This window comes from Actinocorallia populi, assembly GCF_002995495.1.
In the GTDB taxonomy this organism is placed as follows: Bacteria; Actinomycetota; Actinomycetes; order Streptosporangiales; family Streptosporangiaceae; genus Actinocorallia; species Actinocorallia populi.
This window is the reverse complement of record NZ_PVZV01000007.1, coordinates 392,651-448,098: the sequence shown is the minus strand read 5'-3', so window position 1 is coordinate 448,098 and position 55,448 is coordinate 392,651. Positions and strand designations below refer to the sequence as shown.

The 55,448-nt window shown below is 71.1% G+C and carries 53 protein-coding genes (1 of these 53 cut by a window edge); 21 read left to right on the top strand and 32 right to left on the bottom strand.

Annotated features, from left to right (window positions below):
• On the top strand, nucleotides 1–849 hold the 3' portion of the coding sequence (locus C2865_RS28850) for a hypothetical protein (RefSeq protein WP_106401735.1). Its footprint begins 81 nt before the window's first position; only the last 849 of its 930 coding nucleotides appear in the window; its start codon lies off the left edge, out of view; it ends in the stop codon at nucleotides 847–849.
• 43 nt (nucleotides 850–892) lie between these two features.
• Here C2865_RS28850 and C2865_RS28845 read toward each other — a convergent pair whose 3' ends face one another.
• From C2865_RS28845 to C2865_RS28805, 9 genes are read right to left on the bottom strand one after another with little or no spacing between them, the layout of a single operon-like run.
• Nucleotides 893–1,609: a hypothetical protein gene (locus tag C2865_RS28845; RefSeq protein ID WP_106401734.1), complete on the bottom strand. Its 717-nt coding sequence runs from the start codon at nucleotides 1,607–1,609 to the stop codon at nucleotides 893–895.
• A gap of 17 nt (nucleotides 1,610–1,626) precedes the next feature.
• Nucleotides 1,627–2,904 carry an MCE family protein gene (locus C2865_RS28840; RefSeq protein ID WP_106401733.1) on the bottom strand — a complete coding sequence of 426 codons (1,278 nt, stop codon included), beginning with the start codon at nucleotides 2,902–2,904 and terminating at the stop codon, nucleotides 1,627–1,629.
• Nucleotides 2,901–3,896 (bottom strand): MCE family protein, encoded by a 996-nt coding sequence (locus tag C2865_RS28835; protein WP_157963938.1) that lies wholly within the window; start codon nucleotides 3,894–3,896, stop codon nucleotides 2,901–2,903. Before C2865_RS28835 ends, C2865_RS28840 begins: the two co-directional genes overlap by 4 nt.
• Entirely contained in the window at nucleotides 3,893–4,939 is a 1,047-nt protein-coding gene (locus C2865_RS28830) for an MCE family protein (protein WP_106401731.1), read from the bottom strand. The genes C2865_RS28835 and C2865_RS28830 overlap by 4 nt, the downstream gene beginning before the upstream one ends.
• Entirely contained in the window at nucleotides 4,936–5,961 is a 1,026-nt protein-coding gene (locus C2865_RS28825; RefSeq protein WP_106401730.1) for an MlaD family protein, read from the bottom strand. Before C2865_RS28825 ends, C2865_RS28830 begins: the two co-directional genes overlap by 4 nt.
• Nucleotides 5,961–7,016 carry an MCE family protein gene (locus C2865_RS28820; protein ID WP_106401729.1) on the bottom strand — a complete coding sequence of 352 codons (1,056 nt, stop codon included), beginning with the start codon at nucleotides 7,014–7,016 and terminating at the stop codon, nucleotides 5,961–5,963. Before C2865_RS28820 ends, C2865_RS28825 begins: the two co-directional genes overlap by 1 nt.
• A 1-nt stretch (nucleotide 7,017) precedes the next feature.
• Complete coding sequence (locus C2865_RS28815; protein WP_106401728.1) at nucleotides 7,018–8,064, bottom strand: MlaD family protein; 1,047 nt, start codon at nucleotides 8,062–8,064, stop codon at nucleotides 7,018–7,020.
• Nucleotides 8,061–8,924, bottom strand: a complete 864-nt coding sequence (locus C2865_RS28810) for an ABC transporter permease (protein WP_106401727.1) — start codon at nucleotides 8,922–8,924, stop codon at nucleotides 8,061–8,063. The genes C2865_RS28815 and C2865_RS28810 overlap by 4 nt, the downstream gene beginning before the upstream one ends.
• Nucleotides 8,924–9,709: an MlaE family ABC transporter permease gene (locus C2865_RS28805; protein WP_106401726.1), complete on the bottom strand. Its 786-nt coding sequence runs from the start codon at nucleotides 9,707–9,709 to the stop codon at nucleotides 8,924–8,926. The genes C2865_RS28810 and C2865_RS28805 overlap by 1 nt, the downstream gene beginning before the upstream one ends.
• 849 nt (nucleotides 9,710–10,558) lie before the next feature.
• Between C2865_RS28805 and C2865_RS41020 the strand changes: the two genes are divergently transcribed.
• On the top strand, nucleotides 10,559–10,753 hold the full coding sequence (locus C2865_RS41020; protein ID WP_232835848.1) for a hypothetical protein: 195 nt from the start codon (nucleotides 10,559–10,561) through the stop codon (nucleotides 10,751–10,753).
• 123 nt (nucleotides 10,754–10,876) lie between these two features.
• The gene (locus tag C2865_RS41015; RefSeq protein ID WP_232835847.1) at nucleotides 10,877–11,251 is read left to right on the top strand and encodes a transposase; all 375 of its coding nucleotides are present in this window, start codon (nucleotides 10,877–10,879) and stop codon (nucleotides 11,249–11,251) included.
• Between the two features lie 32 nt (nucleotides 11,252–11,283).
• Here the strand turns inward: C2865_RS41015 and C2865_RS28790 are convergent, their stop codons facing one another.
• Together C2865_RS28790 and C2865_RS28785 are read right to left on the bottom strand one after the other, a co-directional pair.
• Nucleotides 11,284–12,090 (bottom strand): SDR family oxidoreductase, encoded by an 807-nt coding sequence (locus C2865_RS28790; RefSeq protein WP_106401725.1) that lies wholly within the window; start codon nucleotides 12,088–12,090, stop codon nucleotides 11,284–11,286.
• A 38-nt stretch (nucleotides 12,091–12,128) separates the two neighbouring features.
• Nucleotides 12,129–12,887: an SDR family NAD(P)-dependent oxidoreductase gene (locus C2865_RS28785; protein WP_106401724.1), complete on the bottom strand. Its 759-nt coding sequence runs from the start codon at nucleotides 12,885–12,887 to the stop codon at nucleotides 12,129–12,131.
• 104 nt (nucleotides 12,888–12,991) lie between these two features.
• Here C2865_RS28785 and C2865_RS28780 point away from each other — a divergent pair, with 104 nt between their 5' ends.
• Both C2865_RS28780 and C2865_RS28775 read left to right on the top strand, forming a co-directional pair.
• Nucleotides 12,992–13,837 carry an SDR family NAD(P)-dependent oxidoreductase gene (locus C2865_RS28780; protein WP_106401723.1) on the top strand — a complete coding sequence of 282 codons (846 nt, stop codon included), beginning with the start codon at nucleotides 12,992–12,994 and terminating at the stop codon, nucleotides 13,835–13,837.
• Nucleotides 13,834–14,334: a nitroreductase family deazaflavin-dependent oxidoreductase gene (locus C2865_RS28775; protein WP_106401722.1), complete on the top strand. Its 501-nt coding sequence runs from the start codon at nucleotides 13,834–13,836 to the stop codon at nucleotides 14,332–14,334. The genes C2865_RS28780 and C2865_RS28775 overlap by 4 nt, the downstream gene beginning before the upstream one ends.
• A 77-nt stretch (nucleotides 14,335–14,411) precedes the next feature.
• Here the strand turns inward: C2865_RS28775 and C2865_RS28770 are convergent, their stop codons facing one another.
• The 7 genes from C2865_RS28770 to C2865_RS28740 are packed head-to-tail and all read right to left on the bottom strand — an operon-like array spanning nucleotide 14,412 to nucleotide 22,098.
• On the bottom strand, nucleotides 14,412–15,233 hold the full coding sequence (locus C2865_RS28770) for an enoyl-CoA hydratase/isomerase family protein (RefSeq protein ID WP_106401721.1): 822 nt from the start codon (nucleotides 15,231–15,233) through the stop codon (nucleotides 14,412–14,414).
• Nucleotides 15,234–15,243: 10 nt separating this feature from the next.
• Nucleotides 15,244–16,278 carry a phosphotransferase family protein gene (locus C2865_RS28765; protein ID WP_106401720.1) on the bottom strand — a complete coding sequence of 345 codons (1,035 nt, stop codon included), beginning with the start codon at nucleotides 16,276–16,278 and terminating at the stop codon, nucleotides 15,244–15,246.
• Entirely contained in the window at nucleotides 16,275–17,360 is a 1,086-nt protein-coding gene (locus tag C2865_RS28760; RefSeq protein WP_106401719.1) for a TIGR03857 family LLM class F420-dependent oxidoreductase, read from the bottom strand. Before C2865_RS28760 ends, C2865_RS28765 begins: the two co-directional genes overlap by 4 nt.
• 20 nt (nucleotides 17,361–17,380) lie before the next feature.
• Nucleotides 17,381–18,586, bottom strand: coding sequence for a cytochrome P450 (locus C2865_RS28755; RefSeq protein WP_106401718.1), 1,206 nt, complete (start codon nucleotides 18,584–18,586; stop codon nucleotides 17,381–17,383).
• A gap of 36 nt (nucleotides 18,587–18,622) precedes the next feature.
• Nucleotides 18,623–19,807: a cytochrome P450 gene (locus C2865_RS28750; RefSeq protein WP_106401717.1), complete on the bottom strand. Its 1,185-nt coding sequence runs from the start codon at nucleotides 19,805–19,807 to the stop codon at nucleotides 18,623–18,625.
• Nucleotides 19,808–20,611 carry an SDR family oxidoreductase gene (locus C2865_RS28745; RefSeq protein WP_106401716.1) on the bottom strand — a complete coding sequence of 268 codons (804 nt, stop codon included), beginning with the start codon at nucleotides 20,609–20,611 and terminating at the stop codon, nucleotides 19,808–19,810.
• Nucleotides 20,612–20,628: 17 nt separating this feature from the next.
• Nucleotides 20,629–22,098, bottom strand: a complete 1,470-nt coding sequence (locus C2865_RS28740) for an aldehyde dehydrogenase (protein ID WP_106401715.1) — start codon at nucleotides 22,096–22,098, stop codon at nucleotides 20,629–20,631.
• A gap of 164 nt (nucleotides 22,099–22,262) precedes the next feature.
• On the opposite strand from C2865_RS28740, the gene C2865_RS28735 reads away from it, so the two are divergent.
• A complete protein-coding gene (locus tag C2865_RS28735; RefSeq protein WP_106401714.1) occupies nucleotides 22,263–23,009 on the top strand; it encodes an SDR family oxidoreductase in 747 nt (248 codons plus the stop codon).
• Between the two features lie 463 nt (nucleotides 23,010–23,472).
• Here C2865_RS28735 and C2865_RS28725 read toward each other — a convergent pair whose 3' ends face one another.
• The 3 genes from C2865_RS28725 to C2865_RS28715 are packed head-to-tail and all read right to left on the bottom strand — an operon-like array spanning nucleotide 23,473 to nucleotide 26,736.
• On the bottom strand, nucleotides 23,473–24,627 hold the full coding sequence (locus C2865_RS28725; RefSeq protein WP_106401867.1) for an acyl-CoA dehydrogenase family protein: 1,155 nt from the start codon (nucleotides 24,625–24,627) through the stop codon (nucleotides 23,473–23,475).
• A gap of 50 nt (nucleotides 24,628–24,677) precedes the next feature.
• On the bottom strand, nucleotides 24,678–25,982 hold the full coding sequence (locus tag C2865_RS28720) for an acyl-CoA dehydrogenase family protein (protein WP_106401713.1): 1,305 nt from the start codon (nucleotides 25,980–25,982) through the stop codon (nucleotides 24,678–24,680).
• A 46-nt stretch (nucleotides 25,983–26,028) separates the two neighbouring features.
• Nucleotides 26,029–26,736, bottom strand: coding sequence for an enoyl-CoA hydratase/isomerase family protein (locus C2865_RS28715; RefSeq protein ID WP_106401712.1), 708 nt, complete (start codon nucleotides 26,734–26,736; stop codon nucleotides 26,029–26,031).
• A gap of 118 nt (nucleotides 26,737–26,854) precedes the next feature.
• Between C2865_RS28715 and C2865_RS28710 the strand changes: the two genes are divergently transcribed.
• The 4 genes from C2865_RS28710 to C2865_RS28695 are packed head-to-tail and all read left to right on the top strand — an operon-like array spanning nucleotide 26,855 to nucleotide 31,592.
• On the top strand, nucleotides 26,855–28,105 hold the full coding sequence (locus C2865_RS28710; protein WP_106401711.1) for an FAS1-like dehydratase domain-containing protein: 1,251 nt from the start codon (nucleotides 26,855–26,857) through the stop codon (nucleotides 28,103–28,105).
• Nucleotides 28,105–29,262, top strand: a complete 1,158-nt coding sequence (locus C2865_RS28705; protein ID WP_106401710.1) for an acyl-CoA dehydrogenase family protein — start codon at nucleotides 28,105–28,107, stop codon at nucleotides 29,260–29,262. The genes C2865_RS28710 and C2865_RS28705 overlap by 1 nt, the downstream gene beginning before the upstream one ends.
• A gap of 12 nt (nucleotides 29,263–29,274) precedes the next feature.
• Entirely contained in the window at nucleotides 29,275–30,804 is a 1,530-nt protein-coding gene (locus C2865_RS28700) for a class I adenylate-forming enzyme family protein (protein WP_106401709.1), read from the top strand.
• Nucleotides 30,801–31,592, top strand: coding sequence for an enoyl-CoA hydratase/isomerase family protein (locus tag C2865_RS28695; RefSeq protein WP_106401708.1), 792 nt, complete (start codon nucleotides 30,801–30,803; stop codon nucleotides 31,590–31,592). The genes C2865_RS28700 and C2865_RS28695 overlap by 4 nt, the downstream gene beginning before the upstream one ends.
• 144 nt (nucleotides 31,593–31,736) lie before the next feature.
• Here the strand turns inward: C2865_RS28695 and C2865_RS28690 are convergent, their stop codons facing one another.
• A complete protein-coding gene (locus C2865_RS28690) occupies nucleotides 31,737–32,555 on the bottom strand; it encodes an enoyl-CoA hydratase-related protein (RefSeq protein ID WP_106401707.1) in 819 nt (272 codons plus the stop codon).
• Between the two features lie 65 nt (nucleotides 32,556–32,620).
• Here C2865_RS28690 and C2865_RS28685 point away from each other — a divergent pair, with 65 nt between their 5' ends.
• The gene (locus C2865_RS28685; RefSeq protein ID WP_198653676.1) at nucleotides 32,621–33,859 is read left to right on the top strand and encodes a CaiB/BaiF CoA transferase family protein; all 1,239 of its coding nucleotides are present in this window, start codon (nucleotides 32,621–32,623) and stop codon (nucleotides 33,857–33,859) included.
• A gap of 69 nt (nucleotides 33,860–33,928) precedes the next feature.
• Here the strand turns inward: C2865_RS28685 and C2865_RS28680 are convergent, their stop codons facing one another.
• From C2865_RS28680 to C2865_RS28670, 3 genes are all read right to left on the bottom strand, one after another.
• Entirely contained in the window at nucleotides 33,929–34,840 is a 912-nt protein-coding gene (locus C2865_RS28680) for a phosphotransferase family protein (RefSeq protein WP_106401706.1), read from the bottom strand.
• A 5-nt stretch (nucleotides 34,841–34,845) separates the two neighbouring features.
• Nucleotides 34,846–35,367 carry a hypothetical protein gene (locus tag C2865_RS28675; protein ID WP_106401705.1) on the bottom strand — a complete coding sequence of 174 codons (522 nt, stop codon included), beginning with the start codon at nucleotides 35,365–35,367 and terminating at the stop codon, nucleotides 34,846–34,848.
• 77 nt (nucleotides 35,368–35,444) lie between these two features.
• The gene (locus C2865_RS28670; protein ID WP_106401704.1) at nucleotides 35,445–36,275 is read right to left on the bottom strand and encodes an RICIN domain-containing protein; all 831 of its coding nucleotides are present in this window, start codon (nucleotides 36,273–36,275) and stop codon (nucleotides 35,445–35,447) included.
• A gap of 636 nt (nucleotides 36,276–36,911) precedes the next feature.
• On the opposite strand from C2865_RS28670, the gene C2865_RS28665 reads away from it, so the two are divergent.
• Genes C2865_RS28665 through C2865_RS28640 form a run of 6 tightly spaced genes read left to right on the top strand, consistent with a single transcriptional unit; the run spans nucleotide 36,912 to nucleotide 42,576 of the window.
• Nucleotides 36,912–37,763, top strand: a complete 852-nt coding sequence (locus C2865_RS28665; protein ID WP_106401703.1) for an STAS domain-containing protein — start codon at nucleotides 36,912–36,914, stop codon at nucleotides 37,761–37,763.
• A complete protein-coding gene (locus C2865_RS28660) occupies nucleotides 37,760–38,134 on the top strand; it encodes an STAS domain-containing protein (protein ID WP_106401702.1) in 375 nt (124 codons plus the stop codon). Before C2865_RS28665 ends, C2865_RS28660 begins: the two co-directional genes overlap by 4 nt.
• Nucleotides 38,131–38,553: an ATP-binding protein gene (locus tag C2865_RS28655; protein ID WP_106401701.1), complete on the top strand. Its 423-nt coding sequence runs from the start codon at nucleotides 38,131–38,133 to the stop codon at nucleotides 38,551–38,553. Before C2865_RS28660 ends, C2865_RS28655 begins: the two co-directional genes overlap by 4 nt.
• Nucleotides 38,541–39,581: an ATP-binding SpoIIE family protein phosphatase gene (locus C2865_RS28650; protein WP_106401700.1), complete on the top strand. Its 1,041-nt coding sequence runs from the start codon at nucleotides 38,541–38,543 to the stop codon at nucleotides 39,579–39,581. Before C2865_RS28655 ends, C2865_RS28650 begins: the two co-directional genes overlap by 13 nt.
• A gap of 11 nt (nucleotides 39,582–39,592) precedes the next feature.
• Entirely contained in the window at nucleotides 39,593–40,978 is a 1,386-nt protein-coding gene (locus C2865_RS28645) for a sensor histidine kinase (protein WP_106401865.1), read from the top strand.
• Between the two features lie 5 nt (nucleotides 40,979–40,983).
• Complete coding sequence (locus C2865_RS28640) at nucleotides 40,984–42,576, top strand: fused response regulator/phosphatase (RefSeq protein WP_106401864.1); 1,593 nt, start codon at nucleotides 40,984–40,986, stop codon at nucleotides 42,574–42,576.
• Nucleotides 42,577–42,594: 18 nt separating this feature from the next.
• Here C2865_RS28640 and ehuA read toward each other — a convergent pair whose 3' ends face one another.
• From ehuA to C2865_RS28610, 6 genes are all read right to left on the bottom strand, one after another.
• Complete coding sequence (ehuA, locus tag C2865_RS28635; RefSeq protein WP_106401699.1) at nucleotides 42,595–43,359, bottom strand: ectoine/hydroxyectoine ABC transporter ATP-binding protein EhuA; 765 nt, start codon at nucleotides 43,357–43,359, stop codon at nucleotides 42,595–42,597.
• A 16-nt stretch (nucleotides 43,360–43,375) separates the two neighbouring features.
• The gene (gene ehuD, locus C2865_RS28630) at nucleotides 43,376–44,035 is read right to left on the bottom strand and encodes an ectoine/hydroxyectoine ABC transporter permease subunit EhuD (RefSeq protein WP_106401698.1); all 660 of its coding nucleotides are present in this window, start codon (nucleotides 44,033–44,035) and stop codon (nucleotides 43,376–43,378) included.
• Nucleotides 44,036–44,740 carry an amino acid ABC transporter permease gene (locus C2865_RS28625; protein WP_106401697.1) on the bottom strand — a complete coding sequence of 235 codons (705 nt, stop codon included), beginning with the start codon at nucleotides 44,738–44,740 and terminating at the stop codon, nucleotides 44,036–44,038.
• Nucleotides 44,741–44,756: 16 nt separating this feature from the next.
• The gene (gene ehuB, locus C2865_RS28620; RefSeq protein WP_269802753.1) at nucleotides 44,757–45,653 is read right to left on the bottom strand and encodes an ectoine/hydroxyectoine ABC transporter substrate-binding protein EhuB; all 897 of its coding nucleotides are present in this window, start codon (nucleotides 45,651–45,653) and stop codon (nucleotides 44,757–44,759) included.
• Nucleotides 45,654–46,436: 783 nt separating this feature from the next.
• On the bottom strand, nucleotides 46,437–47,279 hold the full coding sequence (locus tag C2865_RS28615; RefSeq protein ID WP_106401695.1) for an HTD2 family dehydratase: 843 nt from the start codon (nucleotides 47,277–47,279) through the stop codon (nucleotides 46,437–46,439).
• Nucleotides 47,280–47,293: 14 nt separating this feature from the next.
• Nucleotides 47,294–48,946: a FadD3 family acyl-CoA ligase gene (locus tag C2865_RS28610; protein WP_198653674.1), complete on the bottom strand. Its 1,653-nt coding sequence runs from the start codon at nucleotides 48,944–48,946 to the stop codon at nucleotides 47,294–47,296.
• A 135-nt stretch (nucleotides 48,947–49,081) separates the two neighbouring features.
• Here C2865_RS28610 and C2865_RS28605 point away from each other — a divergent pair, with 135 nt between their 5' ends.
• The 4 genes from C2865_RS28605 to C2865_RS28590 are packed head-to-tail and all read left to right on the top strand — an operon-like array spanning nucleotide 49,082 to nucleotide 53,908.
• Nucleotides 49,082–49,993, top strand: coding sequence for an SDR family NAD(P)-dependent oxidoreductase (locus tag C2865_RS28605; RefSeq protein ID WP_106401693.1), 912 nt, complete (start codon nucleotides 49,082–49,084; stop codon nucleotides 49,991–49,993).
• Between the two features lie 32 nt (nucleotides 49,994–50,025).
• A complete protein-coding gene (locus C2865_RS28600; RefSeq protein WP_198653673.1) occupies nucleotides 50,026–51,285 on the top strand; it encodes an acyl-CoA dehydrogenase family protein in 1,260 nt (419 codons plus the stop codon).
• A 3-nt stretch (nucleotides 51,286–51,288) separates the two neighbouring features.
• On the top strand, nucleotides 51,289–52,149 hold the full coding sequence (locus tag C2865_RS28595; RefSeq protein ID WP_106401691.1) for an amidohydrolase family protein: 861 nt from the start codon (nucleotides 51,289–51,291) through the stop codon (nucleotides 52,147–52,149).
• Between the two features lie 19 nt (nucleotides 52,150–52,168).
• Nucleotides 52,169–53,908: a class I adenylate-forming enzyme family protein gene (locus C2865_RS28590; RefSeq protein ID WP_198653672.1), complete on the top strand. Its 1,740-nt coding sequence runs from the start codon at nucleotides 52,169–52,171 to the stop codon at nucleotides 53,906–53,908.
• A 4-nt stretch (nucleotides 53,909–53,912) separates the two neighbouring features.
• On the opposite strand, the gene C2865_RS28585 is transcribed toward C2865_RS28590, so the two are convergent.
• A complete protein-coding gene (locus C2865_RS28585; protein ID WP_106401690.1) occupies nucleotides 53,913–55,418 on the bottom strand; it encodes an ArnT family glycosyltransferase in 1,506 nt (501 codons plus the stop codon).
• Nucleotides 55,419–55,448 lie beyond the last annotated feature (30 nt).

Here is a 55,448-nt window from a genome sequence, read left to right as displayed (position 1 = left end):
GTGGCGGCGGGGATGGCCGTGGCGGGGAGCCTGGTCCCGCAGTTCGGGGAGGGGCCGGGGCTGCTGGGGGAGGGGGCGGGGGCCTTCCGGTACGTGCCCGAGCTGGTGCTGGTGGTCGCGGCGGCGGGGATGATGCCGTTCCGGCGGACGTTCGGGGTGGCGGCCGGGCTGGTCGTGGCCTACGCGCCGTTCGCGTGGTCGAACGCGGTGGGGGACATCGAGTTCGCGCTCAGCGGGCAGGGGGGCATGGGGCCGGGGTTCGTGGTGTTGCGGACCGCGCACGTGCTGCTGGTGATGGCGGCGGTGGCGGCGTTCGCGGCGCTGGCGCGGGGCGGGTGGCCGCGGTCGGCCGGGGGAGGGCCGTCGTGGGCGGTGGCCGGGGCCTGCCTGGCCTTGCTGGGGCTGCTCGGGGAGTGGCTGCCGTGGGTCCGGACGACGACGACCTGGTCCCAGGACGGGGAGAGGGTCTCCGACCACCTGGACTGCTGCACGCTCTTCAAGGAGGAGGTCGGGCTGCCCGCCAGCGTTTCCGCGGTCGCCGCGGCGCTGGTGGCCGCGGGAATGCTGGCGCTGGCCGCCTTCACGGCCAGGCGGGACGTCTCGGCGGGGCTCGCGCTCGGCGTGGCGTGCTGGCTGCTGCCGGACATCCTGTCCTCGACGGCCCAGCAGCTGACCTGGGAGCCGGGGGACCCGGAGACGCTCCGGCAGGCCTGGGAGTACGACGTGGAGAGCTTCAGGCTGCTGGAGGCCACCGAGAGCCAGTCCCTGCTGCCGGGCATGTGGATCACCACGGTGAGCGTCGTCGGCATGCTGCTCTTCGCGGCGGGCCGCGCACGCCGGACCGGTTAGGAAAGGCTCCCGGCAAGGGGAGCCTTTCGCGTGCGGCGGGAGTTCAGGGGGTCTTGGGATCCTCGCCGGCGGGCTTCTCGGTGGTGCCGTCGGGGTTGGTCAGGCTCTCGTCGTCGGCGGCGAGGGTGGTCAGGGAGTCGACCTTCCAGGCGCCCTTCTCCTGGACGAGTTCCAGGAGGAGTTTCGTGCCGAGGACGCGGCGGACGCCGGCGGTGCTGTGGACCTCGGTGTCCAGGACGATGAGGGTCTTGGCGCGCTGGCCGTCGACCTCGTTGACGTAGATGTCGCGGACGGTGGCCTTCGCGTCGGCCTCGTACTTCTTGATGACGTCGGCGAGGCCGTCGAAGGCGGTCTCGTAACTGCGGCCGAAGTCCTCCGAGGACAGCGAGCGGATGCGTTCGCGGGCCTGGTCCAGGTCGGTGTGCCGGTAGGCGAGGAGGGCCTGGCTGAACTCGGCGGACCTGGTGCGGACGAGCTGCTCGGTGCGGGCGGCCTCGCCGAGGCGGTCGGCCTCCCGCCACTGCACCACCGCCGTCGTCACCGAGGCGACCAGGACGAGGACGGCGGCGGCGACCAGCAGGACCCTGCCGCGCGGGAAACGCGGTCCGCCGCCCGCCTGCTCCGGCGGCGGCTCCTTCGAAGGAGGCTCCTCGGCGGTCTCCTCCGCGGTCTCCTTCTGCGGCGGCTCCTCGGCGGGAGCCTCTTCGGTGACGTCCTCGGAGACGACGTCCTCGTCGACGTCTTCGGCCTTCGTCGTCATCTTGGTCTCCTGGTGGGTCAGCGGGACGTGTTTCGGAAACGGCGGACGGTGTGGGCGGCGACGCCGAGCAGGACGAGGGAGCCGGCGACGATCGGCAGCAGCGTCAGCCAGTTCCCCGGCCCTTCGTCCGCGGAGTCGGCGGCCCGGGGGACGACCGTGGTGAACGGCTGGGGTGCCGCGCGGTCCTGCGCGGCGGTGGAGGGGGCGTTCTCGCGGGCGGGGCCCTCGGGCGCCGCGCTCCGCTGCTCGGTCCCGGTCTTGCAGTAGTAGACCGGCGGAACGGCCGGGGCGGCCAGCTCCGTGGCGTACTCCTCGGCGTTGGAGACGGGACCGGCCAGCGTGAGCACCAGCTTGACCTTGGCGTACATGCCTTCGGGCCGGGTGATGAGGATGTGGTCGGCGATCACCGGGAAGTCCTTGTGCATGCTGGTGAGCGCCCGCTCGAGCTCCTTGGCGTTCCGGTCGGTGAACAGCGGTGCGCCTTCGGTCTCCAGCGCGGTGAGCAGGCAGCGCGCGCCGGGCTTGGACTCCTCCAGCAGTCCGTTCACCTGCTCGAGGAAGCCGGGCGAGCGGTCGAGCAGGCTGTCGAGCTCGGCGCGGGAGCCGCTGAGCGTCCCGGTGAACGCGGCCAGGTCGTCGAGCCCGGAGGCCAGCCGCGTCCGCGAACCCGCCAGGGTGCCCGCCAGCTGGGTGAGATGGACGGCCAGCGCGTCGAGCACGCCGGAGTTCTCCGCCAGCGTCCCGGTGAGCTGGTCGAGGTCGGCGACGGTGTCCCGCAGCGGGTCGCCCTGCCCTTCCAGGCCGGTCGCCAGCTCGCCGGTCAGCGTCTTGATGTCGGCGGGCTTCACCGCTTTCAGCAGCTCCCCGGCACTGTCGAAGAGCCGCTGGTACTCGACGGCGACCTTGGTGTTGGCCAGCGGGACGACGTCGCCGTCCGCCAGCAGCCCGCCGCCGCGGGAGGCGGGCGGCGAGAACTCCACGTAGGGCTCGCCGACCGCGGACTTGCGCAGCACCTGCGCGGTGGCGTCACGCGGCACCTCGACGCCCTCGTCGATCTCCACGGTCACGTCGACCCGGCCGGTGCGCAACGCGATGCGGTCGACCCGCCCGATCTTGACGCCGAGGTAGTCGACCTCCAGGTCCTCGCGCAGGCCGGGGAAGGACTCGAACTCCACGCGCACCTGGAAGGTGCGCTCCCCGATCCGGATCGGCAGCAGCGTGGCGCCGGCCCAGACGAGCATGACGACGCCCAGGACGGCGAAGACGCCGAGGTTGAGCAGGATGCGCGGCCTCATCTCGGTCCCATCAACTCCTCGAGCGTGTCGGCGAAGTCCGGCCGCCCGCGGGCCGGGGCGGCGGGCAGGAAGCCGTTCAGCCACACATGGATGAGGGCCTGGCCCTCGTTGGTCATCGAGGGCGCCTTGGCGAAGCCGTCGAGGATGCCGGCGGTGAACGCCTTGAGCTGGTCCTTGCCCTTGATCATCTTGCCGAGGACGGCGTCGAGCCGCAGCAGCAGCCGGCGCAGCCGCTCGCCGTGCTCGGCGCCCACCTGCGCGTTGACCGCCGAGGCCATCTCGGTGAGGTCCTTCACCGCCTGCTTGAGCTCCCCGCGGTCCTTCTCGACCCGGGCCGTGGTCTCGACCAGCAGGCCGGGCAGCCGGTCGAGCGCGGGACCGCTCTCGGCCAGCGACCGGCCGAGCCGCCCCATGCCGTCGATCACCTCGGCCAGGTCCCGGTTGGCCGCGGCGTAGTCGTCGGAGATCTCGGCGGCCTGATCGATGATCTCGTTGAGCCGGGGGCCCTGGCCCTCCAGGCCGGTGGACAGACCGGTGACGATCTCGTTCAGGTCCTGCCCGCCCAGCGCGGCGATGACCGGGGCGACCCGCTCGCTCACCTGCTCCAGGCCCGGCTGGACGGCGGTCTCGGCGATCGTCGCCCCGCTGGCCAGGAACCGCGCGCCCGGGTCCGGCGGCGGGTCGAGCCGGACGAGGTTCTCGCCCAGCAGCGACGCCTTGGCCAGGGTCGCGGTCGTCCCCGCGGGGACGCGGACCCCGTCGACGATCGACATGGTCACCCTGGCCCGGTAGCCGTCCAGGCGGACCTCGGCCACCGAGCCGACCGGCACGTCGGAGATCTGCACCGAGTGCCCGGCGACGAGGTTCTGCACGTCGTCGAACACCGCGTACAGCACGAAGTCGCCCTTGGGCGCCCCCAGCGTCTGCACCGAGCAGGCGCCGGAGGACAGCACGGCGGCCGAGACCGCCACGACCGCGACCAGCCTTCTCACGAGCCGCCCCTCTCCACCGTCTCGCCGGCGCAGTTGCCGATCGGCCTCTCCAGGCACGGCACCTCGCCCCAGTTCATGGCGTCGAAGATCGGCTGGAGCCAGATCCGCATGGTGGCGTTCAGCTGGATCCGGATGGCCGACACGTCGTTCTCGCGGTCCCAGGTGCTGACGGCGAGGTCGGTGAAGCGCGCCAGACCGGTGATCGTCTTGGCCAGCGAGGCGCTGTTGGCCTTGAGCGTCATCACCAGGGTCGAGGTCTTCACCAGGGTGGTCGGCAGCTTCTCCCGGTAGGCCCTGATGACCACATCGCCCGTGCGGATGAGCGTCTCCAGGCCGACGAGGAAGTTCTTCAGCCGGGTGCGCTCGTCGGCGAGCTGCCCGCTCACCGTCGCGAAGGAGTCGATGAGCCTGCGCAGCTTCTCGTCCCTGTCGTTGAGCGAGGAGGACAGGTCCCGCAGCCCCTCGGCCACCGAGACGAGCCGCTCGTCCTGCGCCGCCAGGTCGTCGGCGAGCTCCGAGGTGGTGGAGAGCGCCCGGTTGATCGAGTCGCCCCGGCCCTCCACCAGGTCCGCACCGGTCCCGACAAGCCGGGAGACCTTCGCGGGATCCACCGACTCGGCGAGGTCGGTGAAGGCCGTCAGCGCCTCGTCGATCTCCACGGCCGGCTCGGTCCGCTCGATCGGGATGACGGCTCCGGGCTTCTCGCGCCCGTCGCCGGGCCTCCAGGCGGGGAAGAGGATGACGCTGCGCTCGCCGATGGCGCTCTCCGCGGCGATCGTCGCCCGCACCCCGGAGGGCAGCGGGACACCGGAGTCGACCCTCAACCGGACGCGGACCTTGTCGTCCTCGATCCGCAGGTCCTCCACGACGCCCACGTTCGAGCCCATCACCTTGACGCGGGACGCCTCGTACAGCGCCGGGGTCTTCTCGAAGTAGACGACCACCGGATAGCCGCCGTCCTCTCCCACGACCCCGCAGCCGCCCAGCCCGAGCATCAGCGCGCCGCTCAGAGCGGCTGCGAGGAATGTGCGCGGTGCCGTCATCGCCCGCCTCCCATGCCCTGGGTGAGCTTCTTGATGTCCTCGGCCGACAGCAGGCCCAGCTGCGTGCCGATGGCGTCGACCCAGGGGCCGTGGCTGTTGCTGGCGTTGAAGGCGCTCAGCGTGGGACCCATCCAGGCGAGCAGGGTGTTCAGCTCGCCGATCTGGGGGTCGAGCCGCCCGACGACGCCGTCCAGGCTGTCGACGAGCTCGATCAGGTCGGTCTGCTGCCGGCTGATCAGCTTGCTGATCCGGGTGACCGCGGCGTCGCCGCTGCCCAGCAGCACCGACAGCTCGAGCTGGCGGTCCCGCAGCTCGTCCAGGAGCTTCTGGATGTTGCGGGCCAGCGCCGCGAGCTGGGCGTCCTTGGCCCTGGCCAGTTTCAGGACGCGGTCGCTGTCGGAGACCAGCCGCTCGAGCCGGGGCCCGGAGCCCTCCAGGGTGTCGGCCAGGTCCGTGAGGTTGCGCAGGGAGCGCACGAGCCGCTCCTTGGTCCGCGGGGAGATCCCGCCGACCTGGTCGATGACGTCGGAGATGAGCTCGGTGTCCAGGTCGGCGAGGCTCCTGGTGCCTGTGGCGAGCAGGTCGTTGACCGTGGTCGGCGTCTGGGTCCGCTCCAGCGGGATGCGGCGGCGCTCATCGGGCAGGCCCGCCAGGTGGGGTTCGGCGACGGGGCCGGACAGCCGCAGGTACCGGCCGCCCAGGATGTTGGAGGTCCGGACCTCGGCCCTGGTCCGCGGGCCCAGGTCCACCCCCGAGTCGACCTCCCAGGTGATGAGCACGGTGCCGCGGGAGAAGTCGGGCTCGACCGCGGTGACCTCGCCGACCTTGATCCCGGCGACCTTGACGTCGTTGCCCGAGTGCAGGCCGCCGGTGTCGGTGAACACCCCGGTCAGGGTGTAGCGGCTCTGCAGCAGGCCGAGGCTGCCGACGAGGAAGACCGCGACGAGCAGGAGGGCGATGGCCGCGGTGGAGACGAGCCCCAGGACGACGGGATTGCGGTCGCGGAAGGACTTGAGCCGCATCACTCTCCTCCCAGGATGAGCTTCTGCAGGGCCCGAGGAGACTCGGCGGGGCGCTCCATCGAGCCGACGAGCTTGGGGTCGAACGGGCACGGACCGGGCGTGAGCGTGACGCAGGGCGCGGTGCCGGTCACGTACTGGCCGTCGTTGAAGGTGTCGTACAGCCGCTGGAGCTTGGGCCCCATGACGGTGACGGTCTCCAGGAGCGGGTCGAGGTTGCGCTGGGTGCCGTCGGTGACCTTGGCGAGCTTGACGAGCATCTCCTCCAGTTCGTCGCCGTTGCGGCCCAGCACGACGTCGGTGGTGCGCAGCATCGCCGACAGCTGCGTGATGGCGTCCTCGACGAGCTGCCGGTTGTCGACGAACGCCTGGGAGACCGTGACCAGGTCGTCGGTGGCCTTGGCGATCTGGTCGTCGCGTTTGGCGATGATCCCGGTGACCTTGGAGTAGTCCTCCAGCATCGTCTTGAGCGTCTGCCTGCGCGCCGCGATGGTGGAGGAGAGCTTGTCGACGTTGGCCAGCAGCTGGGAGACGTCGTCCTCGTTGCCCTCCAGAGCCAGGTAGACGGAGGTGAGGATCTGGTTGACGCGCCCGGAGTCGAGGTTGCGGGTGAGCGGCTCCAGCCGGTGGATCAGGTCGCCGATGTCCACGACCGAGCGGGTGCGCTCGATCTCGTCGCCGTCGCGCAGCCGCTCGCCGCTGGTACCCGGCAGCAGGTAGACCACCCGCTGGCTGATCGCGTCGCGCCAGCGGATCGCCGCCTCGCTGTCGGCGGGCAGCCGGTGCTCGGTGCGGATCTCCAGTTCGACCTCGGCCCTGCCGTCGCGGACCCGGATCGCGCCGACGCGCCCCACCGGGGCGCCGGCGATCTTCACCTTGTCGCCCTCGTACAGGCCGTTCACGTCGTCGAAGACCGCGGTCACCCGGTAGGTGTCGCTGAAGTCGAACCGGGCGATCTGCGCGGTGATGACATAGGTGAGCGCTCCGGTGACCGCCAGGAACGCGACGAGCTGGAGGAGCGCGGAGCGGCGGGCGCGGACGCGGGGGTCGGCGGCCATCTCAGTCCCCCCTTCTCTTCGGCTTCTTCTTCACGGCGCCGGTGTCCTTCACGGGGCAGACGCCCAGGAACATCTGGCAGGGGTCGCTCGGCAGCACGATGTTCACCGCGAGCATGCGCTTGTCCTCGCCGATGGGCGCGAAACCCAGGGCCCGGTAGATGGGGAGCATCTCGTTGAGCGTCCGTACGGCGGGACCGCCGATCCCCAGCTGCCGGGCCAGCAGCGCGACGGCCCGCTCCGCGGAGCGCACGCCCTGGGTCATGCCGCCGTCGTAGCGGGTGAAGCCGCCGGTGACGGTGTCGGCGGCCGCCGAGGTCCCGGCGGCCAGGTCCTTCACCCGGTCCTGCCCGGAGGTGAGGGTCTCCAGGGTGTCGGCCCCCGAGGTGACGACGGCCCCCACGTCCTGGCCGATCCCGCGGATGCGGGCCAGCCGGGCGAGGTCCCCGACGAACGCCCTGGCGTTCCGGCGGTGGTCGTGCGCGACGTCCACGAGGGCGGCGGTGTTGCCGACCAGCCCGCGGATCTCGTCGCCCTGCCCGGCGAGCGCCGTGCTCAGCGTGTCGAAGATGACCGCGACGTCCGTGGGGTCGATGGCCGCCACGGCTTTGTCGGCGTCGACGAGCAGGTGGGTGAGGTCGCCGCTCTCGGAGGTGCGGGCGATGTCCTGGCCGTCGGCCAGGAACGGGCCGGTGCCCTCGTGCTCGCCGGGGACGAGGTTGACGAACTTGGGCCCGAACACCGACTCGGGCTCCACCGCGGCCGTCACGGAGTCGGGGACCCGGACCCCGGGGTCCATCCGCAGGGTCAGCCTCGCGCCGCTCGTCCCGGCGAGCTCGATCTCCTCGACCCGGCCGACGGTGACCCCGCGCAGCTTGATGGGCGAGCTGGTGGTGAGCCCCTGGCTCGCGGTGCCGACCTCGGCCGTCAGCGCGATGCCCTCGGCAGCGAACGGCTTGGCGATCATCAGGTGGGCCGACGCCGCCAGGACGGCCAGGGTGGCCGCGCTGATCAGCACCCGGGTGCCCTTCGACAGGTGGTCCAGGTTCATCCGGCGAGCCTCACTGTTCCGCCCTGCCCCCAGAACACGTACGACAGCAGCAGGTTCAGCGTCACGATCGTCACGATGGACGTGCGGATCGCCCGGCCCGCCGCGCGGCCGACGCCGACCGGGCCGCCGCTGGCGTAGTAGCCGTAGTAGCAGTGGATCGCGATGACCGCGAAGGAGAAGATCCCGACCTTCACGGTGCTGAAGATGAGGTCCTGCATGGGGAGGTACAGGTAGAAGTAGTAGTCGTAGACGCCCGGCGCCAGGTTGAAGAACGACGTGGAGATGAACCGGGTGGCGAAGAAGCTGGCGAACAGCGCGATCAGGTAGAGCGGCACCAGCGCGATGAGCGCGGCCGCCACCCGGGTGCACACCAGGTAGACGAACGAGTTGATGCCCATCACCTCGAGGGCGTCGATCTCCTCGGAGATGCGCATCGCGCCGAGCTCGGCGGTGAACGCGCTGCCGCACTGGGCGGCCAGCGCCACCGCCGCGATCACCGGGGTGATCTCGCGGACGTTGACGAACGCGCCGACCAACCCCATGAACGACTCCGCGCCGATCACCTGCAGTCCGGTGTAGACCTGCAGGCCGACCTCGGTGCCCAGGAACAGCGACATGACGAAGATGACGAAGACCATGCCGCCGCCGATGACGGTGGCGCCGACGCCGATGACGATGTCGCTGACCTGGAGGGCGACGGTCTTGGCGTACCTGAACCGGAAGACGATGTCGCGGACGCAGTAGAAGAGCACCTTCGCCAGGAACAGCGGCCAGGTGGCCATGCCGGCGAACCGGTCCACGGCGCCGCCGGAGAGGCGGGTGAGGCCGAGCACGGCCTTGCGCGGCAGGTGGATGTACATCAGGTCACCGGGGGGTAGGCGAGGAAGTAGATGGTCGTGATGATGTAGTTGAAGGCGAAGACGAGCATGAACGCCAGGACGGTCGACTGGTTGACCGCGCGTCCCACCCCGACCGGGCTCAGCTCGCAGTTCATGCCCTTGTGGCAGGCGACCAAGGCGGAGATCATCCCGAACAGCCACGCCTTGAAGAGGGTGACGAACAGGTCGGACGTCCGCAGGAGCCCCATGGCCCCGTCGACGTAGGCGCCCGGTGTCACGCCCTGGAGCAGGACGTTGAAGACGAACCCGCCCACCGCTCCGGACATGATGACCAGTGAGGCCAGCATCGTGGACACGATGCTCGCCGCCCACATGCGCGGGGTGACCAGGCGGTGGACGGGGTTGACCCCCATCACCTCCATGGCCGACAGCTCGTCGCGGATGTTGCGCGCCCCCATGTCGGAGGTGATGGCCGAGCCGCCGGCCCCGGCGATGATGAGGGCGGCGGCGATGGGCGCGACCTCGCGGACGAGCCCGACGATGACCGCGCCCCCGGTGGCCGACTGGGCGCCCAGCTGCCCCGCCAGGTCGCCGACCTGCAGGGCCACCGTGGCGCCCAGCGGCAGGGCCACGAGGATGACGGGAAGGGTGGTGACCCGGGCGAGGAAGACGCACTGCTCCACGAACTCCCAGAACCAGGCTCGGATGTCCCAGGTGCGGCGCATCCCCTCGAACCCGACGGCGAACATCTCACCGAGGGACATGAGCCCCTGGTGAACCCGCGCGGCCGGTTGGAAGGTGGTCATGATCGACTCTTTCTCCCGGGGGTGGGGGGAGACAGGAAGAGGCAAAAGATAATGTATATAATCAACAATATTGCCAACTTCGGTCACCGTAGCCTGCGTCACACCCCGCCAGCAAGCCCTTTCATCAGATCGTTCCGGAGGGAGTCCGGTCTTCGAGGGGGGAGAGGTCCGGTTCCTGCCTGATGTGGAGGGGGTGCCGTCTGTGGTGGGGTGGCCGAGTGGGTCTCTGCGGGATCTCGAAGTCGAAAGACCGGTGGACGGCGAGTGCGCGGGTGGCCTGCTGGTTGCGGTGGTCTTCGGAAAGCCTGAGTGCCAAACGCAAAGTAGCGATATGGTCGCGTTATGTTGTCGGCGAGGGGTGGGAGTGACCGGGTGCGCTCGGTACACTTTTCGGCTCCGCGTGTCCTCCACCGCCCTTGCGGGTCTGCTGGCGGAGTGGGGCCGGTGCCGGTGGGTGTGGGACCAGTGCGTCACCGCCTCCCGAGTAGCCCGTCGAATCAGGGAGAAATGCGGTCCAGCCGGGCTCGACAGGATGCTGACCGGCTGGCGTGGCGAGCACGAGTGGTTGCGGGCGGGTGCGTCGGTGCCGCAGCAGCAGACCATTCGGGACTTCGCCAAATCGCGTGCGAAGGCGCTCAAGGACATCAAAGCCCGGCTGCCCATGCGACAGAGGGCGGGCATGCCCCGGTTCAAGAAGAAGGACTTGGCGGCCCCGACGTTGAACTACACCCGGCGCGGGTTCCGTCTCAAGGACGGCCGCCTGTATTTGGCGGGGGCATCGTTCTGTCGGTGGTGTGGTCTCGGGAGCTTCCCGGTGAGCCGTCCAGCGTCCGCGTCTACCGTGACGGTTTGGGTCACTGGTATGCGTCCTTCGTCGTCCCCGCGCAGGTGCTGCCGCTGCCGGAGACGGGTCGGTGCATCGGCGTCGACTGGGGCGTGAAGGAGGTCGCGACCACCACCAGTGATGAGCATGATCTGCCGCATCCGGAGTACGGGCGGAAGGCCGCCGGCCAGCTGGCCCGTTACCAGCGGATGATGGCTTGACGTCAGCCCAGGCCCGGGCAGGCGGCCTCCCGCGGTTACCGTCATGCACGGCGGCAGGCCGCCAAGACGTACAAGAAGGTCGCTCGGCAGCGGCAGGATACCGCCCGCAAGTGGGCCAAACGGGTGGTGGTCGACTTCGACCAGCTGGCGGTGGAGGACCTCCGGCCGAGGTTCCTCACCAGGTCCACGATGGCCCGCAAGGCCGCGGACGCGGCGATCTCGGCCGCCAAGCACGAGTTGATCAACATGGCGCGCAAGCACGGCCGCACCGTCCACCTGGTGCATCCCGCGCACACCACCATGGACTGCGGGCGTTGCGGAGCGAGAACCAAGCACGCACTCCCGCTGTCGGAACGCACCTACACCTGCATCGCGTGCGGAGCCGTCTGTCCCCGGGACAAGAACTCCGCACGCGTGATGCTCGTCCGGGCAGGTCTGGACCCGGCCGGTGCTGATCACGGAAGACCCGACCGGCCGACGGCCGGCCGGGCGGCGTGAGCTGGGAATCCCCGTCTTCAGACGGGGAGCGGTCAATTTTTGAAGAGGTCTCGATCGGTGAACATGTCGGCGAACATCGAGGAGTAGTCCGGGCCGCGGCGGAGGTGGTGGCCGCCGTCCACGTTGATGATCTGGCCGGTGATCCAGGAGGACTCCGGGCCGGCCAGGAAGCGGACGGCCTCGGCGATGTCCTCCGGTTCGCCCACGCGGGCCAGGGGCATGCAGGACAGGTAGTCCTCCAGGATCGGGCCGGTGTCGGCGATGCCGGCGACCAGTTCGGTGCGGGTGATGCCGGGCCGTACGCCGTTGACCCGGACCTGGAAGGGGCCCAGTTCGTCGGCGGCGAGCTGGACCAGGTGGTCCACGGCGGCCTTGGAGACGCCGTACGCGCCGAACCAGCGGTGGGTGTTGGAGGAGGCGATCGAGGAGACCACCACGATCGCGCCGCCCCCGGCGTCGGCCAGCGCCCGCGAGCCGTGCTTGATGGTCAGCATCGTCCCGGTGGCGTTCAGCTCCAGGGTCGCCCGCCAGGCCTCGGTGTCCAGCGAGCCGAGCGGGCCGATCGAGGTGGATCCGCCCGCGTTGGCCACGATCGAGCGCAGTGTCCCGCGCTTGGCCGCGTGGGCGACGGCGGCGGAGATCTGCTCCTCGTCCGTGATGTCGGCGACGACGTAGTCTGCCTCGCCGCCGAGTTCCTCGACCGCGCCCCGCAGCCTGTCCTCGTTGCGCCCGCAGATCGTGACGGCCGCGCCGTCGGCCAGGAGCCGAGCCGCGCAGCCCAGGCCGATACCGCTGCCGCCGCCGGTGACCAGGGCGGAGGTTCCTTCGAGCGAGCTCATCTTCTTCCTTCTTCCTCTTCTTCGGGGGGGTGGGGGGTTCAGCGGTCGACGGCGGTGGCGCCGCCGTCGACGGTCAGGTGGGTGCCGGTGATGAACGAGGCCTCGTCGCTCAGCAGGAAGCGCACCGCTCCGGCGACCTCTTCGGGGCCGCCCATCCGGTTGAACGGTGACTTGGCGGCGAACTCCGCGCGCATCTCCTCGGGCGCGATGCCCAGGAACGGGGTGTCGATGTATCCCGGGCACACCGCGTTCACCCGGATTCCGTCGAAGGCCAGCTGGTGGGCGAGCGCCTTGGTGAGCCCGAGGAGGCCGGCCTTGGACGCGCAGTAGGCGGGGATGAACATCTGCCCGACGAACGCGTCGATGGAGGAGATGCCGACGACGGCCGAGCCGGGGTTGGCGCGCAGGTCGGGCAGCAGCGCCTGCACCAGCAGGGCGTGGGCGCGGAGGTTGACGTCCTGCACCGCGTCCCACAGGGACTCGTCGAGGTCGCCCAGGGCCACGGGGACGGAGACCCCGGCGGCGTGGACGAGCCCGCCGACGGTGCCGAGCGCCTCGCGGCTGCGCCCGATCGCCTCGGGGAAGTCGGCGGCGCGGGTCACGTCGACCTGCAGGGCCGCGGCGGCCGTGGAGGTCTCGGCGGTGATCTCCGCGGCGAGGTCCGCGGCGTCGGAGGTGTCCCACAGGGCGACCGGGCGGCCCGCCGCGGCCAGGACGCGGGCGCAGGCGGCGCCGATCCCGGACGCCGCTCCGGTGATGACCACGCCGGTCGGGGGGTTGCCGGCCCGGGAATGCATAGGTCTCCTTATAATTGATACTTGATGTATTTGGCTGCTCACACTACCGTGCCGGTTGTTTCTCTAAAAGTGTTCGAAAACCGGATCGGAAGCGGGAGAACGTCATGGACGAGCTGGGCGGCCGGACGGCCGCGATCACCGGTGCCGGCAGCGGCATCGGCCGGGCCCTGGCCCTGCGGCTGGCCGGTGAGGGCATGGACCTGGCCCTGGCCGACGTGCAGCCCGAAGCGCTCGCCGAGACCCGCGGGCTGGCCGCCGCGCACGGAGTCCGGGTCGTCTCCCGGGTCACGGACGTGGGGGAGGAGCGGGAGGTCGAGGCGTTCGCCGACCTGGCGTTCACCGAGCTCGGCGCGGTGCACCTGCTCTGCAACAACGCGGGGGTCTTCGCGGGCGGGCAGGTGTGGACGAGGCCCGCCGCGGACTTCGAGTGGTCGCTGCGGGTGAACCTGTGGGGGATCCTGCACGGGCTGCGGTCCTTCGTCCCCCGCATGATCGAGCAGGACACCGAGGGCCACATCGTCAACACCTGCTCGGTCGCGGGCCTCTTCGTGGGCCCCGGCTCCGCCCCCTACACCATCTCCAAGTGGGCGGCCTTCGCCGCGACCCTCACCCTGGCCCAGGAACTGGCGGTGCAGGGCTCCAAGCTCCGCGCCTCCGCGTTGTGCCCCGGCGGCGTGACCACCCGCATCCACGAGTCCGAGCGCGTCCGGCCGGCCGGGCTGGCCAGCGAGCCCGGCGACGACTCGGCCTTCATGCTGGAGATGATCAGGACGACGGTGGAGAACGGCATCTCCCCGCAGGAGGTGGCCGACCAGGTCGTGGACGCCGTGCGGTCCGAACGCTTCCTCGTCCTCACTCATCCCGCGTACACCCCGGGCCTGCCCGAACAGGCCGAGGCCCTCATCAACGGCGTGCTGCCCCGCATGCCCGACTTCGAATGGCAGGGATGATGACCACTGCGAAACCCGCCCCGCGCGGTATCGACTCCCCCCTCGTCCCCAAGATCCTCCGGGTGATGTCCCAGGCCAACGTCTTCGTCTACCGCAGGACCGGCGGCAGGATCGGCGGCAGGTGGCGGGTCGGCAGCGCCTTCCCGCGCGGCGTCCCCGTCTGCCTCGTCACCACCAGGGGCCGCAAGACGGGCAGGCCCCGCACGCTCCCGCTGCTCTTCCTGCCCGACGGAGACCGCGTCATCATCGTCGCCTCCCAGGGCGGCCTCCCCAAGAACCCCCTGTGGTACCTCAACATCAAGGCCGACCCCGAGGTCCTGGTCCAGGTCGGCCGCGTCGAACGCAGGATGCGCGCCCGCACCGCCTCCCCCGAGGAGCGCGCCGAGTTGTGGCCGCGCCTGGTCGCCATGTACGCCGACTTCGACTCCTACCAGGCCCGTGCTCCCCGGGAGATCCCCGTCGTCGTCTGCGAGCCCCACCCGGCCGCCCCGAGCTGAGACGGCACGGCCGGGGGGAGGGTCCCACCGGGACCCTCCCCGCCGTGTCCGGCCGTTCGCGAACGGGGTCGGTCCGGTCAGCGCAGGTTCCATTCGACCCGCTTGCCGGACTTGAAGACCTGCTGGCCCTCCGAGAGGGACTCCTCGTTGAGGGATGTCTGCACCAGGGTGTCGCCCACCGCCAGGGCTTGGCGGTAGGCGAGTTCGCGGGTGTACCAGACGGCCCGGACGGTCCCCTGGAGGGCGAGGGCCGGCTGCGAGGCCATGGTCTGGGCGACGCGCAGTGCCGTCTCCTGGAGTTCCTCCGCGGGCACGACCTCCTGGACCAGCCCGATCTCGTACGCGCGCCGCGCGCTCATGCGTTCGTGGGAGCCCATGAGGGACATGCGCATGACCTCGCCCAGCGGCATGCGCTGGGCCATCATCATGGACTCGTAGACGGTGGCCATGCCGTAGGTGGTGTGGGGGTCGAAGAAGGTGGCGTGCTCGGCGGCGATCATGAACTCGACCTCGCCGAGCAGGTAGAAGGCGCCGCCGCAGGCCATGCCGTTGACCGCGCCGATGATGGGCTTCCACAGGTCGCCCGCGGTCTTGGGCATCAGCCAGTCGCCGGGTTCGTTCTGGTGCATCGGGGTGGCGCCGCGCTGCCCGAGTTCGGGGGTGCGGTGGTCCTCGCCGACGGCCGCGGCGGTGCGGTCCAGGCCGGTGCAGAAGGCCTTGTCGCCCGAGCCGGTCAGCACGATGACGCGGATGTCGTCGTTGTCGCGCAGTTCCCGCCAGCAGGCGTGCACCTCTTTGATCATCTGCATGTCGAAGGCGTTGTGCACCTCCGGCCGGTGCAGGGTGACCCGGGCGACGGGGCCGAACTCCTCGTACTTCAACGTCTGGTAGCGGGACAAGTCCGTCTCCTCAGATCAGGTCAAGGGTGCCGAGTTCGCGGATCATGGCGCAGGACCTGGCGGCCATGGCCAGGAACATCCGGTCGCCCCGTTCGGTCGGGGTGCCGTAGGCGCAGCCCAGGACGGTGATCAGCGGGCCCTGGACGGCGGCGAAGCGGTAGTCGTCGAAGCACTCCCGCAGGCTGTAGTCCGCCACCCCGTACGCCTGCAGCGCCTCGTGGTAGGCGGCGACGAGGTCGTGCTCCCGGGCCGCCCTGTCCTCGGGGAGCAGGCCGGTGCCGAGGAAGAAGGACAGGTCGCGGACGGGATGGCCGAGGCTGAGCGTCTGCCAGTCCACCGCGATCACGCGCTCGCCGTCCCCGGGCGAAAAGAGCAGGTTGTCGGGACGGTAGTCGCCGTGGACGGGTCCGAACCGCTCGGAGCGGCCCAGCACCCAGGCGGCGACGTGCTCGGCGGTCTCGCGCAGGGTGCGCTTGTCCTCGCCGGAGAGCTCCGCGGCGAACCGGTCGACGAAGATCTCGACGGCGGGGGCGAAGACCTCGCCGAGCGTTGCGGCGTCCTCCTCGCCCACGGTCCCCAGCCAGGGCAGGTCCAGCAGCGTCGGGTCGCACCAGCGGGGCCCGTGCAGCCCGGCCAGGTTGACCACGGCCCCGAACGCCTGGTCCGGGGAGCAGCCCGCGAGCTGGTCGCCCTGCACGGCGGGGAAGGCGTCCTCCAGCAGCAGGGTGAAGACGGTGCCGTCCTCGGAGATCGCACTGTGGTGGCAGACGGGGACGCGCGCGGCGACGGTGTGCGCGAGGTCCCGGTAGAACGACACCTCGGTGCGGTAGGCGGGGCCGAGGAAGGCCCGGCTGCCCTCGTCCTCGGCGGGCAGCTTGGCGATGAGGCTGCCCGGGACGCCGGGGCCGCCGGTGAGCTCCAGCCGGTAGCACGCGCCGATCTGGCCGGAGCCGACCCTCTTCCAGCTCACCGAGGCCACCTCGGCTTCCAGCGCCTGGCTCAGCCATGACGCCGTCAGCAGCTCGGGGGAGTCCACCACGCTCATCGCGGGCTCCGTCCCGGGTTGAGGTCGGCACGGACGCCGAGTCCCGCCGGACGCACCGCGCGGTAGGCGGCCAGCACCGGCTCCAGCTCGGCGGGAGCGGCCCCGTGCAGGATCACCCCGTCCGCCCCGGCCTCGAACTGGTCCAGCACCCGCCCGGCGCACCGTTCGGGCGAGCCCGTCGCGGACGCGGCCAGCCACTCGTCGGGGAGCAGTTCCGACACCCGCTCGAGCTGCTCGGTCGTGCCGATCGCGTCGAACGCGCCGGGGAACCCGGCGACGAGCTCGTCGGCGCGGAACCGGGCCAGCACCGCCGGATCCCATCGGTTCAGCCGGACCAGCAGGTCCCCGTACCCCTGCAGGTAGGTGGCCAGCCGCCCGGTCAGCTTGCGCAGCCGCAGCTCGGGTCCGATGTGGTCGCCGACGACGGCCAGCACCGACCAGACGCGCACCGAGGAGGGGTCGCGCCCGGCCTTCTCCGCGCCGCGCCGCACCGCCTCGACCGCGCGGTTCAGGGTCTCGTCGGTGAAGAACGTGTGCAGGACGACGCCGTCGGCGACGCGCCCGGCGAACTCCAGGGTGCGTTCCCCCATGGCCGTCAGCATGATCGGGATGTCCTCGTCGAACGAGGGGTCCTGCATCAGGTAGGGGAACCTGCCGGCCGGGCCGTCGTGCCCGGCGACGGGCTCGCCCCGCCACAACGTGCGCAGGATCCCGATGACGTCCTCGAGCTGGGCCTGGGTGACGCGGGGCAGCCCCATCACGTCGAAGAGCATGTCGAACCCGCGGCCGAGTCCCAGCGCGAACCGGCCGCCGGTCATCCGGTGCATCGTGGTGGCGAACGTCGCCGTCAGCAGCGGGTGCCGGGTGTTGTGGTTGGTGGCGGCGGTGGCGACGCCCATCCGCTCGGTGGCCGCTCCGGCGGCACCGGACAGCGCCGCGGCCTCCTTCACGTTGAAGCGCTCGGAGAGGAACACCGCGCCGAGCCCCGTCCGCTCGGCCGCGCGCACCTCCCCCAGCAGGTCCCTCGGATCGTCCGAGTGCCCGGCGAGGCCGTAGAAGCCCAGCTCCCACAGGTCGTCCATCGTCGTTCCTCCGGCCTCGGTCAGCGCGCCGTCTTGGGGGCGGGAGTGAAACGCACCTTGAAGGTCTCGTAGCCCGACACGAAGTTCGCCGGGCGGTGGGCGGGCTCCCCGTCGTCGACCGGTTCGATGTCGGGCAGGCGCTGGAGCAGCTGCTCGAACATCACGCGCAGCTCCAGCCGGGCGAGGCTGTTGCCGAGGCAGAAGTGCGGCCCGTTGCCGAAGGCGATGTGGTCGTTGGGGAACCGCGTGACGTCGAACCGGTCGGGGTCGGTGAAGACCTCCTCGTCCCGGTTGGCCGACGGGTACAGCAGCAGGACCTTGTCGCCCTCCTTGATCGTCCGCCCGCGCAGCTCGAAGTCGCGGGTGGCGGTGCGGTTCATGTTCTTGATGGGGGAGACCCAGCGCAGCATCTCCTCGACGGCGGTCGGGATGCGGCCGGGGTCGTCGATGAGCAGCCGCCGCTGGTCGGGGTTGACGCACAGCTGGTACATGCCGCCGGAGATGACGTGCCGGGTGGTCTCGTCGCCGCCGATGAGGATGAGCAGGGACTCCTGGACGAGCGAGTCGTGGTCGAGCCTGTCCCCGTCGACCTCGGCGTGGACGAGGGTGCTCAGCAGGTCGTCCATCGGGCACTTGCGGCGTTCTTCGACGGCCTGGCCCGCGTACTCGGTGAAGCCGTTGAAGGCGTCGCCCGCCTTGACCATCAGCTCCGGGTTGTCGCCTCCGGTGAGGCCCCTGACCATGTCGTCGGACCAGGTGAGCAGGAGCCCCCGGTCCTCCGGCCGGAAGCCCAGCGCGTCGCCGATGACGATCATCGGGAGCATCGCGGCGATGTCGGCGACGAAGTCGCACTCGCCGCGCTCGCAGACCGCGTCGATGATCTCGTCGCAGACCCGGCGCAGGTACTCCTCCTGGTCGGCGACCCGGCGCGGGGTGAAGCCGCTGCTGACCAGCTTGCGGCGCATCTTGTGCTGCGGGTCGTCCATGTCGATCATCATCGGCATGGCGAAGGAGTCGGGCCGGATGCCCTGGGCGTTGGAGAAGACCTCGGGCGTGCGGGAGGCCATCCTCAGGTCGGCGTGCTTGGACAGGCCCCACACCCCCGAGTGGGGGTCCAGGTAGACCGGGGCGTTCTCCCGCATCCAGCGGAACGCGTCATGCGGGTTGCGGCCCCAGAACTCTCCGCTGATCAGGTTGATGGCGTTGTTGACAGGCTGTTCGGGCATGGGACCTGCTTTCTTGCCGGGGTGGGGGTTGCGTTCTCAGGAGCCGTCGCGCTGGACCACCAGCGGCAGCTTCGCCAGACCGCGGACGTTGCTGGAGTAGTGCCGCTCCACCCCGTCCGGGTCGATGGTGAAGTCGGGGAAGCGCTTGAGCAGCTCCTCGAACGCCACGCGGGTCTCCAGGCGGGCCAGGGAGGCGCCCAGGCACAGGTGCCGGCCGAAGCCGAAGCTGACGTGCCGGTCGATGTCGCGGTGGATGTCGAAGGCCTCGGGGTCGGGGTACTTGCGCTCGTCGTGCACGGCCGAGCCGGTGATCAGGATGACGCGCTGGTCGGCGGGGATGACGGTGCCGCGCACCTCCACCTCGCGGGTCGTCCAGCGGCCCTGGTAGTGCGAGGGCGGGTCCCAGCGCAGCATCTCCTCGACGGCCTGGGGGATCAGGCCCGGGTCGGCGACGAGCTCGCGGCGCTGGCCGGGGTACCAGGCCAGCGCGATGACGCCGTTGGGGATGAGTTTGGCGACGGTCTCGTGCCCGGCGAAGGCCAGTTCCAGGAACCGGGAGGCCAGCTCGTTGTCGCCCAGGGAGCGCAGGTTGCCCTCCTCGTCCTCCACCTCGGTGTTCATCAGCATCGTGATGACGTCGTCGCCGGGGTTCCTGCGCCGCTCCTTGACCAGCTCCGTCAGCAGCACCAGCAGTTCGGCGCTGGCCTCGTAGACGTCCGGCGGGATGGTCATGTCCTCGCGCCGGGCGGCGACCCGGTCGCTGAGGTGGTGGATGCGCTCCCGCTCGGCGACGGGGATGCCGATGAGCTCGCTGATGACGTCCAGCGGCAGCCGGAAGGAGAACTCCTCCACCAGGTCGAACCGGTCGGTGTCGCGCACCTTGTCCAGCAGGTCGGCGGCGGTGCGCCGGATGAACGGCTCCAGCTGCGAGATCCGCCGGGGGGTGAACAGCCGGGCCACGATCTTGCGGTGGAAGGTGTGCTCCGGCGGGTCCTTGACGATGAGGAACGGCGCGCCCTGGTCGACGCCCTCGATGGTGACGCCGTGCGCGCTGGAGAACACGTCGGTGTCGAGGTGGGCGGCGATGACGTCCTCGTAGCGGGACAGCGCCCAGAAGCCGACCTCCTCGTTGCGGTAGACGGGTGCCTCGTCGCGGAGCGCCTTGTAGACGGGGAAGGGGTTGTGGACCGTCTCGCGGTTGAACGGGTTGTACTCGACCATTCAGGACTCCTTGCGGGACGGGAGGAGAGGCCGGCCGGAGGCGTCCACCACGGCGGTGGGGGAGCGCAGGGTGAGGTGCTCAAGGCACACGCCGGGCCTGCCCAGGGCGGAGGCCACGACGCCGAGCAGCACGTCGGCGACGTCCTGCGGATCCATCATCTCCTCCTGGGCCAGGCCCCTGGAGATCCAGTCCCGCAGCATCCGGTCGAGGATCGCCGCCTCGAAGTCGACGCCGAAGTCGGTGGGGAAGGAGGCGCCGACGGTCACGGTGGTGAAGCGCATCCGGGGGTGCTCGATCCGCCAACTCTCGATCATGCGCTCCAGCGCGGCCTTGCTGGTGGAGTAGGCGCCGATCCCCGGGCGGGGCTGCCCCACGCTCTCGGAGGACAGCGCCACCACCATGGCGTCGTGCTCCAGCAGGGGCAAGCAGCCGCGCAGCAGCCTGCCGACGCTCAGCACGTTGGTCTCGAAGAGGCGCCGCCAGTCGTCGTCCCCGGTGTCGGCGATCAGCCGCATGGGGGCCGCCCCGATGCAGGAGACGATGAGGTCGAGGCCGCCGAGCCGGTCCCGCACCGCCTCGACCAGCCGGGCGCAGTCCTCCTCGCGCGTGAGGTCGGCGGCGACGGCCTCGCCGCCGCCCGCCTCCTCCCGCAGCGACTCCAGCTGCTCGGCGCGCCGGGCGGCCAGGACGACGCGCGCCCCCGCCTTGACGGCTCCCACGGAGAAGGCGCGGCCGATGCCCGCCGAAGCTCCGACCACGAGGACGCGGGCTCCGGCGAGTGAGGAGAGGTCGTTGTTCGACATGTGTGGGTACCGTCCCGTCAGCAGGCTTCGGCGATGGTCTTGATCTCGAGGTATTCCTCGAAGCCCGCGAGGCCGCTCTCCCTGCCGACGCCGCTCTGCTTGTATCCGCCGAAGGGGGCGTCGGCTCCGTAGTAGAGGCCGCCGTTGATGGAGATGGTGCCGGTGCGGATCCGGTTGGCGACCGCGCGGGCGCGTTCGTCCGAGGCGCTGCAGACCATGCCGGACAGGCCGTAGGGGGAGTTGTTGGCGATCGCGACGGCGTCGTCGTCGCCGTCGTGGGCGATCACCACGATGACGGGGCCGAAGATCTCCTCCTGGGCGACGGTGGCGTCGGGGGTGACTCCGGTCAGTACGGTCGGCTCGACGTAGTAGCCGCGCGCGAGGTGTTCGGGCCGGCCGCCGCCGAGCGCGATCTGCGCGCCTTCGGCGACGCCCTTGTCGATGTAGCCCAGGACGCGGTCGCGCTGGCGGGCGTTGATGAGCGGGCCCATGAGCACGCCCGGATCGGTCGGGTCGCCGCAGGGCCAGCCGGTCAGCGTGTTCACCAGCTTCTCGACGCCCTCGTCGTAGCGCTCACGCGGCAGGATCAGGCGGGTGAGGATGGCGCAGCCCTGCCCGGCGTGCGTGGTGATCTGGAAGGCGGCGTTGCCGACGACGGCGTTCATGTTCGCGTCGTCCAGGGCGATGAGGGCGGACTTGCCGCCGAGTTCGAGGAACACCTTCTTGATGTTCTCCGCGCCCGAGCGCATGACCTTGCGGCCGGTGGCGGTCGAGCCGGTGAAGGAGATCATGTCGACCCGGGGGTCCTCGGACAGCTGCTGCCCGAGCTCGTGGCCGGATCCGGCGACGACGTTGAACACCCCGGCGGGGATGTCGGTCTCCTCGGCGACGATGCGGCCCAGCAGGGTGGCGTTCCACGGGGTGTCGGGGGCGGGTTTGAGCACGACGGTGCAGCCCGCAGCCAGCGCGGAGACGATCTTCGCCAGGACGATCTGGACGGGGAAGTTCCACGGGGTGATCGCGCCGACCACGCCGATCGGCTCGCGGCGGACGATGCGGCGGCTCTTGATGCCGAAGGGGGAGGCCACGCCCAGGTCGGTCTCCCACGCGTAGTTCTCGGCGAGGTCGGCGACCCAGCCGATGCCCTCGACGGGAGAGGCGAACTGGGCGCCGTCGGTGAGGGTGACCGGGCAGCCGACCTCGGCCACGATCGCGGCCTTGAACTCCTCGGCGTGCTCGGTCAGGGCCTCCTGGAGCCGGCGCAGGCAGCGCACCCGCAGGGCGTGGTCGCTCGCCCAGGACGTGGTGTCGAAGGCGCGGCGGGCCGCGGCGATCGCCCGGTCCATGTCGGCTGCCGTGGCGTCGGCGGTGTGTCCGATCACCTCTTCGGTGGCGGGGTTGACGTTGGGAAACGTGCGCCCGTCCGAGGCGGGCACGAGCTCGCCGTCGATGAGGAGGAGCTGCTCGCGTCCGGTGCCCGATGTCATGGAGCCTCCGAGGGGTGGGCGGTGGCCCGGGGGTGCCCCTGACCACGCGGATCGGATTTTGAAAACTTGATGATATATATTATCGCTATATCGGGTGCCGGCCAACGCCGGTTCGGGACGGCGGGCACCGCCTTCATGGAAACGCTCCACTGAGGAGGGCGCGGATGCGCTTCGCGGACAAGGTCGCCATCGTCACCGGCGGGGGCCAGGGCATCGGAGAGACCTACGCCAAGTCCCTCGCCGAGCAGGGAGCGAGGGTCGTCGTCGCCGACCTCAACACCGAACAGGCCGCCCGGGTGGCCAAGGAGATCGAGTCCGCGGGCGGCGCCGCGCTCGCCGTCCGGGTCGACGTCTCCGACCCGGAGAGCGCGCTGGCCATGGGGGCCGCGGCCGAGGAGGCCTTCGGCGGGGTGGACTACCTGGTCAACAACGCCGCCATCTACGGCGGCATGCAGATCGAGTCCCTGCTGAAGGTGGACCTCGACTACTACCAGAAGTTCATGGCCGTGAACATGAACGGCGCCCTGCACTGCACCCGCGCGGTCTACCGGAGCATGCGCAGGCGCGGCGGCGGCGTGGTCGTCAACCAGTCGTCCACGGCGGCCTGGATGGCGGGCGGCTTCTACTCCATCGCCAAGGCCGCGATCAACAGCCTGACCGTCAACCTCGCGGCCGAGATGGGCTGGATGAACATCCGCGTCAACGCCATCGCGCCCGGCCCGACCGACACCGCGGCCACCCGTTCGGTGGTGGGGGACATGGTCGACCCGCTGGTCAACGAACTGATCATCAAGCGGATCGGCACGCCGCAGGACCACGTCGGCGCGCTGCACTTCCTGCTGTCGGACGAGGCGTCCTGGGTGACCGCCCAGATCCTCGCCGTCGACGGAGGGCACATCGTCCGGCTGTGAACCGGACCCGTACGCCAAGAGCCCGTGTCCGGGAGCGGAACCGCTCCTTCGACACGGGCTCTTCTTCATCCCTCGGACTGTACAGACCGGGCATTCCGTCGGGAAGACCCGAGGCGAGACCAGAGTCTCATACCGCGGTCGGCCGAGCTTGCGGAAGAACTGGCGGATGTCGTCGATCAGCAGGTCGGGGGCGTCGTGGGCGGCCCAGTGGCTGCCCCGGTCGTAGGTGTTCCAGTGCACGATGTTCGCGTGGTCGCGTTCGGCGAAGCGGCGGATCGGGCGGAAGTCGTAGGCGAAGGAGGCCAGCCCCAGGGGGAAGCCGGTCGGCCCTTCGGCGCGGGCGGCGCGGTGGTTCTCGTAGTAGAAGCGGGCCGAGGACGCCGAGGTGTTGGTCAGCCAGTAGATCGAGGCGTTGGCGAGCACCAGGTCGGGGTCGGGCACCCCGCCCAGGAGTTGGCCGGTGTCAGCTCTTGGCCGCCGCCAGGGTCTGTCTGGCGATGACGACCTGCTGGACCTGGCTGGTGCCTTCGTAGATGCGGAACAGGCGTACGTCGCGGTAGAACCGCTCCACCACGACGCCGCGCATGTACCCGGCGCCGCCGTACACCTGGACGGCGCGGTCGGCGATGCGTCCGACGGCCTCGCTGGCGAAGTACTTGGCGCAGGAGGGCCCCATACGGGTGTCGGAGCCGTCGTCGAAGGCGCGGGAGGCCTCCATCACCAGGGAGCGCGCCGCGTACAGGTCGGTCTGGGAGTCGGCGATCAGCCCCTGGATGAGCTGGAATTCGGCGATCGGGTGGCCGGACTGCCTGCGTTCGAGCGCGTAGGCGACGGTCTCGTCGACCAGGCGCTGGGACGCGCCGACGCACAGCGCGGCGATGTGGAGCCGCCCGTGGGCGAGGCAGCGCATGGCGGTGATGTAGCCGTTGCCGCGTCCTTCGGGTCCGCCGACCAGGGCATCCGCGGGTACCCGGACGTTCTCCAGATACACCTCGGCCGTCCACGCGCCGTGCTGGCCCATCTTCTTGTCCTTGGGGCCGACGGTCAGGCCGGGGGCGTCGGCGGGGACGAGGAAGACGGAGATGTCGCGGGAGGCCTTGGGGTTCTCGCCGTGGCGGGCGAAGACCATGAAGACGTCGGCGACGGGCGCGTTGGTGATGTAGCGCTTGCTCCCGGACAGGACGTAGGTGTCGCCGTCCCGGCGGGCGGAGGTCTTCAGCCCGGCGGGGTCGGAGCCCGCCTCGTCCTCGGTGAGGGCGAAGGAGGCCGTCCACTCACCGGAGGCCAGGCGCGGCAGGTACGCCTTCTTCTGCTCCTCGGTGCCGCCTTCCAGGAGGACGTGCCCGGCGATGCCGTTGTTGGTGCCGAACAGGGACCGGAACGACGGCGTGGTGTAGCCGAGCTCCATGACCAGGCGTGCCTCCTGGGCCATGGACAGGCCGAGGCCGCCGTACTGCTCGGGGATGGCGAACCCGTACAGGCCCATGTCGGCCGCCGCGCGGCGCAGCTCGGCGGGCATCTCGTCACTCTCGTCGATCTCGGCCTCGCGCGGGAGGACCCGCTCGCGCACCAGGGCGCGCACCGCGCCGACGATCTCCTTGACGTCGCTGTCGTCCATGTGACCGGGAACCTCGTCCTTCTTCACGGGGATGTGGGGTGGAGCGGCGGTCAGCCGCGGGGGACCTCGCGCCAGGGCCTTCCCTCCCACGGGTCGGGCTCCTTGGGCAGGCCGAGGACCCGCTCGGCGAGGATGTTCTTGTTGACCTCGCTGGTGCCGCCCTCGATGGTGTTGGCCCTGCTGCGCAGCATGCCCCGCACCTCGGCGGGCATGTGCTCGGCGTAGGCGGCCAAGGGGTCGGACGCGGCGGTTTCCGAGGGCGTGCCCTCCCAGGCGGTGGCGCCCAGGCCGAGCATGCGCGCGGCGGCGGCCTGCATGCGCTGGTTGAGCTCCGAGCCGTGGACCTTGCCGATCGAGCTCTCCGGGCCGGGCGGCAGGCCCGCCTTCAGGCCGGCGCGCACCCGCATGTTGGTCCAGCCGCGGATCTGCTCCTCGCACCACAGGCGGACGAGTTCGTGCCGGGTCCCGGCGTCGTCCCAGCCGTGGGGCAGGCCCTGTCCGGAGCGCTCGAGGGCGAGGTCGATGAGGCGGCGGCTGCCGGAGCCGCCGATGCGGTCGACGCCGCCGGAGCCGGATCCGGAGACCATCTGGCGTTCGCCGCTGAGCGTCGCCCGCGCCACGCGCCAGCCGTCGTTCACCTCGCCGATGCGCTGGGAGTCGGGTACGTACGCGCCGTCGAGGAAGACCTCGTTGAAGTCGACCTCGCCGCCGATGTGGGGGAGCGGCCGGACGTCCACGCCGGGTCGGCGCATGTCGATGAGGAAGTAGGTGATGCCCTTGCGCTTGGGGGCGCCGGGGTCGGTGCGGGCCAGCAGGACGCCGAAGTCGGCCAGGTGGGCCCAGGTCGTCCAGACCTTCTGGCCGGTGATCCGCCAGCCGTCGCCGTCGCGTTCGGCGCGGGTGGCCAGCGAGGCCAGGTCGCTGCCCGCGCCCGGCTCGCTGAACAGCTGGCACCAGACCTCCTCGTTGGAGACGATCTTCGGCAGGAAGCGGAGCCGCTGTTCCTCGGTGCCGTGGGCGAAGAGCGCCGATGCGGTGAGGTTCAGGCCCAGGGGGTTGAGCCGCGGCAGGTGGTAGGGGGCCAGCAGCCGTTCGGCCGCCTGCGCGAGTCTCCGCGGCCAGCCCAGCCCGCCGTACTCCACCGGCCACTGGGGCACGACCAGGCCGCTGCGGGCGAAGGCGGGGTACCACGCCCGGTACTCGTCGGGGGTGCGCACGGTGCGCACCAGGCTCGGCCCGCCTCGTTCTCCGGCCTCCCGCCAGGCTTCGGGCACCTCCCGTTCGACCCACTCCTTCACGGCGGCCCGCGCGGCGTCTTCGTCATGGCACTCGGCCAGGGACGGAACCTCGCTCATCTCCGGTCTCCTCTCGCCTCGCTCGGCGCGCGGCCGAGGCGGATCGTCACTGTGTGCACCGCCGTGCCCCCCTGGCCTCGGTCAGGCCCGTTTCCAGGGCCTGCCACAGGGCGCGTTTCGTCGCGGCGACGGCCTGCGGGTCGTTCTGCGCGATGCGCTCGGCCAGGCGTTGGGCGGCGGGGCGCAGCCCGTCGGGGGCGACGACCTCGCTGACCCAGCCCAGCCGCAGGGCGTCGGCGGCGGAGACGCGCTCGTGGGCGCCCAGAAGGGCCATGCGCGCGACGGGGCCGAAAGCCGCGCGGCGGGCCAGCGCGATGGTCTCGAAGGCGCTGACCTGGCCCACCGAGACGTGGGGGTCGAGGAAGGACGCATCCTCCGAGGCGATGACGATGTCGGAGTCGACCACGAAGTGCAGGCCGCCCCCGGCGCAGACCCCGTTGACGGCGGTGACCACGGGCTTGGCGACGCCCAGGTGCCAGGCCGTCAGCCGGAGGTCGGCACGCTTCGTCCGGCGGGACATCTCACGCAGCGCGCCGGGGTCGCGGTTGAGCTGGACCACGTCCAGGCCGGTCTGGAACGCCGCGCCCTCGCCGGTGACGACGATCGTGCGCACGTCCGGGTCGGCGTCCAGTTCGCGCCATGCCTCGGGGAGGGCGGCCATCATGGCGGCGTCCATGGCGTTGCCCCGCCCGGGGCGGTTGAAGATCAGCCAGCCGACGGGTCCGTGCCGCTCGACCAGCAGGGTCTCGCCCATTCTCGCCCGACCTCCCTGAAACCCGCCTGGTTTCGCGCATAGTTTATATTTGATATCAATATCACAGGACAGGGTCGTGCTGCCTGCGGTGACGCCGGCCGAGGCAAGGAGACGGAGCTTGGCAACTGGGAAGATCACGGACGAAGGGGTGGCACGCTTGCGCTCCCGCATCGGTGTCCCGCAGCTTTATCCGGCCCCGCCGCACTACCGGCGGCCCGGTGAGGACGCCTTCCGGCACGTCGCCTGGGCCTACGGCGACGACAACCCGCTGTGGGCGGACCCCTCCTATGCGGCGGGCACCCGGTGGAAGGGCTCGATCGCCCCGCCCGCCCTCGTCGGCGGCGACAGCCTGGTCGGCGAAGACGTCCTCACCGAGGCGGAGCTGGCCCGGCAGGGCGAGCTCAAGGGCGATCCGCTGCGCGGTGTGCACGCCTTCTACGCCGCCAGCGAGCGCGAATGGTGGGCCCCGCTCACCCCCGGCCACCGCGTTCTCCGGCGCACCGCGCTGGTCGGCGTGGTCGACAAGCCGAGCGAGTTCGGCGGGCGCGGTGTCCAGGAGTGGACGTCGCAGGCGTTCCAGACCGACGACGGCACCCTGCTCGGCGCGCAGTACCGCATGATGTACCGCACCGAGCGGGAGAAGGCCCGCGAGCGCAAGAAGTACGACGGCGTCACCATCGAGCCCTGGAGCGAGGAGGGCATCGCCGAACTCGACGCCCGGTACGCGGCCGAGAAGCCGAGGGGCGCCGAGCCGCGCTGGTGGGAGGACGTCGAGGAGGGCCAGGCGGTCGGCCCCCTGGTGAAGGGGCCGCTGACCGTCACCGACATGGTCTGCTGGCACGTCGGCATGGGCATGGGCATGTACAACGTCGCCCCGCTGCGGCTGGCGCACCACAACAGGCAGCGGATTCCCCGCTTCTACCACCGCGACGAGCTGGGCGTCCCGGACGCCATGCAGCGGGTGCACTGGGATCCGGCGTTCGCCCGCAAGTCCGGCAACCCCACCACGTTCGACTACGGGCGGATGCGCGAGACGTGGCTGATCCACGCCTGCACCGACTGGATGGGCGACGACGCCTGGCTGTGGCGGCTGCGGGTGGAGTTCCGCAAGTTCAACTACGTCGGCGACGTGCAGTGGGTCGAGGGCGAGGTCGTCCGCAAGTACCTCGCCGAGGGCGATCGCCCGGCCGTGGACCTGGAGCTGCGCACCCGCAACCAGCGCGGCGAGGTCACCTCCCCGGCTTCGGCGACCGTGCTGCTGCCCAGCCGCGAGCACGGCGCGGTCCGGCTGCCCGAGCCGCCCGGCGCCGCCACCACCCTGGAGGACGCCTTCGACGCGACCATCGACCGTTTCGCCCGGGAACGCTGATGGACGAGAACGAGCTGAGGCTGCTGCGCGACTCCGTCCGCGAGGCCCTGACCGCGCTGTCGCCCTCCTCGGCGGTCCGTGAGCAGATGGCGGGCGAGGACGGCTGGGACCGCGCGATGTGGCGGCGGCTGTGCCGCGAGCTGGGCCTGGCCGGTTTCATGGTGCCCGAGGAGCACGGCGGCGGCGGGTTCTCCGCCGTCGAGCTCGGCGGGGTCTTCGAGGAGGCCGGGCGCACCCTCCTGTGCGCGCCCCTGCTGGCCACGGCCGGGCTTGCCATCCCGCTGCTCCTCGCCCTCGGCGACCCCGAGGCGAACAAGCGCTACCTGCCGGGGCTGTGCGACGGCTCCCTCACCGCCACCGTCGTGACGGCCGACGCCTCGGGCAGGCCGCTGCCCGGGAGCCTCCCGGTGGAACTCGGAGTCCGGGACGGCGTTCCCGCCGTCTCGGGGACCGCCGGATTCGTGCTGGACGGTGCGACCGCCGGTGTGATCCTGGTGCCCGTCCGAGCCGGCGAGGGAACGGCCGTCTACGCCGTCGACACCGCCGCGCCGGGTGTCACGGTGACCCCGCTGATGACGCTCGACCGCACCCGCAGGCAGGCCAAGGTCTCCTTCCGGGACGCACCCGCCGTTCGGGTGGGAGAGGGGGACGCCACCCCGGCGCTGGAGAAGGCGCTGGACCTCGCGCGGGCGATGCTCGCCGCCGAGCAGGCGGGCGGTGCGGCCGTCTGCTTGGAGACGGCCGTCGAGTACGGGAAGACGCGGGTGCAGTTCGGCCGTCCGATCGGGAGCTTCCAGGCTTTCAAGCAGAAGGCGGCGAGCCTGCTCATCCAGGTCGAGTCCGCACGGAGTGCCGCCGAAGCCGCGGCCCAGGCCGCGGCCGCGGCGTTCGACCCCGAAACGGCGGTGCGGCTGCCGGGGCTGCCGGAACTGGAGACGGTGGCCTCGGTCGCGCAGCTCTACTGCTCGGAGGCGTATGTCGCGGTGGCCGCCGAGAACATCCAGCTCCACGGCGGCATCGGCTTCACCTGGGAGCACGACGCCCACCTGTACTTCAAGCGGGCCTGGGCGAGCCGGGAGATGCTCGGCCGCCCCGAGGAGCACACCGAACGGCTGGCCGGGATTCTGGCGGCGCAGGCCGTCCGGCCCGCGCTCTGAAAGGCGGAGCACGTGAGCGAACACACCCGCGGACCCGCGGACGGCGGCCTGGCCGCCTTCCTGCTGGACCACGACGATGCCGCAGACACCCCCGTCCTGCACTGGAAGGACGGTTCGCGTACCCGCGGTGAGCTCATCGACGCCGTGAAGGTGCTGGCCGGGCGGCTCGGTCCGGTGGCCGGGCGGCCCGTCGCCTGCCTGGTGGACGACGGGGTGCGCGCGATCACCACGATGTTCGCGGCCTGGCTGGCGGGAGGCGTCTACGTCCCCGTCAACGCCAGGCTCACCGACACCGAGGTGCGCGGCCAGCTGCTCGCCCAGGCCCCGGCGCTGGTCGTCACCGGACCAGGGCAGGCCGCGCGGGTGCCCGAGGGCATCGGCGTGCTGGTGGAGGAGGCTCCGGGGAGCTGGGCGCTGCTCCGGCCCGCCGCCGACCCCTCCGGACCATGCTTCGGTGAGGACGAGGCGGTGGTCATGCGGACGTCCGGTACCACGGGGGAGTCCAAGCCCGTCGTGCTGAGCCACAAGGGCGTCCGTGACGGCATCGACACGGTCATCGCCAAGCTGCGCGGAGGCGCGGCCAGGGGCGGCCGTCCGCCGATGCCCAACCTCATCCCCACCTCGCAGGCGCTGTGGGCGGGGGCATGGAACGCGTTGTTCTCCTTCCGGCTGGGCGCGCCCGTCATCCTCATGGACCGTTTCGATCCGGTGGAGTACGCCGAGCTGGTCAAGCGCTTCGCGCTCAGGTCCACGATCCTGGCGCCCGCGATGATGACGATGCTGCTCGAGGACTCCCGGGTCAGCGACCTGGGCGGGCTGCGGTTCGTGCGTTCGGTGACCGCGCCGCTGGCTCCCGACCAGGCGCGTGCCTTCCGCGCGAGGTTCGGCGTGGACGTGCTGAACTCCTACGGCCAGACCGAGCTGGGCGGCGAGGTCGTCGGCTGGACCGCCTCCGACACCCGCGAGTTCGGCTCCGCCAAGCTGGGCGCGGTCGGCCGCGCCCATCCCGGCGTCGAGATCCGCATCCTCGACGACGAGCGCGGTGGGCTCCCGGCCGGTGAGCCCGGCGAGATCTGGATCAGGTCGCCGTTCGCCCACACCGCGGACCTGCCGGCCGGCCGGATCGCCGACGGGTTCCTGCGCACCGGCGACCTGGGCCGCCTGGACGCCGACGGGTTCCTGTGGATCGAGGGCCGGGTGTCGGACATGGTCAACCGCGGCGGGCTCAAGATCGTCCCGCAGGAGGTGGAGGCGGCGCTGCGTCGGCACCCGGCGGTCGCCGACGCCTGCGTGGCGGGCGTGCCGGACGCCCGGTTGGGCGAGGCACCCGTCGCCTGGGTGCGCCCCGTGGCGGGGGAGCGGCCGGAGGAGGCCGAGTTGCTGTCCTTCCTGCGCCGCGACCTGGCGGGCTACAAGGTGCCGGTGGCGGTGCGCTTCGTCGCGGACTTCCCCCGCACGGAGATAGGCAAGGTGCTCCGGCGTGAACTCGTCGCGGGCTTCGACCGATCCCCCGAAGGATCCGAGGAAACGGAGAGTCGATGAGCTACCAGACCCTGGAGGTCACCCGCAGGGGCCGCGTCGGCTGGCTGGTGTTCGACCGCCCCGAGGTGCGCAACGCGATGAACAACGCGATGCGCGACGAACTCCGCCAGGCCTGGACGGAGCTGGCCGAGGACCCGGAGGTGCGGGTGATCGTGAACGCCGCGAACGGGAAGTCCTTCCAGACCGGCGCGGACGTGCTGGAGCTGGCCACCGACGGTATCGGCATGGAGCGCTACCGCAAGTCGGTGGAGGCCTGGGACCTGGGCTTCACCAGCTGGCAGCTGGGCATCGACAAGCCGGTCATCGCCGCGGTGAACGGCATCTGCGCCGGAGGCGGCCTGCACTTCGTGGCCGACGCCGACATCGTGCTGGCCGCTTCGGACGCCGCCTTCACCGACCCACACGTCTCCGTCGGGCAGACCAGCGCGATCGAGACCATCGCGCTGATGCGCAAGATGCCCGCCGAAGCGGTCCTGCGCATGGCGCTCGTCGGCAAGTACGAGCGCATGAGCGCGGCCCGCGCCCTGCAGCTCGGCCTGGTCAGCGAGGTGATCGACCCGCCGGAGCGGTTGCACGAGGCGGCCCAGGAGCTCGCCGAGAAGATCGCCCGCAACTCGCCCGCCGCGGTGCGCGCCACCAAGCGCGCCCTGTGGGGGGCGCTGGAGCACGGCCTGACCGACGCGTGCCGTGCCGGTGCCGCTGAGCTCACCGGCCTGTGGGGCCATCCCGACCAGGCCGAGGGCCCCGCGGCCTTCGCCGAGAAACGCGAACCGCAGTGGCTCGTTTAGCGCACGTCCGGCCGTGGATCGTTCAGTGCGCGTCAGCGCTCGTTCAGCCACGGGCGGTGCGCCGTCAGGCGCACATCCGGCTGTGGAAGGCCGAGCGACCGTGTCACTCCGGGGCGCCGGTGGGGACCGGCGCCCGGCGGGGGGCTACAGCCCCTGGAAGTCCGGGGTCCGGCGTTCGACGAAGGCCTTCATGCCCTCGCGGAAGTCGGGGCTGCGGGAGCTCAGCTCCATGGCGTACGCCTCGTCGCCGAGATGGCGGCGCAGATCGTGGTCGGGCGCGGCGTTCAGGAGGCCTTTGGTGAGGCCGAGGGCGACGGTCGGCCCGGCGGCCAGCCGGGCCGCCAGCTCTGCGGCGGTCTCGGCCACCTCGGCGGCGGGGACGGCGCGGTGGGCGACGCCCCATTCGACGGCCTCGGCGCCGTTGAGCCTGCGGTCGAGCATGAGCAGCTCGCGTGCCCGGACGGTGCCCACGACGCGGGGGAGGAGCCAGGTGCTGCCGGAATCGGGGGTGAAGCCCCGGCGCAGGAACGGGTACCAGAAGACGGCGTCCTCGGCGGTGATGGTGAAGTCCGCGGCGAGCGCGAGCTGGGCGCCGATGCCCACGGCCCAGCCGCGCACCGCGCACACCACCGGCAGTTGGAGCTCCAGCAGCAGCGGGATCAGCCGGTTGGCCTGGACGGGCATGCGCCGCTGGATGCTGCCGGTCCGCGGTCTGGGCGCGGCCTCGCCGCGCTTGTTGCGGCCGACGATGTCGAAGCCGCTGCAGAAGTCGTCACCCGCCCCGGTCAGCAGGACGGCCCGCAGCCCGTCGTCGGTGGAGGCGGTCTCCAGCGCCCTGATGAGCCCCTCCATGGAGGTGTCGTTGAGGGCGTTGCGCCGTCCGGGCAGGTCGAGGACGAGCCGGAGCACCCCGGCGTCGTCGGTCTCGACGGCCAGACCGGGCACCGATGCGTAACGGGTCATATGGCTCCTCCGCAGGATGGCTTGTAGTTTTAATATAATAAACAATCCAATGTGAGGAGGGCCCCGTGCCCCAAGCCGAAGGGCTGCTGTCCGGACTGCGCGTCGTCGAATGCTCGATGCTCGGCCCCGGCGCCGTCTCCACCCCGCTCGCCGACCTCGGTGCCGACGTCATCAAGGTCGAACCCCCGTCCGGCGACTACATCCGCTCGATGAGCTGGCCGATCGTCCGGGGCGACTCCCTGCTGCACCTGCACATCAGCCGCGGCAAGCGCAGCATCGTGCTGGACCTGCGCACCGAGGCGGGCCGGGAGACCTTCCTGGAGCTGGCCGCCCGGGCCGACGTCGTGGTGGAGGCGATGCGCCCCGGTGGCTTGGACCGTCGGGGCCTGGGCTACGCGAAGCTGCGCGAGGTCAATCCGAAGGTCGTCATGTTCACGATCTCCGGATACGGGATGACCGGTCCCTACCGGGATCTGCCCAGTCATGGCATCGCCTACGACGCCTGGGCCGGCACCGTCGCCCCCGTCCCCGGCCCCGACGGCCTCCCGTCGATCCCCGATCACACCTCGATCGGGATCACCGCCGGTCCGCTCTTCGGCACCGCCGCCGTGCTCGCCGCCGTCCTGCGCGCCCGCGAGACCGGCCGGGGCTGCCACCTGGAGGTCGCCCAGTCCGACGCGGCGGCGGCCTTCGACTGGCTGCGCAGCGAGACCCACCGCGCCTACGCCCGCCCCGAGGACGAGGTCACCGGCAACCCCACCGACGGCTACGAGCGTCGTCCGCCCGGTACCGGCGGCATGGACGAGGGGGTGCGTTACCAGTTCTACGCCTCCAAGGACGGCCACGTGCTGTTCATGGCCTCCGAGCGCAAGTTCTGGCAGAACTTCTGCGAGGCCATCGGCCGCAAAGACCTGTTCGACGCGCGGCCGGGCGAGAAGCTCGCCGACCATGCCCGAGGCGACCTTCCCCTGCGCCACGAACTGGCCGCCGTCTTCGCCACCCGCACCACGGCCGAGTGGATCGAGTTCGGCCTGGCCCACGATGTGCCCCTCGGCCCGGTGAACACCCCGGAGACCATCGCCGCCGACCCGCAGTTCACCGACCGCATGCCCTGGCAGCCCGCCGAGCGTCTGGTCGCCGACCAGCTGCCCTTCCCCGTCCGGGTCGTGGGCGAGGCCCCGCCCGCCGCCACCCGTCCCGCCCCCGCCCCCGGCGAGCACACCGAGGAGATCCTCCGCGACGTCCTCGGCTACGACGACGCCCAGGTGAGCGCCCTCCGAGAATCCGGAGCCTTCGGGAGCTGACATCCGGAGGCGCTTCCCAGCGCTCCGGGAAGCGCCTCCACGACCGTCGCACAGGCTGGAGCCAGGTTCTCAGCGCTCCGGACGCGAAGGGAACAGCCAGCGCAGGGAATCGAGGCTCTTGTCGAGGTATTTGCCGTGTCCCGGCTCGATTCCGTACGCGAGGTCCTCCAGCGCCGCGCATCTGGCGTAGAACACGGCGCGCGTTCTGAACTCCTCGGGGTCCTGGGCGTCGTTCCGGTAGTTCCGGAGGGCGAGGTCGAGGAGATCGGGACCGAGGTCGCGGTACAGGAGGCCGAAGTCGTGGGCGGGGTCGGTGATCGCCGCATCGCTCCAGTCGATGACGCCGGTCACCTCCCAGGTGGCCGGATCGACGAGGACGTGCTCGATGCCCAGGTCGTTGTGCGAGAAGGCCGCAGGATGGCCGTCGTCCGGAGGCGGGGCCGCCAGGAACGCCTCGACGGCGGCGCGGTGCGCCTCGGGCACGTGGTCGGCGACCGCGGCGTAGGTGTCCCCGGCTTCGCACAGCCAGAGCTCTTTCGGCTGGTCGTCGACGCCGGCCAGCCCGCTCATCGCACCGGTGGGAACGCGGTGCAGCGCGGTGAGGAACCCGCCGAGCACGACGGCGACGGGACCGGCGTGAACCGCCCGTTCCCGGGCGGGAAGGTCGATCAGCGGCAGGCCGGGAAGCCTGGAGTAGGCCAGGCATCCCCGGTCGGCGACCGCGAAGAGGGGCACGGGCACGGGGACCGGTGAGATCTCCGCGACGGCCCTGAGAAGGCGGAGGTCCGCGTCCACCCGCGCCGCCCGCTCCTTCGGGTCGGGCTCCTTGCCGAAACGCACGATCAGCTCGCCGTCGACCTCGTAGGCGACGTTGTCCTGCCCCTCGCCGAGCCGCACCACCGAGCGGACCCGGCGGCCTGACGCGTGTGCCGCGACGATCGCCCCGATCTCCGCTGAATGATCACGATATGCATTGCCCATAGGAGTCAGACGGTACCGGCGGAAGGCGGAGGCCACCGGTGAATGAGGCGAGATCCGCGGCGGAGCAGGGCGTCCCGGAGGACGTCTTCGTCGAGCAGCCGCTGAAAGACCTCGTGATAACGGCGTTCGAGTTCTTCCCAGCTACTGAATTCCTCGAATCTGGAGTCTTCTCCTCCGCCCCACCACAGCTCTCCAGGCGGTGCCGACGTTCTCGAGGCGGTCCAGGAGCCGCGCAGCGGCCTTTTCCAGCGTTCGCCGTGGAATGAGGAGAGGAGGTCACGCGGAGCGTCGGCGGAGGCCGGACGGAAACAGTGGACGTTCCCTTCGCGGTCGTCAATGTACAGGCTTCCGCATTCCTGGCATTGCCACATCGGCCTGCTCCAGTCCCGCAGGCGCTGCCGGGCGGTCTCCCCGCTCTCCGGGCCGATCGCGTCCTCCCAGTCCTGGTCCGCGATCAGATAGGCCTTGCCGGGCAGGAAGTCGGTGTTGTCGATGATGACGCCACCGCATGCACAACGGATCTTCATGTCCCGAGTCTCCCCGACACGAACGGGCGCCTTGCGATGATGCCGTGGTCATCGCAAGGCGGGACACGTCGAGCGGATCAGGAGGCCACGGGCTGCCAACGCTGGGCGACGGTGCCGTTGCAGTCGTAGATCTGCACGCCGTTGCCGTTGCGGAAGTCGGCGGCGGGGATGTCCAGGCACCTGCCGGAGGCGGGGTTGCGCATGCCGAACTCACCGACCTGCTCCCACCGCTGCGCGGACGAGCCGTTGCAGGTGTGGAGCTGCACGGCGGTACCGTTGGCCGTGCCCGCGGCGGCGACGTCCAGGCACTTGCCGGACTGCGGGTTGACCATGATTCCGGACCTCCACTCCCACTGCTGGGCGGGTGTGCCGTTGCACTCCCACGTCTGGATCTTGGTGCCGTCCGCGCTGCTCCCGGCGTTCACGTCCAGGCAGAACCCGCCGTTGTCCGGGCTGTAGGCGGCGGAGGCGCTCGTCGGCGCGCCCGTGGTGACCTTGAAGGAGCACCAGGACGACCAGGCCGACACCTCTCCGCCGTTCTCCGCCCGCACCCGGAACTGGTAGGTACCGGGGGAGAAGGTCCCGTCGGGAATGCCGAACGACCACGCGTATCCGGCCGCCGAGGTGTCGCTCTTACGGAAGAACGGCTCCTCGCCCGGCCGTCCGGCCTCCAGGGACGCCACCGCGGCGGGTTGCGGAGCCGTGGCGGGCGTCGCGGCGAACGTGGCGCCCGAGCTGTCGGAGGCGAACTGCGGCACCACCTTCGAACAGGGCTGGAAACCCGCGTACGGCCCGGCCGAGATCCGCAGTGACTCCGGCGGCGCGGGTGCCTCCGCCGCCGACGCCGTCGCGGGGACGCCGAGCAGTCCGAGCGCCGTGCACGCGACCGCGGTGAATTTACGTGCCATCAAGGATCCTTCGAGAGCGGAAACATCGAACGGAGCAGAGTCCACACCGAAAACCCTGTTCTGTCCGTCTCCGGACCGGTCTCGTAAGGACTCCTTAAGATCTTGAAAAAGGAGGTCGCACGCTCCTGCGGCGTGCGAACTCGTGCTGGTGAAACGGGTCGGCCGCCGAATCGGAGGCGGTCGAGGACGGCGTGCGAGCAGGCCGGTGCCGCTGGCGGGTCCCCGCACCCGGGCCGATTTCCCCGTCCCGACCTACCCGGTGAGAAGGCGGCATAACAGGGCCCGAGGGAGACTTTTTTCACTCAGAACCACAATGCAGTAGAAACTGCCTTAATCCTCAAGAAAAAACGCCCTGTTCCCGGATGTGCTCCTATCCGGGGTCCTGTGCCGGGGAGCCGGGAATCGGCGACCGGGCACCGGGGCCTGGTCGGGCCTCTCCCGGAAAGGGGGGCAAGGACGCGTGGCCGACCGTCCGTCGGCTGCCGCGAACGGTGCGGCGGAGTTCGGCGCCGGACAGTGATTCGATTCACTGTACTCCGCGTAAGTGGAGAAATAGGGCGATTGGTGCTACTGGGGGTAACGTAGGCTTCATTCGGACATCCCTCCTGGGGATTTTTTACAGCAAGGGGCATATTGATGGTGAAACGTGATGTGGCCGCCGACCTGGTGGCGTTGTTGTCCGCCGAGGGGCGGGACGTGGCCGCCGAGTGGGCGCAGCGGGCCTCCGGGCCCCTGGCGGGCCGGATGAGCCTGCTGGCGCTGGAGCGGGAGTTGCGGGAGCTGTACACCGCCCTGGTGGAGGCGCTGCGGCAGGGCGCGGCCGACGTTCACGCCGAGCAGATGTCCGAGGTGCGGGCGCTGCTGACCGAACTGTCGCGGAGCAGGGCCCGCCAGGGGTTCACGCCGACCGAGACGGCGGTCAGCATCCTTTCGCTCAAGCGGGTGCTCGAACCCGTCCTGCAGGAGGGATCCGTCGAGGAGGCCGGGTCCTACTTCCGGCTCGGCCTCCTGCTGGACGACCTGAGCATGTTCACGATCGAGGCCTACACGCAGACGCGTGAAGAACTCATCATCGTGCAGGCTGAACAGCTGATGGAGTTGTCGACGCCGGTGGTGAAGCTGTGGGAGGGCGTGATCGCCGTCCCCCTCGTCGGAACGCTGGACTCGGCGCGCACCCAGGTCGTCATGGAGAAGCTCCTCCAGGCCCTGGTGGACACCGGCTCCGAGCAGGCGATCATTGACATCACGGGCGTTCCGGCGATCGACACCCAGGTCGCCCAGCACCTGCTGAAGACGATCGTCGCCGTGCGCCTGATGGGCGCGGAGTGCACCGTCTCCGGAATCCGGCCGCAGATCGCGCAGACCATCGTCGCCCTGGGCATCGAGTTCGGCGACATCCAGACGAAGGCGACACTGGCGGACGCGCTGCAGCTGGCCCTGCGGAAGTCGGGAGTGGACATGGTGGAACACGCGGGCGGTCACCGGTGACCGAACGCGTGCCGATCCTGCGGATCGGCGAAGTCCTGGTCGTCTCCATCCAGTTCGACCTGGAGGACCAGACCGTCCTGCACCTCCAGGAGGACCTGGCGGAGCAGATCGTGGCACGTTCCGCCCGCGGCGTCATCATCGACATCACCGCCCTGGAGATCGTCGACTCCTTCGTGGGCCGGATGCTGGCCACCATCGCCGACGTCTCCCGCATGCTCGACGCGCGGACCGTCGTGGTGGGCATGCGTCCCGCGGTGGCCATCACCCTCGTCGAACTGGGCCTGTCCCTGGGCGGGGTGGACACGGCGCTCGACCTGGAGAAGGGGCTGGCCCGGCTGCGCCGGCCCGCCCGGTCCGCGGACCGCGTATGACGGCGCCCTGGTCGGCGGGCGAGGAGCAGCAACTCCTCCCCGTGGCGCGCAGCAGCGACGTGGTGCAGGTCAGGCAGATGATCCGCACCCTGGCCCAGCAGTGCCGGCTGTCCCTGGTGGACCAGACGAAGTTCATCACCGCCGCGAGCGAGCTCGCGCGCAACACCCTCGTCTACGGCGGGGGCGGCACGGTCAGGGCCGGAGCGGTGGAGAAGGGCGTCCGCAGGGGCGTCGCCGCGGTCTTCGCGGACGAAGGGCCGGGCATCGCGGACGTGGAGCTGGCCATGACGGACGGCTGGACGTCCGGCGGCGGCCTGGGCCTGGGGCTCAGCGGCACCCGCCGGCTGGTCGACGAGTTCGACCTCGTCACCGAGGTCGGCGCGGGCACGACCGTCACCATCATCAAGTGGGCACGGTGAACGCCGTCGCGGTCCTGGACTGCGAGGACGTGGCGTGGTTCCGGGACGGCCCGTCGCTGGCCGCCGCCGCCCGTGGAGCGGCGGCGGCGCTGGCGCGGCGGATCGGCCTGGACGCCCACCGTGCCGCCGAGGTGGCCCTCGCCGTCACCGAGGCGGCCACGAACGTCCAGCGGCACGCCGACGACGGTGCCCTTCTGCTGCGCGTCCTGCGCGACGCGGACCAGGCGGCCGTGGAGTTCCTCACCGTCGACTCGGGGCCGGGGATGGCCGACGTCGCGTCGGCCCTGGCCGACGGCACGTCCAGCGGCGGCACGCTGGGCATCGGCATGGGAGCCGTGGCCCGGCTCGCCGACGCCTTCGACGTGCACTCCCTGCCGGGCCGGGGAACGGTCATGGCCGCGCAGTTCTGGAACCGGGACGCCGACGGGAGGGCGCCCGCCCGCATGTCGGCGGTGTCCGGCGTCACCCGGCCCATCAGCGGTGAGCTGAGCTGCGGGGACGCCTGGGCGACCCGCGTCCTGGACGCGTCGGCGCTCCTGGTGATGGTGTGCGACGGGCTCGGGCACGGGCCGATGGCGGAGCGCGCCTCCGCTGCGGCGGTGCAGGCCTTCCACGCCACGCCCGCCCACGACCCGGAAGGGGTCGTGATGGCCGTGCACCGCGCGCTGAACGGGACCCGAGGCGGGGCCGTGGCGGTGGCCTGCGTCGACATGGCCGCCGCGCGGGTGACGTACTGCGGGATCGGCAACATCAGCGGCTTCCTCATCGGTCACGACACGCGCAAGGCACTGCTGTCGGCCCCGGGCATCGCGGGTTCCCAGATGCGCAGGCTCCGCACCTTCGAGGAGGGGCTGCCTCCGGGAGGCGCCCTGGTCATGCACTCCGACGGCCTGACCGAACGCTGGCAGCCGGCCGCGTTGCCGGGGCTGCTGCAGCACGCGCCCGCGGTCATGGCCGGGCAGCTGCTGAGGGAGGCGGGTACGCGCCGGGACGACGCCGGCGTCGTCGTAGTGAAGAACATGTGGTGATCGGTTTGAACATGGCGAACGTACAGACGGCCCCCCTGGTCTTCGGCCTGTCGTCCTCCCAGGACGTCTTCACCCTGCGCCGCAGCGCCAAGAGGGGGGCCGAGGCGCTGGGCATGGAGCAGCAGGACCAGGTGCGCCTGGCCACCGCCTTGAGCGAGCTCGGCCGCGAGCTGCTCGGCGCCGCCGATCTGTCGGTGACCTTCGGCCTGGAGGACCTGCCGTCGCCGGCCGTCGTCGTCGTCCTCGCATGGCGGGCCGGGCCCCCGCCCGTCGCAGAGTCGCTGGAACTGTCCTCCCGGCTGGTCCAGGAGGTGCGCTACGAGCCCGGCGACGAACGCGACAGGATCTTCGTACGCCAGCCGCTTCCCCGTATCGGCGCCTCTCTCGCGGAGGAGAACGACCGGTTCACCCGGGTGCTGCGGGAGAACATCTCGTCCTCGGAACTGGACGACCTGCGCGCGCAGACCCGCGACCTGGCGGCGGCGCTGGAGGAGACACGGGCCCAGCGCGAGGAACTGCTGCGGTTGAACGAGGAACTGGAAGAGACGAACAAGGGGGTCATGGCCCTCTACTCGGAACTGACCCAGGAGCTGGAGACGACCAACAGCGGGGTGCTGGCACTGCACACCGAACTGGAGGACAAGTCGCGCCAGCTGCGTGACGTCAGCGAGGCGAAGACGCGGTTCTGGGTGAACATCAGCCACGAACTGCGCACTCCGGTCAACGCGGTGGTCGCCCTCTCCCGGCTGCTGCTCGCGTCCGACTCCGGGCGGCTGTCCGAGGAGCAGAAGCAGCAGGTGGAGCTCATCGCGAACTCCGGGCACACGATGCTGGCGCTCGTCAGCGATCTGCTGGACGTGGCCAAAGCCGAATCCGGCCAGCTCGACATCCACCTCGGACCGACGGACCTGCGGCTGCTGGTGGGGCAGCTCAGCGGCGTCCTGCGCGGCGCGTATCCCCGTGACGCCGTCACCCTGGTCACCCCGGAGGCCGCGAGCCTGCCCGTCATCACCACGGACGAGACGCTGCTGACGCGCATCCTGCGCAACCTGCTGTCCAACGCGCTGAAGTTCACCACGGAGGGCGAGGTGCGCCTGTCCGTCGACGCCGACCGGACGGGACCGGAACCCGTCGTGCTGTTCACGATCACCGACACCGGCGTCGGCATCCCGGAGGAGGACGTCGGCCGGGTCTTCGAGGAGTTCTACCAGGTGCGGGGGGAGCACCAGAGCGGCAGGAAGGGCACGGGCCTGGGCCTGCCCTACGCGCGCAAACTCGCCGAACTGCTGGGCGGCGCCCTCACTCTCACCAGCACCCTCGGCGTCGGCACACGGGTGGAGGTGCGGGTGCCGGACCGTACCGGCGCCCGGCGGGCACTCGCACTGGAAAGGGCATAGTGGCGATGGACGGCACCCAGGACACGGCTCCGGCCACCATCTTGGTGATCGACGACAACGAGACCAACCGCTACGTGCTGGCCAGCTGGCTGCGGCGTTCGGGGCACACGGTCCTGGAGGCGGGAAACGCGGGCGAGGGGCTCGCGCTGCTGGCCGCCGGGACGCCCGACATCGCGATCATCGACGTCTGCCTGCCCGACATGAGCGGCTTCGAGGTCAGCGAGCGCATCAAGCGCGACCCCGAGACCGCGGCCATGCCCGTCATCCAGATCTCCGCCGCCGCGATCAGCTCGGAGGACCACGCCGAAGGCCTGCACCGGGGCGCGGACGCCTACCTCGACCAGCCCGTCGACCCCGCCGAGCTGCTGGCCACCGTCACCGCCACCCTGCGGTACGCCCGCGCCCGCCAGCGGGCCGAACGGCTGACCACCCGGCTCATGGCGCTCAACCAGGCCACGCTGGCGGTCTACAGCGCCATCGGCTTCCACTCCTTCGCCGCCGCCGCGACCGGTGGCGCCGCCGCCCTTCTCGGCTGCGCGGCCAGCGCGGTCTTCCTCTCCCCCCAGGGGCAGGCCGTTCACAGCATGGTCGCGGCCCCGGGGGCCCGCGCGGACGCGAATCCCGTCACGGAGGACGTCCTGGAGCAGGTGGCCGCCCACGGCCTGGGCGACGGGACCGGAGCGGTGATCGTCACCATGCCGCAGGCGCGCTGGCGAAGCCTGCTCCCCGCAGCCCGCCTCACCGGCGACCTGGTCCTCGCGGTGGCCCGCACCAAGCACGGGCGGCCGCCCGTCTGCCTGGCGGTGCCCGCGGGCGCCGTCACCGGCGCCGACGACGAACGGCTCGTCCAGCAGTTCGCGCACGCCTGCGCCCTGGCCCTGGAGGCGCTGCGCACCTACAACGAGGAGCACGCCCTGGCCCTCGCCCTGCAGCGCTCGCTCCTGCCCGACAGCCTGCCGGCCGCCGAGGACGTCGACCTGGCCTTCCGCTACCTCCCCGCCTCGCAGAACGCGGAGGTCGGCGGCGACTTCTACGAGGCCCTGCAGACCGGCAACGGCCTGCTGCTGGCCATCGGGGACGTGGCGGGGCACTCCCTGGCCGCGGCCACGATCATGGGGGAGGTGCGCCACGCCCTGCGCGCCTACGCCTGCGAAGGCCACCGCCCCGACCACATCCTCGACCGCCTCGAGACGCTGCTGGCCGTCTCCCATCCGGCGATCACCGTCACCCTCTGCATCGTGCTCATCGAGCCCGGCGCCCGCCGCGTCCACATCGCCAACGCCGGCCACATCCCCCCGCTGCTGATCGGCCCGGACGGCGCGGCGCACTTCCACACGCCGCACGGGCCCCTGCTCGGGCTGCAGCTCCCCCACCCGCCGCCCACCGCCGTCGACACGCCTCCCGGCACCCGCCTGGTGATGATCACCGACGGGCTCGTCGAGGAACGCGATCTCGACATCGAGGTCTGCCTCGAGAACCTCCGCGGCTCGGCCCTCAGCGCGCCCGCCGGTCCCGAGAACCTGTGCGACCACCTGCTGGCGACCTGCGGCGAGGACAAGGAGGACGACATCGCCATCATCACCGCCACCCTCCGCTGAGGCCGGACGCCGCCCGGCTCAGCGGCGGTCGAGGACGGCGTGCAGGAACGCGCGGGTGCGCTCGTGGCCGGGGTCGGTGAACAATACGTCCGGCGTGCCCTCCTCGACGACCCGGCCCGCGTCGAACATCATCACCCGGTCGGACACCTCGCGGGCGAAGCCCATCTCGTGGGTCACGCACAGGAAGGTGATGTCCGTGGTGGACGCGATCTTCCTGAGCAGGGCCAGCACGCCCGCCACGAGTTCGGGGTCCAGCGCCGAGGTGACCTCGTCGAGCAGCAGCACGTCGGGCCGCATCGCCAGGGCGCGGGCGATCGCGACGCGCTGCTGCTGCCCGCCGGAGAGCCGGGTCGGGTGCTCGCGGGCCCTGTCGGCCAGGCCGACCATCTCCAGCAGCGCCATCGCGTGCGCCTCTGCGGCGTCCCGGCTCTCGCCGAGCACGTGCACCGGGGCCTCGGTGACGTTCCGCAGGACGTCCATGTTGGGGAACAGGTTGAACTGCTGGAAGACCATGCCGATCCGCTTGCGGACCTTCCGCAGGTGCTTCTCGTCGGCGGGCACCAGGCCCTTGCCGCGCGGCATGTGCGACAGCGGCTCGCCGCCGACCTCGATCAGGCCCGAGGTGACCCGCTCCAGGGTCATCAGCAGCCGGAGGATCGTCGTCTTGCCCGATCCGCTCGGCCCGATCAGGGTGACGAACTCACCGGGTGCGACGGTGAAGCTGAGCTCCCTGCACACCTCGTTGTCGCCGAAGCGCTTGATGACGTTCTCGAACCGCACCATCGGCGCCGTCCCTGCGTCAGGGGTGTGCGACACGACGTTCCAATCTCCGCACCAGGATGGACGCGGGGTAGCTCAATGCGAGGAAGACCAGGCCGGCCATGGTGTACGCCTCGATCACCCGGTAGTTGTCGGCGCCGAACTCCTTGGCCCGGTTGAGCACGTCCAGCACGCCGATCGCCAGCAGCAGAGGCACCTCCTTGAACATGGAGATCGTGTAGTTGCCGAGCGCGGGGACCACCCTGGGCACCGCCTGCGGCAGGACCACGCCGAGCCAGACCCGCGAGCGGGGCAGCGACAGGGCGGTCGCGGCCTCCCACTGCCCGGCCGGCACCGCGTCGATGCCCGCCCGGTAGACGTCGGCGGTGTAGCAGGCGTAGTGCACGCCCAGTGCGAGGACGCCGGTCGTCTCGGCGTCCAGCTTGATGCCGGTCGCCTGCGGCATCAGCCAGAACAGCACGAAGACCTGCACCAGGACGGGAGTGCTGCGGATCGCCTCGATGAACCCGCGCAGGAGCTGGTGGGCGACCGGGATGCGGGCCCGGAGCAGGACGGCGAACAGCAGGCCGAGCGCGTAGGCCAGCAGCGACCCGAACAGGGTGATCTTGAGGGTGACCAGCAGGCCGCGGGCGACGTAGGGGAAGCTGCCGAAGAACAGGTCCCATTTCCACGCGTCCATCTACAGACCTCCTCCGGTGGCCGGGACGCCGGCCCGGCCGGGCGCCTTCCTGCCCAGCCTGCGCGCCGCGACCCGCTCCAGCCGGCCCGTCGCGAAGGTGATCAGCAGGGCGAGCGCCAGGTAGAGCACGGCCAGGACCAGGTAGATCAGGCCGAGCTGCCCGCCGTACTGCGGGCGCAGGATCTCGCCCTGCCGGAAGATCTCCGGCACCTGGATGAGGAACAGCAGCGAGGTGTTCTTCAGCAGCTGGATGAAGAGGTTGTTGAACGGCGGCAGCATCTCCACCACCGCCTGCGGCAGGATCACCCGCCGCATCCGCTGCGCGGGGCCGAGGTTCAGCGCGACGGCGCCCTCGTACTGGGCCCTGGGCACGGACCGCACGGCGCCGCGGACGATCTCCGCCCCGTACGCGCCGTGGTTGAGGCCCAGCACGAGGATGCCCGCGAACAGCGGCACCAGCTGGAGGCCGACGAGCACCGGGAGGGCGAAGTAGATCCAGAACAGCTGGACCACCTCGGACGTCCCGCGGAACCCTTCGACGTAGACGCGGCTGACGACGCGCACCGTCCGGGAGCGCGACAGCAGCGCCAGCCCGGCCGCGAACGACAGGACCGCGGTGAGCGCGATCCCGCCGGCCGCGGCCCCGGCCGTGTACGGCAGGCCCTGCAGGACGGTGCGCAGGATGAAGTCGAGGTTCTCCGGCATGGGAGCGTTCCGCTGATCAGCCCTGGCAGAGCGACTCGGTGGTGACCTCGGGGCCCGGGACGTTCTGCTCGCCGAAGCCGAACGGCTCCACGAGCTCGACCCACTCGCCGTTCTCGTGCAGTTTCTTCAACTCGGCGTTGAACGCCTCGCGGATCGTGTCGTCGCCCTTGCGGAAGACGAAGGCGCCCGCGGAGACCACCGGCTCGCCGCCGCTGACCGGGGTGAAGCCCGGGGTCACCTCGACCTTGGAGTCCGGGTTCTTGGAGACCAGGTCGTTGAGCGAGATGTCGGTGAGGGCGGCGGCGTCGACGCGGCCGTCGTTGACCGCGCGCAGCAGGTTGTCCTGGGTGTCGAAGGTCTGGATCTGGTCCTCGGGCACGCCGGCGTCGGTGGCGTAGCCCTTCTCGACCGCGCCGCTGAGCACCGCGAGCGAGGCCTTCGACGACTTGATCTCCTCGAAGGTCTTCACTCCCTTCGGGTTGCCGTCGGCGACCAGGAACGCGCTCTTGGTGGTGTAGTCAGGGATGGAGAACGCGGCGTTCGCACAGCGCTCGGGGTTGATGAACATGCCCGCTGCGACCACGTCGAACTGGCCCGCGCTCAGCCCCTGGATCAGGCCGTCGAAGCCGGACAGCACACCCTCGATCTTCGGCACGCCCAGCTTCTCGAACACCGCGCGGGCCACCGCGGGCGCCTGGCCGGTGAGCTCACCGTTCGCGTCGGTGAAGCCGTAGGGCGCCTCGTTGGCGAAGCCGACCTTGATGGTCCCGGCCTCCTTGGCCTTGGCCAGGGTGTCGCCTTCGGCGGTGTCGGTGCTGCTGCACGCGGACAGCACGAGGGATCCCGCCAGGGCCACGACACCGGCCGTGGCAGTCCTTCCGAGGAAGCCCCGTCGTGTCCAGCCCTGACTCATCATCGGTATTTACCCCTTTATGTGCATATGCATCAGTTCTGTTTGTTCATCGAACGTAGGGGGACGCTCGTGGCCCGGTCAACCCGGAGGGAGAGCGGCACGAGGGAAGGACCACGAATCGCATCATCGTGTGCAGACCGTATCGACGACCCGTCTCAGCTGCGGCTGGCCGCCGATACCGGTGCCGTGCGGCCGGGAGATCCCGGCTCATCGGATGTCTGCGGGCACGGCTTCGCGTGCCCAGGTCGGCCGCATATCTCGTCTATGCAACGGAAATTGCTCAGCGGATATGCGATGCCGGGAAGGCGCCCGCCGTGAAGAACTGCGGATCTGAGTCAGGAAAGGGGCCCCTGGGGGATCCCGGGCGCCGGACCTCGGCCCGGCTCCGGCACCCGGCCGGGGTTCGCCGCGAGTCGGAGCAGGTCACGGCCATGAGATGGCCAGATCCCCAGGTCGACGGTGCGCGGTGACCGATCTCCCGTGAGAGGCGCGGCTTGCACGGAGAGGGCGGATCGGAGCGGAATCCCGTGTCTTTTCGCGGGGGGATCCCCGGCTGCCTCCGGGTGTTCACGGGGGGTTGCCGGAAGTGTCAAAGCGGAGAGGAAGGAAAAACCGGAGCCCCTTGTTCACCAGGCGATATCGAGGGCTTGTTATGGTTTGTCGAAGGCGAACTCCGACGCTTTGGTTACGTTCGGATAACGAAAAATTCGAGTCGTGCTCCAGCGGCGCGGAGCACGACTCCGATCTGCGGAGGATGCGTTCTCTCTCGGGTCTGGAGAATGGTCAGCCGGACATGCGCGCCGTGGCGGTCATGGCGGTCGTGCCGTCGTTGCGCACGACCTTCAGGTCGTACACGTCCTCCTCGCCGGCCGGGGCGCCGACGATGGTGAAGGGCACGTCCACGAAGAGAGGCGCCGTGGCGCGGAAGGAGAACCCGGCGAGTTCGCGGCCCGTACGGGCGCGCACGGATCCGGCGAGGGTCATCGCGGACAGGGGGCCGTGGACGACCAGGGCGGGGTAGCCCTCCTCCGCGGTGGCGTAGGCGTGGTCGTAGTGGATGCGGTGGGAGTTGAAGGTGACCGCCGAGAAGCGGAACAGGTCGACGGGGGTGCGTACGAGCTCCTCGGCCCAGCCGCCTTCGGGCGCGGGCTCCCGGTGCGAGCCCTCGGGGAGGGGGACGGGAGCGCCCTGGGCCCGGTAGACGAGGTCCTGCTCTTCGACCAGGAGCGTCTCGCCGTCCCGGCCGAGGCGGTGCTCGACCGTCACCACCATCAGTTCTCCGGAGCGTGCCCGCTTGCGCTCGGCGCGCAGGACCGAGGAGGCCCGGGTGACATCGGCGCCGAGCTCCAGGTCGCCGAGGACGCGGACGCGGCCGCCCGCCCACATGCGCCGGGGCAGGCCCTTGGTGGGACCGCCGGAGGGGATGCGGGGGTGGCCGTCCGGCCCCAGGTCGCCGGTGGGGGCGGTGGGGGTCGCGAAGGCCCAGTGCCACAGGACGGGCAGGGCGGCGCCGTCGCGGGGGTCCAGGGGGTCGTCGAGCACGGCGGCGACCCTGCGGGCGTGCTCGGTGCTCAGGCGGAGCTCGGTGACCTCGGGGATGCCGAAGTCGGCCGGCCGGGGGTCCATGGGTCCTCCTCGGGTCAGGACCGGGCCAGGCGGGCGCGCAGGTCGTTCTTCAGGACCTTGCCCGCCGCGTTCACCGGCAGCTCGGCCACCACGTGCACCTGGCGGGGCACCTTGTAGTTGGCCATGTTCCGCCGGGCCCAGGCGATCAGTTCGTCGGCGTCCAGGGTCGCACCCCGCCGGGGGACGACGAACGCCGCCCCCACCTCCCCCATGCGCTCGTCGGGGACGCCGACGACGGCGCTCTGCGCGACGGACGGGTGGGAGTCCAGGAGCTTCTCGATCTCGGCCGGGTAGGCGTTGAAGCCGCCGACGATGAACATGTCCTTGATGCGGTCGGTGATGCGGATCCGCCCGTTCGCATCGATGATCCCGATGTCGCCGGTGTGCAGCCAGCCGTCGGCGTCGACCGCGGCGGCGGTCTCCTCGTCCTCGCCGAAGTAGCCCTTCATCACGGTGTAGCCGCGCACGAGGATCTCGCCCTCGGTCTCCGCCGGGGTCGGCACGCCCCCGGCGTCCACGGTGACGACCTCCAGGCCGGGCAGCGGGCGGCCCGCGGTGGCGGTGATGACCTCCGGCGGGTCGTCGTAGCGGCACATGGAGACGATCGCGCAGGACTCGGTGAGCCCGTAACCGGTGACGATGTGGGAGAAGCCCAGCTCCTCCTTGATGCGGTACAGGATCGCGGGCGGGACGTTCGCCGCGCCCGTCACGGCCAGCCGGAGCCCGGAGACGCCGTCGGAGCTGAAATCGGGGTGCTCCAGCATGGTCTGGTACAGCGTCGGCGTCCCGGGCAGGACCGTCACCTTCTCCTCGCGCACGACCTTCAGGACGTGCGGGACGTCCAGGGTCCGCGCGGGCAGGATCGTCGCGCCGACGATGAGCGAGGCCAGCCAGCCCGCCTTGTAGCCGAAGCCGTGGAAGAAGGGGTTGACGATGAGGTAGCGGTCGCCCTCGCGCAGCCCGACGACGGCCGCCCACACCGCGTAGGCGCGGAGCGTCTGGGCGTGGGTGCACATCGCGCCCTTGGGGCTGCCGGTCGTGCCCGAGGTGAACAGCATGTCCGACAGGTCGTCCGGATCGATCTCGGCGGCCCGCGCCCGTACCCGCTCCCGGTCCACGGACGAACCGGACGCCAGGAATTCCTCCCACGGGACGTGCCGTCCGGCCGGGCCGTCGCCGAGGACCACGACCTTCTCCAGCGCGGGCAGCGCCGCGTAGGGGCGGCCGTCTCCGGCGCCGCCCGCGGCCTCCTCCAGTGCGGCCGGGTAGTCACGTCCGAGGAACCCGCCGATGACGCACAGGATCCGGGCCCGGCTCTTCTCCAGGATGTAGGCGGCCTCCTTGCCCTGGAACCGGGTGTTGAGCGGTACGAGCACGCCACCGGCACGCTGGAGGCCGAGCGCCGCGATGATCCAGCGGACGGTGTTGGGCGACCAGACCGCGACCCGGTCCCCGCGCTCCACCCCGGCCGCGAGGAAGGCCGCGGCCGCCTCGTCCACCGCGGCGTCGAGCCGGGCGTAGGTGAGGCGCACGCCGCCGTCGACGACCGCCTCGGCGTCGCCGAGCCTGCTCGCGGCGTCGGAGAGCAGCCCGCTGGTGGTGCCCCAGCGCAGGTCGCCGCGGGGGTCGACGAAGCCGTCCTGGTCCGCCGTGGGGGTGGTGGTCACCGGTTCCTCCGAGAAACGTGGACGAGGGGGGACATCGGGCAGTATGTTCAATAACATATACATTCTGCAATGAGGGGGCCGCCTGAACAAGGCGGCCGCCCGGACCGGAATTCGTCAGCCCAGAAAGGCGGGACCGTGGCCCGACTGCTCGAGGACAAGATCGCCATCGTGACGGGGGCCGCGCACGGCATCGGCCGCGGGCACGCGCTGGAGCTGGCCAGGCACGGGGCCAGGGTGGTCGTGGCCGATCTGGGCACCAGCATCCAGGGCGAGGGCTCGGGGCGGGACGCCGAAGAGGTCGTCGAGCTGATCACCAAGCGCGGCGGCACCGCCATCGCGGATTTCGCCGACATCTCCGATGAGGGGCAGGCGACCGCGCTGGTGGAGCGGACGGTCGCAGAGTTCGGCCGTCTGGACATCCTGGTGAACAACGCGGGCATCGCCCGCGACAAGGTGATCTGGAACATGAGCGTGGACGACTTCGATGCCGTCATGCGCGTGCATGTGCGCGGCACCTGGCTGATGACGCATCTGGCCGCGCGGCATTGGCGGTCCCGCTACCAGGCGGGGGAGCGCTTCACCGGCCGGGTGGTCAACACGACCTCGGGTGCGGGTCTGGTCGGCAACTTCGGCCAGTCGAACTACGCCACGGCCAAGGCCGCGATCGTCGGCCTGACGCTGACCACCAGCCTGGAGCTCGCCCGCTTCGGGGTGACCGTCAACGCCGTCGGGCCCGGCGGCATGACCCGGCTGACCGCCACGATGGGCAAGGACCTCAAGTCGTTCGAGCCCGACGAGCTGGGCGAGGACGAGTACCACCCGATGGACCCGGCGGGCAGCTCCCCGCTGGTGGCGTGGCTGGCCAGCGACGAGGCCCAGCATGTCAGCGGCCAGGTCATCCGCGCCATCCACGACAAGATCCACCTCATGGGCGGCTGGACCGAGGACGCCACGATCTCCAACGGCGAGAAGAAGTGGGACGCCACGAGACTCGGAGGGCGCATCGCCACCGACATCTTCCATACTCGGGCCCCCGGGCTGCGCTGAACCGGCCCGCAGAACCCGTCGAAGGAGAACACGTGGAGTTGCAGGACACTCCCGAACTGGCGGCCTTCCGGGCCGAGGCCCGCGCCTGGCTGGGCGAGAACGCGCCTGCCTTCTCGGGCAGGGTGAAACCCCGGCTGCACTTCGAGTCCGCCGATTCCGCCGAGGCCTACGAGGCCGCCGAACGCGCCAGCCTCGAGGCGGCCAAGGAATGGCAGGCCCGCCTCCGCGCCGGAGGCTGGGCCGCGATCTCCTGGCCCGAGGCGTTCGGAGGGCGGGGCGGGACCCCCGGACAGGAGGCCGTCTTCGCCGAGGAGTGCGAGCGGGCCGGTGTTTCGGTCGGTCCGCTGCTGATCGGCCTGAAGATGGTCGGGCCGACGCTGATGCGGCACGGCACGGCCGCGCAGTGCGCCGAGCACCTGCCGCCGCTGCTGAACGGCGAGCGCGTGTGGTGCCAGCTCTACAGCGAGCCCGGCGCGGGCTCGGACCTGGCGTCTTTGCGCACCCGGGCGGTGCGCGACGAGGCCACGGGGGACTGGCTCGTCACCGGGCAGAAGGTCTGGACGTCCTCCGCGCAGGTGGCCGACTGGGCGATCCTGCTGGGCCGCACGAACATCGACGTGCCCAAGCACCAGGGCATCACCTACTTCCTGCTCGACATGCGCACCCCCGGCATCGAAGTGCGGCCGCTGCGCCAGATGAACGGCTCGTACCACTTCAACGAGGTGTTCCTGGACGGCGTCCGCGTGCCGGCGGGCAACGTCGTGGGTGAGGTGGACGCGGGCTGGAAGGTCGTGCACACCACGCTCGCCGCCGAACGCGCCATGATCGGCGCGGGCGGGGGAGAGCGGGCCCGCGCCCTGGTGGAGCTGGCCCGCGCCTGCGGCCGGATCGATGACCCTCTCGTGCGGCAGCGCATCGCCGAGGTCTACACGCTGGATGAGATCCTGCGCTTTCTCGGCCTGCGGATGCGTGCGGCGGTCGCCCGCGGGGTGCCGCCGGGCCCCGAGGGGTCGATCATGAAGCTGCTGGTGGCCCGGCGCGCGCATCTCGCGGGTGAGGCCGCCCTGGCCATCGAGGGCGCCCGCGGCCTCCTCGCCGGCGAGGAGGCGCCCGGCGGGGGAGCGGGGCAGCAGCAGCTGCTCAGCGCGCAGGGCCTGCGGATCGGCGGCGGCACCGACTTCATCCAGCTCAACGCCATCGCCGAGCGCATCCTCGGCCTTCCCCGCGAGCGGCATCCCGACAAGGATGTGCCGTTCAGGACGACGATCGCACAGCGAGACGGGAGCGAGTGAGCCATGGCGGCGGACCAGCCCATCATCGACACGATGATCGGGTTCCCCATGCGGGACCCGAAGGCGACGTACGGGTTCATCACGAAGCAGACCAAGGACGCCGAGTCCGGGAAGCTGAAGATGCCCGCGGGCTACATGTTCAAGGACGTGCCCGACCAGGCGGACGAGGAGCCGGTCGACCCGGTCGCGGTGACGCTCGGCCAGATGGACGCCCACGGCGTCTCCGTCGGGCTCGTCGGCGTCCGCGGCGAGGACGGGAGACGCGCGGTCACCGACCACCCCGACCGGTTCGCCGGGTGCCTGTCGGTCGACCCGAACAAGGGAATGGAGGCGATCCGGGAGATCACGGCGGCGCACTCCGAACTCGGCATCAAGGCCGTCGACGTCTTCCCCGCCGGGACGAACCCCCAGGTCGCCATCAACGACAAGAAGATGTACCCGGTCTACGCCAAGTGCGTGGAGCTGGGCCTGCCCATCTTCGTGTGCGCCGGGATCCCCGGCCCCCGGGTGCCTTTCGAACCGCAGAAGGTCGAGTACATCGACGAGGTGATGTTCGACTTCCCGGAACTGGTGATGGTCACCCGCCACGGCTGCGAACCGTGGGTCGATCTGGCCGTGAAACTCATGCTCAAGTGGCCCAACCTGTACTACTCCACGAGCGCGTTCGCACCGAAGTACTACCCGCGGGAGATCATCGACTACGCCAACTCCCGGGGCGCGGAGAAGGTCATCTACGCGGGCTACTACCCGATGGGCCTGTCCCTCGACCGCATCATGAAGGAACTGCCGAACGTCCCGCTGAAGGACGACGTGCGGCCGAAGTTCCTCCACGACAACGCCAAACGCGTTCTCGACCTGGAATAACCCCACCCCGGAGGATCTCGTGACCGACACCGTTCCGGGCCGCCAGGCCCCTCCCGTCACCCTGCGCTGGACCGCCGACCGGTCGCTGAGCGAGGACATGCGGAACCTGCTGTGCGGCCCGGACGGTCCCTTCGAACGGACCACCGAAGACGTCCTCGGCTCGGCCGTCGAGGTCTTCGTCCAGCGCTCCCCGCACCTCCCGGCGCTGCTCGCCCGCGCGGCCGAACGCCATCCCGACGCCGAGTACTGCGTCTTCGACGGCCCCGAACCCGACACGCTCACCTTCGGGGAGGCGCTCACCCTGGCCGCCGCCTACGCCGAGGTCCTGGCGAACGAGTACGGCGTCACCAAGGGGGACCGCGTCGCGGTCGCCGCGCCCAACGGCAAGGAGTACCTCCTGGCGTACTGGGCGACGCTCTCGCTCGGCGCCATCATGGTCGGCCTCAACGGCTGGTGGGCGCCCGCGGAACTCGACCACGGCATCACCCTGACCGGACCCAGGGTGCTCTTCGGCCTCGGCCGCCCGCTGGAGCGCCTCGGCCGGACGGAGTTCGCCGCGAAGGGCGGAACCCCCGTCTCGCTGCGCGACCTGCACGAGGCCGCGCTCGCCGTCCACGACCCGGGCCGCGGCCTGCCGGACGTCGAGATCGCCGAGGACGACCCCGCCACCATCCTGTTCACCAGCGGGACGACCAGCCTGCCCAAGGGCGCCACGCTCTCGCACCGCAACTTCGTGCACTTCGGACTGTTCGGCGGTCTCGGCGGCGCCGTCGTGGTCGTGAACGGCGGCGGAAGGTACCGCCAGATCCCGGGCGACGTGCAGCGGACGTCGATCTGCTCCAACCCGTTCTTCCACGTCTCCGGCGTGGGCCCCGCCATGGTCATCGCCCCGTCGTTCGGCTCCCGCCTCGTCTTCCCCGAACCGGGGCGCTGGGACGCCGAACGCGCCCTGAAGCTGACCGACAGGTACAGGCTCACCCAGTGGCACGGCGTCCCGACGCACTTCTGGCGCATGCTCACCCACCCCGACTTCGAGAAGTACAGCACCGACCAGGTCGCCGTCATCGGCAGCGGCGGCTCGACGTTCGCCCCCGAGCTGCTGCGCCTCTTCGAGGAGAAGATGCCCGGCGTCCAGATCACCAACGGCTACGGCATGACCGAGACGACCGGCGGCGGCACCTTCCTCAACGGCCCCGAGATGGACGGCCACCCCGCGTCCGTCGGAGCCCCCGCCCCCACCATGGAGGTCCAGGTCCGCGACCCCGACGGCGTCCCGCTGGGCGAGAACGAGGTGGGCGAGGTCACCATCAGGGGCGCCGGCGTCTTCCTCGGCTACTGGAACAACCCCGAGGCCACCGCCGAGGCCTTCGCCGAGGACCGCTGGTACCGCACCGGCGACTACGGCCGCATCGCCGACGGCGTCCTCTACCTCGAAAGCCGCATGCGCGACCTCATCCTCCGCGGCGGCGAGAACATCTACCCCATCGAGATCGAGTACCGCCTCGTCGAGCACCCCGCCATCGCCGACGCCGCCGTCATCGGCGTCCCCGACCGGATCCTCGGCCAGCAGGTCAAGGCCTTCGTCGTCCCGGAGCCCGGCGCACCCCGCCCCTCCGACGACGACCTGCGCGCCTGGGTCGCCGAGAAGCTCGCCGCCTTCAAGGTCCCCGCCTTCATCGAGTTCCGCGACGCCCTGCCCTACAACGAGACCGGCAAGGTCCTCAAACGCCGCCTCGAGGAGGAGTCCGGCATCTCCTGAAGCCTCAGCTCAGGTGGGCGAGCCGCGGCCAGAGCTCCGGCCACGGGGAGCGGGGGCCGCGGCAGATCCAGATGGTCTGGCCCTGCTCCTCGTTGTCGAGGCCGACGCCGTTGTCGACGCGGCCCGCGGCGGTGACGTCCGTCCAGAAGCGGAGCAGGCCGGCCGCGCTCTCCGCGCCGACGAAGATGACCGGGTCCGCGGTGTCCGGGGGACGCCCGAAGTAGTGGTAGCCGTTGTGGCCGCTGTAGGCGCGGGGCAGGCCGAGGGCGGGGCCGTAGCGGTCGATGGCCCCGGCCTCGCCGTAGTTCACCGTCAGGACGGCGGCGCGGGAGCGCTCGTCCTCGGGCAGCGAGCGGTGCACCCGGGCCACCTCGGCGGCCAGCCGGGGCCAGCCGACGGTCTCGGCCGCGTCCGCGTTGACGTACGGCTGCGGGGTGCGGGCCAGCAGGTCCACCGGGTACACGGGCAGGGAGATCAGGACGGTGACGGCGCCGGTGATCGCGTACGCCGGGACCGAGACCGCCCATCCCGTGCCGCGCGGGGCGCCCCGGCGCTCGATCTCGACGGCGCCCGCCGCCCACAGCGCCGCCCACAGGCCCGCGAGGTAGTACGGCTTTCCGGCGGTGGCCAGGAAGACGAGCGCCAGCAGCAGGTACGCCCAGCCGAGGAAGCGGACGCGGGTGAGGTCGGGTGAACGGAACAGCCGCCACAGGCCGTAGATCCACAACCAGGACAGCACCACGCCGGTGAGGACGAGCTGGAACGGCAGGAAGCCGAGCCGTCCGCCGAAGTCGCCCTCGGCGGCGATCTGGTCGGCCATCTCCAGCTGAGGCCAGTCGTGCCGGGCCTGCCAGAGCAGCGCGGGAAGGGCCGCGAGCGCGGCGACGGCGGCACCGGCGAGCGTGGCGGGGCGGCGCAGGAACTCCCGGGGACCGCTGATCAGCAGGCCTGCCACGAGAGCGGCGGCCAGGAAGACGACCAGGTGCTTGACGTTCAGCGCGACGGCCGCCACGGCACCGGCGGCGAGCGGCGACCACCGGTCGCGGGTGCGCGTCCACCGGACCGCCAGCCATACCAGCGCGGTGGAGGCGAACACGTCGAAAGTCGCCGTGGAAAGCAGGTGCCCGGTGGCGACGATGAAGGGGCATACTGTGTACGCCCCGGCCGTGAGCAGCTGGGCACGCCGGCCGCCGCCCAGCTCCCGGGCCGTCAAAGCGGCGAGCACCACTCCCGCCGCGGTCAGCAGGGCGGACGGCGCCCGCAGCAGGAACAGCGAGTCGCCGAACAGCTCGGTGACCGCTCGGGCGACCAGCGGGACCAGCGGGGGCTGGTCGGGATACCCCCAGTCCAGGTGCCGGCCCGCGGCCCGGAAGTACAACTCGTCGCGGTGGTAGCCGTATCGCCCGGCGAAGGCCAGCAGCACCGCGCCCAGCACGGCGGCCATCGTCAGGACGGGCCGCCACGCCACCGGCGACACGCCGGATTCCCGTGGATCGACAGGCTCCGACATGTGCGCACCTTATGCCGCCGGTGATCCCCT

Bases quoted from the DNA above. Each gene is read 5' to 3' on its own strand.
- C2865_RS28845 (WP_106401734.1), bottom strand. From the start codon at position 1,609: ATGACGACGAAGGCCGAAGACGTCGACGAGGACGTCGTCTCCGAGGAC.
- C2865_RS28840 (WP_106401733.1), bottom strand. From the start codon at position 2,904: ATGAGGCCGCGCATCCTGCTCAACCTCGGCGTCTTCGCCGTCCTGGGC.
- C2865_RS28830 (WP_106401731.1), bottom strand. From the start codon at position 4,939: ATGACGGCACCGCGCACATTCCTCGCAGCCGCTCTGAGCGGCGCGCTG.
- C2865_RS28825 (WP_106401730.1), bottom strand. From the start codon at position 5,961: ATGCGGCTCAAGTCCTTCCGCGACCGCAATCCCGTCGTCCTGGGGCTC.
- C2865_RS28820 (WP_106401729.1), bottom strand. From the start codon at position 7,016: ATGGCCGCCGACCCCCGCGTCCGCGCCCGCCGCTCCGCGCTCCTCCAG.
- C2865_RS28815 (WP_106401728.1), bottom strand. From the start codon at position 8,064: ATGAACCTGGACCACCTGTCGAAGGGCACCCGGGTGCTGATCAGCGCG.
- C2865_RS28810 (WP_106401727.1), bottom strand. From the start codon at position 8,924: ATGTACATCCACCTGCCGCGCAAGGCCGTGCTCGGCCTCACCCGCCTC.
- C2865_RS28805 (WP_106401726.1), bottom strand. From the start codon at position 9,709: ATGACCACCTTCCAACCGGCCGCGCGGGTTCACCAGGGGCTCATGTCC.
- C2865_RS28790 (WP_106401725.1), bottom strand. From the start codon at position 12,090: ATGAGCTCGCTCGAAGGAACCTCCGCCCTGGTCACCGGCGGCGGCAGC.
- C2865_RS28785 (WP_106401724.1), bottom strand. From the start codon at position 12,887: ATGCATTCCCGGGCCGGCAACCCCCCGACCGGCGTGGTCATCACCGGA.
- C2865_RS28780 (WP_106401723.1), top strand. From the start codon at position 12,992: ATGGACGAGCTGGGCGGCCGGACGGCCGCGATCACCGGTGCCGGCAGC.
- C2865_RS28775 (WP_106401722.1), top strand. From the start codon at position 13,834: ATGATGACCACTGCGAAACCCGCCCCGCGCGGTATCGACTCCCCCCTC.
- C2865_RS28765 (WP_106401720.1), bottom strand. From the start codon at position 16,278: ATGAGCGTGGTGGACTCCCCCGAGCTGCTGACGGCGTCATGGCTGAGC.
- C2865_RS28760 (WP_106401719.1), bottom strand. From the start codon at position 17,360: ATGGACGACCTGTGGGAGCTGGGCTTCTACGGCCTCGCCGGGCACTCG.
- C2865_RS28755 (WP_106401718.1), bottom strand. From the start codon at position 18,586: ATGCCCGAACAGCCTGTCAACAACGCCATCAACCTGATCAGCGGAGAG.
- C2865_RS28750 (WP_106401717.1), bottom strand. From the start codon at position 19,807: ATGGTCGAGTACAACCCGTTCAACCGCGAGACGGTCCACAACCCCTTC.
- C2865_RS28745 (WP_106401716.1), bottom strand. From the start codon at position 20,611: ATGTCGAACAACGACCTCTCCTCACTCGCCGGAGCCCGCGTCCTCGTG.
- C2865_RS28740 (WP_106401715.1), bottom strand. From the start codon at position 22,098: ATGACATCGGGCACCGGACGCGAGCAGCTCCTCCTCATCGACGGCGAG.
- C2865_RS28735 (WP_106401714.1), top strand. From the start codon at position 22,263: ATGCGCTTCGCGGACAAGGTCGCCATCGTCACCGGCGGGGGCCAGGGC.
- C2865_RS28725 (WP_106401867.1), bottom strand. From the start codon at position 24,627: ATGGACGACAGCGACGTCAAGGAGATCGTCGGCGCGGTGCGCGCCCTG.
- C2865_RS28720 (WP_106401713.1), bottom strand. From the start codon at position 25,982: ATGAGCGAGGTTCCGTCCCTGGCCGAGTGCCATGACGAAGACGCCGCG.
- C2865_RS28715 (WP_106401712.1), bottom strand. From the start codon at position 26,736: ATGGGCGAGACCCTGCTGGTCGAGCGGCACGGACCCGTCGGCTGGCTG.
- C2865_RS28705 (WP_106401710.1), top strand. From the start codon at position 28,105: ATGGACGAGAACGAGCTGAGGCTGCTGCGCGACTCCGTCCGCGAGGCC.
- C2865_RS28695 (WP_106401708.1), top strand. From the start codon at position 30,801: ATGAGCTACCAGACCCTGGAGGTCACCCGCAGGGGCCGCGTCGGCTGG.
- C2865_RS28690 (WP_106401707.1), bottom strand. From the start codon at position 32,555: ATGACCCGTTACGCATCGGTGCCCGGTCTGGCCGTCGAGACCGACGAC.
- C2865_RS28680 (WP_106401706.1), bottom strand. From the start codon at position 34,840: ATGGGCAATGCATATCGTGATCATTCAGCGGAGATCGGGGCGATCGTC.
- C2865_RS28675 (WP_106401705.1), bottom strand. From the start codon at position 35,367: ATGAAGATCCGTTGTGCATGCGGTGGCGTCATCATCGACAACACCGAC.
- C2865_RS28670 (WP_106401704.1), bottom strand. From the start codon at position 36,275: ATGGCACGTAAATTCACCGCGGTCGCGTGCACGGCGCTCGGACTGCTC.
- C2865_RS28665 (WP_106401703.1), top strand. From the start codon at position 36,912: ATGGTGAAACGTGATGTGGCCGCCGACCTGGTGGCGTTGTTGTCCGCC.
- C2865_RS28655 (WP_106401701.1), top strand. From the start codon at position 38,131: ATGACGGCGCCCTGGTCGGCGGGCGAGGAGCAGCAACTCCTCCCCGTG.
- C2865_RS28645 (WP_106401865.1), top strand. From the start codon at position 39,593: ATGGCGAACGTACAGACGGCCCCCCTGGTCTTCGGCCTGTCGTCCTCC.
- C2865_RS28640 (WP_106401864.1), top strand. From the start codon at position 40,984: ATGGACGGCACCCAGGACACGGCTCCGGCCACCATCTTGGTGATCGAC.
- ehuA (WP_106401699.1), bottom strand. From the start codon at position 43,359: ATGGTGCGGTTCGAGAACGTCATCAAGCGCTTCGGCGACAACGAGGTG.
- ehuD (WP_106401698.1), bottom strand. From the start codon at position 44,035: ATGGACGCGTGGAAATGGGACCTGTTCTTCGGCAGCTTCCCCTACGTC.
- C2865_RS28625 (WP_106401697.1), bottom strand. From the start codon at position 44,740: ATGCCGGAGAACCTCGACTTCATCCTGCGCACCGTCCTGCAGGGCCTG.
- ehuB (WP_269802753.1), bottom strand. From the start codon at position 45,653: ATGAGTCAGGGCTGGACACGACGGGGCTTCCTCGGAAGGACTGCCACG.
- C2865_RS28615 (WP_106401695.1), bottom strand. From the start codon at position 47,279: ATGGACCCCCGGCCGGCCGACTTCGGCATCCCCGAGGTCACCGAGCTC.
- C2865_RS28595 (WP_106401691.1), top strand. From the start codon at position 51,289: ATGGCGGCGGACCAGCCCATCATCGACACGATGATCGGGTTCCCCATG.
- C2865_RS28585 (WP_106401690.1), bottom strand. From the start codon at position 55,418: ATGTCGGAGCCTGTCGATCCACGGGAATCCGGCGTGTCGCCGGTGGCG.